At 68.6% G+C, this 55,376-nt stretch carries 57 protein-coding genes and 1 pseudogene (2 of these 58 cut by a window edge); 35 read left to right on the top strand and 23 right to left on the bottom strand.

Going from position 1 to position 55,376, the window contains the following annotated elements:
• The 4 genes from rpsF to rplI form a co-directional block, all read left to right on the top strand.
• Nucleotides 1–354 carry the 3' portion of a 30S ribosomal protein S6 gene (gene rpsF / locus MNR00_RS00285; RefSeq protein WP_241927177.1) on the top strand. The gene continues 12 nt to the left of window position 1, outside the view, so 354 of the gene's 366 nt are visible here — the last part of the coding sequence; its start codon lies off the left edge, out of view; it ends in the stop codon at nt 352–354.
• 5 nt (nt 355–359) lie between these two features.
• Nucleotides 360–857: a single-stranded DNA-binding protein gene (locus MNR00_RS00290; protein ID WP_241927178.1), complete on the top strand. Its 498-nt coding sequence runs from the start codon at nt 360–362 to the stop codon at nt 855–857.
• 65 nt (nt 858–922) lie between these two features.
• Nucleotides 923–1,177 carry a 30S ribosomal protein S18 gene (gene rpsR / locus MNR00_RS00295; protein ID WP_071641238.1) on the top strand — a complete coding sequence of 85 codons (255 nt, stop codon included), beginning with the start codon at nt 923–925 and terminating at the stop codon, nt 1,175–1,177.
• An 11-nt stretch (nt 1,178–1,188) separates the two neighbouring features.
• A complete protein-coding gene (gene rplI, locus MNR00_RS00300; protein ID WP_241927179.1) occupies nt 1,189–1,641 on the top strand; it encodes a 50S ribosomal protein L9 in 453 nt (150 codons plus the stop codon).
• A 93-nt stretch (nt 1,642–1,734) separates the two neighbouring features.
• Here rplI and MNR00_RS00305 read toward each other — a convergent pair whose 3' ends face one another.
• The 6 genes from MNR00_RS00305 to MNR00_RS00330 form a co-directional block, all read right to left on the bottom strand.
• The gene (locus MNR00_RS00305) at nt 1,735–2,601 is read right to left on the bottom strand and encodes an ABC transporter ATP-binding protein (RefSeq protein ID WP_241927180.1); all 867 of its coding nucleotides are present in this window, start codon (nt 2,599–2,601) and stop codon (nt 1,735–1,737) included.
• A 14-nt stretch (nt 2,602–2,615) separates the two neighbouring features.
• Nucleotides 2,616–3,698 carry an iron chelate uptake ABC transporter family permease subunit gene (locus MNR00_RS00310; protein ID WP_241927181.1) on the bottom strand — a complete coding sequence of 361 codons (1,083 nt, stop codon included), beginning with the start codon at nt 3,696–3,698 and terminating at the stop codon, nt 2,616–2,618.
• Complete coding sequence (locus tag MNR00_RS00315) at nt 3,695–4,675, bottom strand: putative F420-0 ABC transporter substrate-binding protein (protein WP_241927182.1); 981 nt, start codon at nt 4,673–4,675, stop codon at nt 3,695–3,697. The genes MNR00_RS00310 and MNR00_RS00315 overlap by 4 nt, the downstream gene beginning before the upstream one ends.
• A 392-nt stretch (nt 4,676–5,067) precedes the next feature.
• Nucleotides 5,068–6,636 carry a chaplin family protein gene (locus MNR00_RS00320; protein ID WP_241927183.1) on the bottom strand — a complete coding sequence of 523 codons (1,569 nt, stop codon included), beginning with the start codon at nt 6,634–6,636 and terminating at the stop codon, nt 5,068–5,070.
• 84 nt (nt 6,637–6,720) lie between these two features.
• On the bottom strand, nt 6,721–7,743 hold the full coding sequence (locus MNR00_RS00325; RefSeq protein WP_241927184.1) for a hypothetical protein: 1,023 nt from the start codon (nt 7,741–7,743) through the stop codon (nt 6,721–6,723).
• Between the two features lie 543 nt (nt 7,744–8,286).
• Complete coding sequence (locus MNR00_RS00330) at nt 8,287–9,480, bottom strand: hypothetical protein (protein WP_241927185.1); 1,194 nt, start codon at nt 9,478–9,480, stop codon at nt 8,287–8,289.
• A gap of 514 nt (nt 9,481–9,994) precedes the next feature.
• Here MNR00_RS00330 and dnaB point away from each other — a divergent pair.
• The gene (gene dnaB / locus MNR00_RS00335) at nt 9,995–11,398 is read left to right on the top strand and encodes a replicative DNA helicase (protein ID WP_241927186.1); all 1,404 of its coding nucleotides are present in this window, start codon (nt 9,995–9,997) and stop codon (nt 11,396–11,398) included.
• A 66-nt stretch (nt 11,399–11,464) separates the two neighbouring features.
• Here dnaB and MNR00_RS00340 read toward each other — a convergent pair whose 3' ends face one another.
• On the bottom strand, nt 11,465–12,238 hold the full coding sequence (locus tag MNR00_RS00340; protein ID WP_241927187.1) for an alpha/beta fold hydrolase: 774 nt from the start codon (nt 12,236–12,238) through the stop codon (nt 11,465–11,467).
• A gap of 73 nt (nt 12,239–12,311) precedes the next feature.
• A complete protein-coding gene (locus MNR00_RS00345) occupies nt 12,312–12,509 on the bottom strand; it encodes a DUF6767 domain-containing protein (protein ID WP_241927188.1) in 198 nt (65 codons plus the stop codon).
• Between the two features lie 80 nt (nt 12,510–12,589).
• Between MNR00_RS00345 and MNR00_RS00350 the strand changes: the two genes are divergently transcribed.
• From MNR00_RS00350 to MNR00_RS00375, 6 genes are all read left to right on the top strand, one after another.
• Entirely contained in the window at nt 12,590–12,922 is a 333-nt protein-coding gene (locus MNR00_RS00350) for a hypothetical protein (RefSeq protein WP_241927189.1), read from the top strand.
• Nucleotides 12,909–13,490, top strand: a complete 582-nt coding sequence (locus MNR00_RS00355) for a hypothetical protein (RefSeq protein ID WP_241927190.1) — start codon at nt 12,909–12,911, stop codon at nt 13,488–13,490. Before MNR00_RS00350 ends, MNR00_RS00355 begins: the two co-directional genes overlap by 14 nt.
• Before the next feature lie 61 nt (nt 13,491–13,551).
• Nucleotides 13,552–14,175, top strand: a complete 624-nt coding sequence (locus MNR00_RS00360) for an RNA polymerase sigma factor (protein WP_241927191.1) — start codon at nt 13,552–13,554, stop codon at nt 14,173–14,175.
• Nucleotides 14,162–15,286 carry a hypothetical protein gene (locus MNR00_RS00365; RefSeq protein WP_241927192.1) on the top strand — a complete coding sequence of 375 codons (1,125 nt, stop codon included), beginning with the start codon at nt 14,162–14,164 and terminating at the stop codon, nt 15,284–15,286. Before MNR00_RS00360 ends, MNR00_RS00365 begins: the two co-directional genes overlap by 14 nt.
• 170 nt (nt 15,287–15,456) lie before the next feature.
• Nucleotides 15,457–16,383, top strand: a complete 927-nt coding sequence (locus MNR00_RS00370; protein ID WP_241927193.1) for a VOC family protein — start codon at nt 15,457–15,459, stop codon at nt 16,381–16,383.
• Entirely contained in the window at nt 16,380–17,012 is a 633-nt protein-coding gene (locus tag MNR00_RS00375) for an alpha/beta hydrolase (RefSeq protein ID WP_241927194.1), read from the top strand. The genes MNR00_RS00370 and MNR00_RS00375 overlap by 4 nt, the downstream gene beginning before the upstream one ends.
• 59 nt (nt 17,013–17,071) lie before the next feature.
• Here the strand turns inward: MNR00_RS00375 and MNR00_RS00380 are convergent, their stop codons facing one another.
• Complete coding sequence (locus MNR00_RS00380) at nt 17,072–17,557, bottom strand: MarR family transcriptional regulator (protein ID WP_241927195.1); 486 nt, start codon at nt 17,555–17,557, stop codon at nt 17,072–17,074.
• 91 nt (nt 17,558–17,648) lie between these two features.
• Between MNR00_RS00380 and MNR00_RS00385 the strand changes: the two genes are divergently transcribed.
• Nucleotides 17,649–18,224, top strand: coding sequence for a diguanylate cyclase (locus MNR00_RS00385; RefSeq protein ID WP_241927196.1), 576 nt, complete (start codon nt 17,649–17,651; stop codon nt 18,222–18,224).
• Nucleotides 18,225–18,245: 21 nt separating this feature from the next.
• Here the strand turns inward: MNR00_RS00385 and moaA are convergent, their stop codons facing one another.
• The gene (gene moaA / locus MNR00_RS00390) at nt 18,246–19,343 is read right to left on the bottom strand and encodes a GTP 3',8-cyclase MoaA (RefSeq protein WP_277884362.1); all 1,098 of its coding nucleotides are present in this window, start codon (nt 19,341–19,343) and stop codon (nt 18,246–18,248) included.
• A 249-nt stretch (nt 19,344–19,592) separates the two neighbouring features.
• Here moaA and MNR00_RS00395 point away from each other — a divergent pair, with 249 nt between their 5' ends.
• Together MNR00_RS00395 and MNR00_RS00400 are read left to right on the top strand one after the other, a co-directional pair.
• The gene (locus MNR00_RS00395; RefSeq protein ID WP_241927197.1) at nt 19,593–20,123 is read left to right on the top strand and encodes a nucleoside deaminase; all 531 of its coding nucleotides are present in this window, start codon (nt 19,593–19,595) and stop codon (nt 20,121–20,123) included.
• Between the two features lie 12 nt (nt 20,124–20,135).
• On the top strand, nt 20,136–21,650 hold the full coding sequence (locus MNR00_RS00400; RefSeq protein ID WP_241927198.1) for an NCS2 family permease: 1,515 nt from the start codon (nt 20,136–20,138) through the stop codon (nt 21,648–21,650).
• A gap of 132 nt (nt 21,651–21,782) precedes the next feature.
• Here MNR00_RS00400 and xdhC read toward each other — a convergent pair whose 3' ends face one another.
• The 4 genes from xdhC to MNR00_RS00420 all read right to left on the bottom strand — a co-directional run bounded on the left by xdhC (nt 21,783) and on the right by MNR00_RS00420 (nt 27,520).
• Nucleotides 21,783–22,628 carry a xanthine dehydrogenase accessory protein XdhC gene (xdhC, locus tag MNR00_RS00405; protein ID WP_241927199.1) on the bottom strand — a complete coding sequence of 282 codons (846 nt, stop codon included), beginning with the start codon at nt 22,626–22,628 and terminating at the stop codon, nt 21,783–21,785.
• A gap of 10 nt (nt 22,629–22,638) precedes the next feature.
• The gene (gene xdhB, locus MNR00_RS00410) at nt 22,639–25,032 is read right to left on the bottom strand and encodes a xanthine dehydrogenase molybdopterin binding subunit (RefSeq protein ID WP_241927200.1); all 2,394 of its coding nucleotides are present in this window, start codon (nt 25,030–25,032) and stop codon (nt 22,639–22,641) included.
• Complete coding sequence (locus tag MNR00_RS00415) at nt 25,029–26,561, bottom strand: FAD binding domain-containing protein (protein ID WP_241927201.1); 1,533 nt, start codon at nt 26,559–26,561, stop codon at nt 25,029–25,031. Before MNR00_RS00415 ends, xdhB begins: the two co-directional genes overlap by 4 nt.
• 203 nt (nt 26,562–26,764) lie before the next feature.
• Nucleotides 26,765–27,520: an IclR family transcriptional regulator C-terminal domain-containing protein gene (locus MNR00_RS00420; protein ID WP_241927202.1), complete on the bottom strand. Its 756-nt coding sequence runs from the start codon at nt 27,518–27,520 to the stop codon at nt 26,765–26,767.
• Between the two features lie 147 nt (nt 27,521–27,667).
• On the opposite strand from MNR00_RS00420, the gene aceB reads away from it, so the two are divergent.
• Genes aceB through MNR00_RS00435 form a run of 3 tightly spaced genes read left to right on the top strand, consistent with a single transcriptional unit; the run spans nt 27,668 to nt 31,401 of the window.
• Nucleotides 27,668–29,293: a malate synthase A gene (gene aceB, locus MNR00_RS00425; RefSeq protein WP_241927203.1), complete on the top strand. Its 1,626-nt coding sequence runs from the start codon at nt 27,668–27,670 to the stop codon at nt 29,291–29,293.
• Nucleotides 29,290–30,567: an aldolase gene (locus MNR00_RS00430; protein ID WP_241927204.1), complete on the top strand. Its 1,278-nt coding sequence runs from the start codon at nt 29,290–29,292 to the stop codon at nt 30,565–30,567. Before aceB ends, MNR00_RS00430 begins: the two co-directional genes overlap by 4 nt.
• 21 nt (nt 30,568–30,588) lie before the next feature.
• Nucleotides 30,589–31,401 carry a bifunctional allantoicase/(S)-ureidoglycine aminohydrolase gene (locus MNR00_RS00435; protein WP_241927205.1) on the top strand — a complete coding sequence of 271 codons (813 nt, stop codon included), beginning with the start codon at nt 30,589–30,591 and terminating at the stop codon, nt 31,399–31,401.
• 151 nt (nt 31,402–31,552) lie between these two features.
• Here the strand turns inward: MNR00_RS00435 and MNR00_RS00440 are convergent, their stop codons facing one another.
• On the bottom strand, nt 31,553–32,476 hold the full coding sequence (locus MNR00_RS00440; RefSeq protein ID WP_241927206.1) for a hypothetical protein: 924 nt from the start codon (nt 32,474–32,476) through the stop codon (nt 31,553–31,555).
• A 301-nt stretch (nt 32,477–32,777) separates the two neighbouring features.
• On the opposite strand from MNR00_RS00440, the gene MNR00_RS00445 reads away from it, so the two are divergent.
• From MNR00_RS00445 to MNR00_RS00495, 11 genes and pseudogenes are all read left to right on the top strand, one after another.
• Nucleotides 32,778–33,584, top strand: a complete 807-nt coding sequence (locus MNR00_RS00445) for a TIM barrel protein (protein WP_241927207.1) — start codon at nt 32,778–32,780, stop codon at nt 33,582–33,584.
• A gap of 93 nt (nt 33,585–33,677) precedes the next feature.
• Complete coding sequence (locus MNR00_RS00450) at nt 33,678–34,556, top strand: 2-hydroxy-3-oxopropionate reductase (RefSeq protein WP_241927208.1); 879 nt, start codon at nt 33,678–33,680, stop codon at nt 34,554–34,556.
• Nucleotides 34,557–34,578: 22 nt separating this feature from the next.
• Entirely contained in the window at nt 34,579–36,360 is a 1,782-nt protein-coding gene (gene gcl, locus MNR00_RS00455) for a glyoxylate carboligase (protein ID WP_241927209.1), read from the top strand.
• Between the two features lies 1 nt (nt 36,361).
• Nucleotides 36,362–37,468 (top strand): annotated as a pseudogene (locus tag MNR00_RS00460) (glycerate kinase); the annotation flags it as partial.
• A gap of 15 nt (nt 37,469–37,483) precedes the next feature.
• Nucleotides 37,484–38,872, top strand: coding sequence for an allantoinase AllB (allB, locus tag MNR00_RS00465; protein ID WP_241928887.1), 1,389 nt, complete (start codon nt 37,484–37,486; stop codon nt 38,870–38,872).
• Nucleotides 38,869–39,348: a thioredoxin-dependent thiol peroxidase gene (bcp, locus tag MNR00_RS00470; RefSeq protein WP_241927210.1), complete on the top strand. Its 480-nt coding sequence runs from the start codon at nt 38,869–38,871 to the stop codon at nt 39,346–39,348. Before allB ends, bcp begins: the two co-directional genes overlap by 4 nt.
• 128 nt (nt 39,349–39,476) lie before the next feature.
• Nucleotides 39,477–39,974, top strand: a complete 498-nt coding sequence (uraD, locus tag MNR00_RS00475; RefSeq protein WP_241927211.1) for a 2-oxo-4-hydroxy-4-carboxy-5-ureidoimidazoline decarboxylase — start codon at nt 39,477–39,479, stop codon at nt 39,972–39,974.
• Nucleotides 39,971–40,315, top strand: a complete 345-nt coding sequence (gene uraH / locus MNR00_RS00480) for a hydroxyisourate hydrolase (RefSeq protein ID WP_241927212.1) — start codon at nt 39,971–39,973, stop codon at nt 40,313–40,315. Before uraD ends, uraH begins: the two co-directional genes overlap by 4 nt.
• 3 nt (nt 40,316–40,318) lie before the next feature.
• Nucleotides 40,319–41,251, top strand: coding sequence for a factor-independent urate hydroxylase (gene pucL, locus MNR00_RS00485; protein ID WP_241927213.1), 933 nt, complete (start codon nt 40,319–40,321; stop codon nt 41,249–41,251).
• 103 nt (nt 41,252–41,354) lie between these two features.
• Nucleotides 41,355–42,296, top strand: a complete 942-nt coding sequence (locus MNR00_RS00490) for a DUF1254 domain-containing protein (protein ID WP_241927214.1) — start codon at nt 41,355–41,357, stop codon at nt 42,294–42,296.
• 7 nt (nt 42,297–42,303) lie between these two features.
• Complete coding sequence (locus MNR00_RS00495; RefSeq protein WP_241927215.1) at nt 42,304–43,644, top strand: DUF1254 domain-containing protein; 1,341 nt, start codon at nt 42,304–42,306, stop codon at nt 43,642–43,644.
• 36 nt (nt 43,645–43,680) lie between these two features.
• On the opposite strand, the gene MNR00_RS00500 is transcribed toward MNR00_RS00495, so the two are convergent.
• A complete protein-coding gene (locus MNR00_RS00500) occupies nt 43,681–44,337 on the bottom strand; it encodes a histidine phosphatase family protein (protein ID WP_241927216.1) in 657 nt (218 codons plus the stop codon).
• 58 nt (nt 44,338–44,395) lie between these two features.
• Between MNR00_RS00500 and MNR00_RS00505 the strand changes: the two genes are divergently transcribed.
• The gene (locus MNR00_RS00505; protein ID WP_241927217.1) at nt 44,396–45,166 is read left to right on the top strand and encodes a phosphotransferase; all 771 of its coding nucleotides are present in this window, start codon (nt 44,396–44,398) and stop codon (nt 45,164–45,166) included.
• Between the two features lie 66 nt (nt 45,167–45,232).
• On the top strand, nt 45,233–45,934 hold the full coding sequence (locus MNR00_RS00510; protein WP_241927218.1) for a hypothetical protein: 702 nt from the start codon (nt 45,233–45,235) through the stop codon (nt 45,932–45,934).
• Between the two features lie 45 nt (nt 45,935–45,979).
• Here MNR00_RS00510 and MNR00_RS00515 read toward each other — a convergent pair whose 3' ends face one another.
• From MNR00_RS00515 to MNR00_RS00530, 4 genes are all read right to left on the bottom strand, one after another.
• Nucleotides 45,980–46,207, bottom strand: a complete 228-nt coding sequence (locus MNR00_RS00515; protein WP_241927219.1) for an RNA-binding S4 domain-containing protein — start codon at nt 46,205–46,207, stop codon at nt 45,980–45,982.
• A gap of 36 nt (nt 46,208–46,243) precedes the next feature.
• Nucleotides 46,244–47,230: an aldo/keto reductase gene (locus MNR00_RS00520; protein WP_241927220.1), complete on the bottom strand. Its 987-nt coding sequence runs from the start codon at nt 47,228–47,230 to the stop codon at nt 46,244–46,246.
• Between the two features lie 66 nt (nt 47,231–47,296).
• Nucleotides 47,297–47,452 (bottom strand): hypothetical protein, encoded by a 156-nt coding sequence (locus MNR00_RS00525; protein WP_241927221.1) that lies wholly within the window; start codon nt 47,450–47,452, stop codon nt 47,297–47,299.
• A 278-nt stretch (nt 47,453–47,730) separates the two neighbouring features.
• Entirely contained in the window at nt 47,731–48,648 is a 918-nt protein-coding gene (locus MNR00_RS00530; protein WP_241927222.1) for a J domain-containing protein, read from the bottom strand.
• 30 nt (nt 48,649–48,678) lie between these two features.
• Between MNR00_RS00530 and MNR00_RS00535 the strand changes: the two genes are divergently transcribed.
• Nucleotides 48,679–48,858: a hypothetical protein gene (locus tag MNR00_RS00535; RefSeq protein ID WP_241927223.1), complete on the top strand. Its 180-nt coding sequence runs from the start codon at nt 48,679–48,681 to the stop codon at nt 48,856–48,858.
• A gap of 140 nt (nt 48,859–48,998) precedes the next feature.
• Here MNR00_RS00535 and MNR00_RS00540 read toward each other — a convergent pair whose 3' ends face one another.
• A complete protein-coding gene (locus tag MNR00_RS00540; protein ID WP_241927224.1) occupies nt 48,999–49,799 on the bottom strand; it encodes an alpha/beta fold hydrolase in 801 nt (266 codons plus the stop codon).
• A 208-nt stretch (nt 49,800–50,007) separates the two neighbouring features.
• Between MNR00_RS00540 and MNR00_RS00545 the strand changes: the two genes are divergently transcribed.
• From MNR00_RS00545 to MNR00_RS00560, 4 genes are all read left to right on the top strand, one after another.
• Nucleotides 50,008–51,522, top strand: coding sequence for an MATE family efflux transporter (locus MNR00_RS00545; protein ID WP_241927225.1), 1,515 nt, complete (start codon nt 50,008–50,010; stop codon nt 51,520–51,522).
• Between the two features lie 158 nt (nt 51,523–51,680).
• Nucleotides 51,681–52,085 carry a hypothetical protein gene (locus tag MNR00_RS00550; RefSeq protein ID WP_241927226.1) on the top strand — a complete coding sequence of 135 codons (405 nt, stop codon included), beginning with the start codon at nt 51,681–51,683 and terminating at the stop codon, nt 52,083–52,085.
• Between the two features lie 113 nt (nt 52,086–52,198).
• On the top strand, nt 52,199–52,819 hold the full coding sequence (locus tag MNR00_RS00555; protein WP_241927227.1) for an ATP-dependent Clp protease proteolytic subunit: 621 nt from the start codon (nt 52,199–52,201) through the stop codon (nt 52,817–52,819).
• On the top strand, nt 52,816–53,403 hold the full coding sequence (locus MNR00_RS00560) for an ATP-dependent Clp protease proteolytic subunit (protein WP_241927228.1): 588 nt from the start codon (nt 52,816–52,818) through the stop codon (nt 53,401–53,403). Before MNR00_RS00555 ends, MNR00_RS00560 begins: the two co-directional genes overlap by 4 nt.
• Nucleotides 53,404–53,513: 110 nt before the next feature.
• On the opposite strand, the gene MNR00_RS00565 is transcribed toward MNR00_RS00560, so the two are convergent.
• Both MNR00_RS00565 and MNR00_RS00570 read right to left on the bottom strand, forming a co-directional pair.
• Entirely contained in the window at nt 53,514–53,837 is a 324-nt protein-coding gene (locus MNR00_RS00565) for a helix-turn-helix transcriptional regulator (RefSeq protein WP_241927229.1), read from the bottom strand.
• A gap of 78 nt (nt 53,838–53,915) precedes the next feature.
• Nucleotides 53,916–55,376: the 3' portion of an AMP-binding protein gene (locus MNR00_RS00570; RefSeq protein WP_241927230.1), read on the bottom strand. It continues 267 nt past the right edge of the window; the window shows 1,461 of its 1,728 coding nt (coding positions 268–1,728); the start codon falls outside the window, past its right edge; the stop codon is at nt 53,916–53,918.

The raw sequence follows: 55,376 nt of genomic DNA on the forward strand, positions 1-55,376 counted from the left end.
TACGAGCTCATGGTCATTCTGACCCCCGAGCTGGACGAGCGCCAGGTTGCCCCCAACCTCGACAAGTTCCTGAAGGTCATCACCAACGATGGTGGCTCGATTGACAAGGTCGATGTGTGGGGCAAGCGTCGTTTCGCCTACGAGATCAACAAGAAGAACGAGGGCATCTACGCCGTCGTCAACTTCACCGCGACGAGCGAGGCCACTCAGGAGCTGGACCGCCAGCTGAACCTGAGCGAGCTCGTGTTCCGCACCAAGGTTCTGCGTGCCGAAGAGGCACAGGCCATGGTCGCCGCCGAGGCGAAGCGCGCTGCCGAGAAGGCTGCCCGTAAGCCCAAGGTCGCGAAGGCCTAAGCAACATGGCCGGCGAAACCGTCATCACCGTGGTGGGCAACCTCACCGCAGATCCCGAGCTGCGCTACACGCAGAACGGCCTGCCGGTGGCGAACTTCACCATCGCTTCGACGCCCCGTACGTTCGACCGCCAGGCCAACGAGTGGAAGGACGGCGAAGCGCTGTTCCTCCGCGCGTCGGTGTGGCGCGAGTTCGCCGAGCACGTGGCGGGATCACTGACGAAGGGCATGCGCGTCATCGCGCAGGGTCGTCTGCGTCAGCGCTCCTACCAGGACCGCGAAGGCAACAACCGCACGGCCATCGAGCTCGAGGTTGACGAGATCGGTCCGTCGCTGCGATACGCGACGGCACAGGTCACGCGGGCCGCATCCTCAGGCGGTGGACAGTCCCGTCCGCAGCAAGCGCAGCAGCAGGTCTCGGACGAGCCGTGGTCGACCCCCGGCTCCTCGAGTGCTGACGCCTGGAGCACTCCGGGCAGCTTCGGCGACGACACCCCGTTCTAAAGTTCCTCGGATCCCGAGCCCGTCGAAGGGCCCTGGCATCCGATCTCATCTCATAAGGAAAAACCATGGCTGGAAAGTCGAGCGGCGACCGCCGCAAGCCGCGGAAGGGTGGCAAGCCCACCGCTCCCGCGAAGTCGATCCGCGTGGGCGTCATTGATTACAAGGACGTCGCAACGCTTCGCAAGTTCATCTCGGAGCGTGGAAAGATCCGCGCCCGTCGTATCACCGGTGTCTCGGTGCAGGAGCAGCGTCTGATCGCCAAGGCGATCAAGAACGCGCGCGAAATGGCGCTCCTGCCTTACGCCGGCGCTGGCCGCTAAGGGGTGCTGACATGGCAAAGCTGATTCTCACGAACGAGGTCGCCGGGCTCGGAAGCGCCGGAGACGTCATCGAGGTCAAGAACGGGTACGCCCGCAACTACCTCATCCCCCAGGGCTTCGCGGTCGCATGGACCCGCGGTGGCGCCAAGCAGGTCGAGTCGATTCAGGCCGCCCGCAAGGCTCGCGCGATCCACGACCTCGACGAGGCCACGGCGCTCAAGAACAAGCTCGAGAGCACCAAGGTCCGTCTGGCCGTCAAGGCCGGTGGCGAGGGTCGCCTGTTCGGTTCGGTGAAGACCGCCGACGTGGCTGACGCTGTCGCTGCTGCCGACCTCGGCGCGATCGACAAGCGCAAGGTGCACTTCGCCGCCCCGATCAAGTCGGTCGGCGAGCACGAGGCGACGGTTCGTCTGCACGACGACGTCACCGCCGTGATCACCCTCCAGGTGGTCGCTGCGAAGTAATCTTCGTCACAGAACGCCCCCGTCATCCTCGGATGCCGGGGGCGTTCTGCGTCTGCGCCAGTTCTCCTCACGCCGCGGCGGAGGAGAACTCCGTCATCGGAGGAGATCTGCCGAGGATCCCTCCTCCGGTTCGAGAGAACTCCTCCCGAACGTGCGAGATTGCCCGGCGTCGCGATCTGCGACCGGCCCTTCGAAGACGATCAGCGGATGCCCGTTGTGCGCGATCACGTCGGCCTCGACCCGCCAGACCGCGCGCAGCCAGTCGGGAGTGAGCACCGCGGCGGGGGGACCTGCCACCTGCACTACCCCGCCCGCGATCACCACGACGTGATCGGCGAACTGCGCCGCGTGATTGAGGTCGTGCAGCGCGGCGATCACCGTCATCCCGTCACGGGACAGGCTGCGCAGCAGAGCGAGCGTCGACAGCTGGGCGTGCACGTCGAGATGGTTGGTGGGCTCGTCACACAGCAGCAGCTGGGGCTGCTGCGCGAGGGCGCGCGCGAGATTCACGCGCTGGCGCTCGCCTCCCGAGAGGGTCCCAGCCGAGCGGTCCGCGAGCTCGGCGGCTCCAGCGCGCACGATGGCGTCGTCGACGATCGCCTCGTCGGCGGTGGATGCTGCCGCCAGCCACTTCTGGTGCGGCATGCGCCCCATGTCGACGAGCTCGCGTGCCGTGAGACCGTCGACGTCGCCCCATTCCTGCTCGACGAGAGCGAGCCTGCGGGCGCGCTCGCGTCGGGGCATCCGGTGCAGGTTCGCGCCGTCGAAATGGATGTCACCGCCGTCGGGGGAGAGGATGCCGGCGATCAACTGCAGCAGCGTGCTCTTGCCAGCGCCGTTCGGTCCGACCAGTGCGGTGACGGCTCCATCCGGTGCTGAGACGTCGACGCCGTCGACGATGAGACGGCCGGCGCGGGTGAGCGCGACGCGACGGGCATCCAATCCGGCGCTCGCACTCATTCCCGCACCCGCGCTCATCGGCGCACCAGCTTCGTGCGGTGCGCCCTGGTGAGCAGCACGGCGAACACCGGCCCGCCCACGAGAGCGGTGACGATGCCGACGGGCAGCTCGCGCGGATCGAAGGCCGTGCGTGCGATCGTGTCGGCCCAGAGCAGGAACAGCGCCCCGACCAGGAAGGTGGTGGGCAGCAGCGCGCGATGCCGTACGCCTACGATCGCGCGGGTGGCGTGCGGCAGGATCAGCCCCACGAATCCGATCGCCCCGCTGACCGCGACCAGCGCGCCGGTCAGCAGTGCGCAGCAGGCGAACAGCGCGAGACGCATCCGCTCCACGGGGATGCCCAGTGCGGTGGCGGCCGTGTCACCCAGCGCGAAGCCGTCCAGCGTGCGTGCCGAACCGAGCAGCGGCACGGCGCACACCGCCGCGACCACGGCGACCAGCAGCACGTCCGACCACTGCGCACCCGCGAGCGAGCCGAGCAGCCAGCCGAGGATCTCGCGGTAGCTGTCGTTCGTCGCGCTCCAGAAGATCACCAGACTGGTCAGTGCTGAGAGCACTGCAGAGACGGCGAGCCCGGCCAGGATCAGCGAGGTTGACGAACTGCGCCCGCCTGCCCGGCCGATGGCGAACGTGAACACCAGTGCCAGCATCGCGCCGGCGAACGCCGCGACGGGCAGGGCGATCGAGACACCGAGCACCAGCACGATGACCGCTCCGGTCGAGGCGCCGGATGACAGGCCGAGCAGATAGGGATCGGCCAGCGGGTTGCGGGTGAGGGCCTGCATGACGGCGCCGCACAGGGCAAGGCCGCCGCCGACGAGGGCGGCCGTCAGAACGCGCGGCATCCGCAGCTGCCAGACGATGGCATCCTCGGTCGGCGAGAGCACCGGCGCACCGCCGGTGAGGTGGGCCCAGATGGTGGCGGCGACATCGGACGGTGCGATGCTCGCCGGCCCCACCCCGACGGCGATGAGCGCGGAGGCGACCAGCAGCGCGGCCAGCACGACCGACGCGACCGCGGTGCGCGCGGCAGGGCGCCGCGCGACCCGCACGGCGGTGCGGAGCGGCGCGCTCGGCTGTCGCACGGTGGTGGTCATAGCCCTCCGAGCTGATCGATCAGTGCGGCCACGCTGTCGACGTTGCGCACCCCCGCTTCGGCCGCGGCGAAGTCGAGGGTGACGAAGTGCCGGTTCACGACGGCATCCATCGTGGAAGTCACCGGGTTCGAGGTCAGCAGGGCTATCTTGTCTTCCACGGTGTTGCCAGGCGAGCCGATCAGCACCAGCACGTCGGGGTTGACCTCGGCGACCTTCTCCCACGAGGCGGAGATCCAGGTGTCGTGCTCATCCGCGAAAGCGTTCTGCAGGCCCGCCGCGTCCATCAGCATGGCCGGGGCGCCGATGCCGGCACCGACGTACGGCTCGTCGCGCCCCGACGAGTACCAGACGGCGGTCAGGTCGCGGGAATCCGGCTTCAGGGCATCCAGCTGCGCGCGCTGCTCGGTGACGAGCTTCGTGGCTGCGTCTTCGGCGCCAAAGATCTCACCGGCCTGGGTGAACTCGTCGAAGACGGTGTCGAAGGTGAGCGGGTCGGGCATGTACTCGGGCGCCTTGCACGCCGACGGTGCGACATACGTGCTGATGCCGAGGCTCTGCAGCGTGTCGCGCTCGCCGACACCGTCGATCGAGAAGTTCGATTCCCAGCCGCCGAAGATGAAGTCGGGCTCGGCCGCGAGGGCCGCCTCCTGCGAGGGCAGCTTGTCTGAGACCACCGGGATGTCGGCCGCTGCGTCGGCGTACTTCTCGGGCACCGGACCGTCGCTGTAGGCGCTGCCGATGATGCGATCCTCGACGCCCAGCGCGAGCAGCAGCTCGAGCGTCGTCGATTTGATCGTGAGGATGCGCTGCGGGGGAGAGTCGACGGTGATCTCGGTGCCGCAGTTGTCGATCGTCAGGGCTTCGGCTGGCGCGTCGGATGCCGGTGGCGTGGCTTCTGCGCCGGCGCAGCCGGCCAGTACGGCGACGGCGAGAAGAGCAGGAGCGACAAGAGCGACGCGGTGGGTGAGGCGGGGCATGGTTCTCCGGGTGCGACGGGCATCCGATCGGATGCGAGGCAGACCGATCCGTCACAGTGAACGGTTCGGCGGCGCAGCTGACGCGCCATCTGCGGTCCAGACCCGGACCACGTCGCCCCGGCCAATTCCGGCGAGGCTTTCCGCCATCCTACGCGTCGCGTTCCGCACGGAAGGAGACTTTCGCGGGTGAGCGGGGCTTGGCACCCCGGAAATCCTCCTTCCACTGAGATGCCCCGGGCGAGACCGGGCTGGGTGCGGGTGCGGGTGTGGATGCTGGGTACGGCCGCTTGGCACGCCGAAGCGGCGGGTGCGGGCCGTCACGGTATCCGCATCCGCCGCGTCGTGCACGTCCGTCTGGCCGGGCCAGGGCCGGACGTGCACGTCGGCGTCGGTCACACCTTGCGTGCGCGCCGCACCAGCGTTCCTCCGATCAGCAGCAGCGACAGCGCCAGCAGCGCAAGTGCCGGAGCCACCGGGGCGCCGCCGGTGATGGCGAGGCTGCCGGTGTTCGCCGAAGCGACCAGCGCGTGAGGCGCGTCCCCGCCGTTCACGGTCGGAACCGTGCCGGGGTCGGTGCCCGGGTCAGTACCCGGGTCGGTGCCGGGGTCGGTCCCAGGATCGGTCCCAGGGTCCGTGCCCGGGTCCGTGCCGGGGTCCGCGCCCGGGTCGGTGCCGGGGTCGGTGCCCGGGTCGGTGCCGGGGTCCGTCACGGTGCTCTCACCGAGGATCGCGATGGCGTTGCCGCCGATCGTGATGGGGGCGGTGATGGGCAGCAGCACCTGCGTGCCGCCGAGCAGCGAGCCGATCCCGCTCGTGATCGCCGTTATGGGCGTCGTAGTGGGCGCAGGGCCCGCGACGCCACCACCCGTGACCGCCGCCGTGCCGAGGATGCTGATCGCGTTGCCGGTGACCGTGATGGGTGCGGTGATCGGTGCGACGATCTGTGTGCCGCCGAGGATGCTGTCGGTTCCGTCGGTTGCCGCGCCTGTGACCGGGGTGCCGGTCGTGGGTGCGGTGGGGGCGGCTGCCGGCTGCTTGACGGTGCTGTGTCCGAGGATGCTGATCGCGTTGCCGGTCACCGTGATGGGTGCGGTGATCGGTGCGACGATCTGTGTGCCGCCGAGGATGCTGTCGGTTCCGTCGGTTGCCGCGCCTGTGACCGGGGTGCCGGTCGTGGGTGCGGTGGGGGCGGCTGCCGGCTGCTTGACGGTGCTGTGTCCGAGGATGCTGATCGCGTTGCCGGTCACGGTGATGGGTGCCGTGATCGGTGCGACGATCTGTGTGCCGCCGAGGATGCTGTCGGTTCCGTCGGTTGCCGCGCCTGTGACCGGGGTGCCGGTCGTGGGTGCGGTGGGGGCGGCTGCCGGCTGCTTGACGGTGCTGTGTCCGAGGATGCTGATCGCGTTGCCGGTCACAGTGACGGGGACGTTGACGGCGAGAAGCGCCTGCGTGCCCGACAGAACCCCGTCGATGCCCGATGTCTGCACCAGCGGTGCCGGTGCCTTCGTGGGTGCAGGGGCCTTCGCGGGCGCTGCCTTCGCAGCTGCCGGTGCCTTCTCAGGGGCGGGCGCGGACTTCACGCTGGACGTGCCGAGCACGCTCACCGCGTTGTCCTTGACCGTCACCGGCACGTTGACGGTCACGACCGCCTGAGTGCCGGATCCGACGCCATCGGACCCGTTGGTCTGCACCGTCGGCGCAGGTGCGGCCGGTGCCGCCTTGGGCGCCGCAGGCGCAGGTGCTGGCGCAGGCGAGACGGACTCGACGACGCTGGTGCCGAGCACCGAGACCGCGTTGCCCACCACGGTGAGCGGTGCCGTCACGGGTGCGAGGATCTGCGACCCTCCGAGAAGACTGTCGTCTCCGTTGGTTTCTGCCGCGTTTGCGGCTGAGGCGCCGAGCAGCGTGATGCCGCCGGCGATGAGCACACCCCACAGGGCATGCTTGGCGAAAGTGCGCATGAGTGATTCTCCTGATCTGTACGAGTTGATGACCGCACGGGTGTGCGGACGAGCGTGCCGATGCGAACATCGGCCTGCCCCTCGTCAGTCAGGAGAGACGTCGGTGCTGCCGGCCGGAGAGGGCGGCAGAGCAGAATCCGCGGGAATACCCGCGAGGGTCCACGCCTCATCGGCGTGGAGATCATGGTGATGCAGCGCCGCGTTCACGCCGCCCGATGAGCCGCCGGGCCCGGCGGAAGAGCTTGCGGGCGCCATCGCAGGAGGCGGACCCGTCACCGGGTCGCCTGGCGATTCAGCATCCGACGCGCTCGAATCCGACGCGACCGCGACCGACGCCATCGGCGCGGGCGAGGTCCAGGCGCTGGACCGGACCGCCGCTGACGACGCCGAGGCATCGAGGGCGGCATCGGATGCTGTCGCCGAAGGAGCGGTGGTCGACGGGTCGACCGCGGGAGTGTCCTCGCCGCCGGGCTGCTGGGGCACGTCCACGCCGGGAGTCACCGTCGGCTCCTCGCCCGGATCCTGCGGACCGAGCGCATCGACGATGGGTGGCACTGTGCTGTCGACGACCGGCACCAGGGAGTCGACGACCCCGTCGACCGCGCCCGCCGAGTCATCGAGCAGGTCGGTCACGCCGAGCCCGTCGAGAGCCGCACCGACCGCGGGAACATCCCGGACGATGCCGGTGACGGGCTTGACGATCGACGACACCGGATCGTTCGCGACGATGGTCGTGACCGAGTCCGTGACGGCCGAGACGGTCTGGCCGGCTGCGCCGAGGGCATCCGATGCCGGCTTGCCGACGACGGGCACCTTCGCGACCGTCGTCGCCGTCTTCTCGACGACCGTCTTCGTCACCTTCACGACCGGGGCGGTGACCTCGGTGACTGCACCTGCCGCCGTCTTCACGACCGGGTCGACCACGTCGGTGACCGCTGCGCCGACCAGCGAGGTGAGGCCGGAGAGGGGCTTCGGATCGTCATCATCGGCGCGGGCCTGGCCTCCGCCGAACAAGGCAGTGAAGGCGGCCCAGACGAGCACAGCCATGGCACCCCAGAGGAACACCGCGGGAATGCGGCGCCTGGTTGCCCCAGCGTTCATGCTCATCCGCCCCTCCGACGCATGACCGAAACCTCTGCCTGGGCGCGACGTTACCGCATCCACGAGGTCGAGTCCACCACTGTCGCGTGCGCGCCGTTGCGAACGTGACAGCGGTGGACTCCGCGGCGGCTGTGACGAGCCGCCGCATCTGCGACAGACCACTGGGACGGAGGGGACGTCTGGGACTACCGCAGAGATGTTGGCGGATGTCTCGCGAAGGGGTGCGAGACACCCGCCTGGCGGTGGCGCGGGGCCGAGCCGCCGTGCAGGTCCGTGTGGAGAGGGAGTCCACGATCGGCGCCTGCTGCGCCGGTGCGGCGAGATGAGACTGGGGAGAATCACCTGCCGCACCGGCTTCTGGACCGTCGGTGACGCCGGCCTTCACAAAGGCGGCGGTCATCGACGGAAGTCGTCAGGCCGAGCGGGTGCGGCAGGTGCCCCGGAGGGCGAGTGGCGCGGAAGTGCGCATGAGAGAACTCCTGAGTTGATCGGATCGGTGGCTGCGCAGAGGTGTGCGCGGGGTCGACGAGGATCGACCTGCCCGAGCGATCAGTCGGGGGAGCAGTCCGTGGCGGAGGTGGGACCGGCAGGAAGCCGGTCGTCCGCAGAAGTGAGAATGCTGAGCAGCACGTTGGCGAGCTGCTCGTCGCCGGTGATGGCGTCGCTTGCGACCTGGAACGGTGCAGCGCCTGCGGCGCCGGCACCCGTGCCAGAGCCCGCGGGTGCGGACCACTGCTCGGTGAGCGGTGTCTCGTCGGAGAGCGGCCCGTCGGCTTCAGGGTCGCTGGCTGTTGATGCGCCGGTGGATGCTGCAGAAGCGGTCATGATCGCGGTCTGAGCCGGGGCCGGTGCGGGCAGCCACGTGATCGTCGCCTGCTGCGCGAGACCGTGCAGGGATGCACCCTGAGCGTGCGCGTGTCCCTTCGCATGCCCGACGCCGTGTCCTTTGGACGGGGCCTTGTCGGCTGAGTGACCGTTGCCGTTGGCGGACCAGTGACCCTTGCCCTTGTCGTGGCCGAACGCGTTGCCGCGGTGGTCATTGTCGGCGCCGTGCCCGGGGGTGGTGCGCTCGGGCCCCGAGTCGCGATCGGGGGTGTGCGATGCCGGGTTGGATGCCCCGGGAACGCCTGCCCACGCCGGCTTGCCCGGAGTCTTCGGCTTGGCGCCGGCATCGGTGCTCGCATCGTCAGAGGGCGCGCTCGAGCTGCCGCCCCCACCAGGCGCGGGTGACGGGTTCGAGGTGCCTGTCGTCGACTTCGCCTGGCCGGGCGCCTTCGGGTTCCCGTTGGACGATGTCGACTTGGGGTTCGGCTGCGGGTTCGACTTCGGCGCCGACGCATTGGCCTGCGGGTTCTTGTTGGCGTTCGCGTTTGCGTTGGCCTGCGCGTTGCTGTTGCCCTGCGCGTTGCTGTTGGCCTGCGAGTTCTTGTTCGCGTTCGCGTTGGCGTTGGCGTTGCTGTTCTTGTTGCCCTGCGCGTTGCCGTTGCCCTGCGCGTTGCCGTTGCCCTGCGAGTTCTTGTTGGCGTTGGCGTTGGATGCGCCGTTGGTCTTCCCCTGGGCGGCGGGCGCCTTCGCAGCGGGGGCGCTGTTCGCGGTGGCAGGCGCCGCCGCAGCATCCGGCGTCTCGTCGGCTGACGCCTGCGAGGCGCCCAGAACCGACGCGAGGAACACCCAGGCGAGTACGCCGAGCACGCCCCACAGCCACTTGACGTGGCTGCGGCGATCTGCTGACGCGAGTCGCACGGAACCCTCCCCGGGATGAGTCATTCGCGCGGGCCGGCGAACAAACTCGATCGTGCGAACATACCGCGAGTTCGGGCGAGTGTCCACATCAGCGCACGCGCGAGGCGGACGCCGCAACTCCCGGGCAGCACGCGGACTTGACTTTCCCCAGGTTCTGCACATTGCGTTCACATGCCGTCAACCTTCAATCTCCCGTTTAAGTCGATTGTCATCCACAGGCTGGGGAAACTGAAACAACCAGGTCAGGGATAATTAATCGGACACTTGTGGAAACTCTCCACCGAGTTGTCCACAGGCATTGTGCACAGACACTCCAGAGTTGTTCGCACACTCTCCACAGAGTTATCCACAGCCATGGTTGCAGGGCGCTCACGCGGGTCATACCTTGGTCGAGGCCGGGTGTCCGACGTTCATGGTTCGCTGTTTTCAGCGGCCGAGAAACCACGCGGCCGGCATCCACTCAGTCGAGTGGTCGAGCGGCGTCTGACACGCCGCTTCTGCAGGAGGGGGCACAGTGTCGATCGCAGATATCTCGGACGAGCGTCTGGGTGGTTCGCGACCCCCTGAGCGGACACCTCCGCATGACCTGCTTGCAGAGCAGAGTGCTCTCGGTGGAATGCTGCTGTCGAAGGACGCTGTCGCCGATGTGATCGAGAGCCTCAAGGGCGCCGATTTCTACGTGCCGAAGCACGAGCTCATCTTCGAGGCGATCCTGTCGCTCTATTCGCACGGCGAGCCGACCGACGTCGTCGCCGTCACCGATGAGCTCATCAAGACCGGCGAGCTCGGCAGGGCCGGCGGTGCCGACTACCTGCACACGCTCACCTCGATCGTGCCGACGGCCGCCAACGCCGGGTACTACGCCAGCATCGTCCAGGAGCGTGCGATCCTGCGACGCCTGGTCGACGCGGGCACGCGCATCGTGCAGCTCGGCTACGCCGGCGAGGGCGACGCGACCGACATCGTCAACAACGCCCAGGCAGAGATCTACTCGGTGACCGGAACCGAGACCGCCGAGGACTACGTGCCGTTGACCGTGGCCGTGGATGCCGCGGTGGAAGAGATCGAGGCGGCCAACGGCCGCGATGGCTCGATGACGGGCATCCCCACCGGCTTCCGCGAACTCGACGAGCTGACCAACGGTCTGCACGGCGGTCAGATGATCGTCGTCGCCGCGAGGCCGGCCATGGGCAAATCGACGCTGGCACTGGATTTTGCGAGGGCAGCCTCGATCGGCCACAACTTCCCGTCCATCTTCTTCTCACTCGAGATGGGCAAGAGCGAGATCGCGATGCGTCTGCTCAGCGCCGAGGGCGGCATCCCGCTGCAGAACATGCGTAAGGGCACGCTCGACCCGCGCGACTGGACCACCGTCGCCGCGACGCGCGGGCGCATCAACGACGCCCCGCTCTACATTGACGACAGCCCGAACATGACGCTCGTCGAGATCCGCGCGAAGTGCCGCCGACTCAAGCAGCGCGAGGGTCTGAAGATGGTCATCATCGACTATCTGCAGCTGATGACCTCGGGCAAGCGCGTCGAGTCGCGCCAGCAGGAGGTGTCGGAGTTCTCCCGAAGCCTCAAGCTCATCGCCAAGGAACTGCAGGTGCCGGTGATCGCGCTCAGCCAGCTGAACCGTGGCCCCGAGCAGCGCCAGGACAAGAAGCCTGCGATCAGCGACCTGCGTGAGTCCGGCTCGATCGAGCAGGACGCCGACATGGTGATCCTGCTGCACCGCGATTCGGTCTATGACAAGGATGTGCGCCCCGGCGAGGCCGACCTCATCGTGGCCAAGCACCGTAACGGTCCGACCGCGACGCTCCAGGTGGCGTTCCAGGGGCATTACTCGCGCTTCAAGGACATGGCGCCAGGGGACTTCGGCGGTGGTGGCCCCGGCGGGGGCGGCGACTTCAACTGATGGTCGGTTCGCTCGGCTGATTCAGCGGTCGCTGGTCATCGGCGCGCGTCGGCCCGGGCAGCCCGCTCAGATCCGCGCCGCGATCACCCGTGCTGTCGCGACCGGGTCGGCGCGATGCATGACCGACTCCGGGACGATCACGAGCTGCGCCCGGTCGATCTCGGATGCCAGTCGGTCGGCGGCCCCGATCAGGAACGGGAATGTCTGCTCGCCCCGCAGCACGGTCACCGGCTGATCCACGGCGAGAGCCTCAGCCGACGGCTCCCGCAGACGCAGCGTCAGCCGTGCGTCGTACACCGTGGACTGGCCGAGCGGGGCGAGGGCATCCAGCATCCCGTTCGTCCGCCCCGCCTCCACCATCTCCTGCGGCAGTCCCACCGCGTCGAGCTGGAAGGCCGCCACCGCCTCGGCAGGCTGGCCGGCGTCGACCAGCGCCTGCAGTCGATCGACCAGATCGGGGGTGAAACCCGTGCCGGCGAAATCGATCGGCGGCTCGGAGAGGAACAGCTCCCCCGTCGGCACCCCGCGAGTAGCCGCATAGAGGGCGAGTACGGCGCCGGACGAATGTCCGAGAACGGCGTCCACCCCGCCGACCGCATCGATCACCGCCGCAAGGTCGGCGACCTCGTCCTCCGGGACGGATCCGGCTCGATCACCGCTGCCGCCGCGGGCCCGTCGATCCCACGTGATCGCGCGGAATCCAGCATCCGACAGCGCCGCCGCGAGCGGCTCGGCGTCCACCGCCTTCGACAGTGCTCCGTTCACGATGACGACGGTGCGGCCGTCGCCAATCGCGAAGAACTCGATCGGTGTGCCGTCAGCCGAGGTCGCGATGCTCATCCCGTCATCACAGCACGGGCATCCGACATCCACCAGGGCTTGCGCGGAGGCGGCCTGAGCCCCCGCCGCAAGATCATCGACCCTGCTGCCGCTTGCGCGCCGCCTGCCGCAGCTCGTTCGCACGCTCGCGCAGCTCGGGATCATCCATCACCAGCTGCACCAGCGGACAGTCCTGCGGGCCGCTCGTGCCAGGAATGCACAGCGAACAGGGATCCCCGGCGCGCACAGGGCACATCGGCTGAGGGAACCGCCGCTTCCTGCCTTCCGTCACGGCTCCATCATCCGCCTGCGGTGCCTGCGCCGGCGCGGAGGGCGCCGGACAAAACCATGCGCTCGGCGTAGGGTGCCCTCATGCCCAGCGATATCGATCACGCGAAGTTCGCCGATGACCTGCGACGACGAGTCGCGGAGTCCGGTGTCGCCGATGCCGCCCTGCGCCGTGCCGCCCTGCGCGCCGGTGCGGGTGAGGAGGTCGATGAGGGCACTTCGCACGGACTGCTCGCGCGCACGATCGGCGAGGCCTCCTACCGCGTGACCGACGAGATGGTCGCCGACGTGCGCGCGGCGACCGGATCGGACAAGGCGGCGTTCGAAGTGGTCATGTCAGCGGGAATCGGTGCGGGCCTGCGGCGCTGGGATGCTGCGCTCGCCGCGATCAGGGATGCTGACGATGCGACTCGCTGAGGTGGAGCGCGGCGACACCGTCGGGCATCGCATGCTGATCAGCGCGATCTCGCGCATGGCCGGGTATCGGCTGCCGGATGCTGCCCGCGTCGCGTTCTACGACAAAGCGTTCGCCGGACCGGCGCTCGGGCGCTGGACTCAGCGGGCGATGCGCGGACCGAGCACATGGTCGGTGTCGGAACGCGAGCTCATGGCGGCGATGGTCGCATCGTGGAACACCTGCCCGTTCTGCGTGGGTGCGCACCGGGCGATCTCGGTGCTGGGCTTGGACGACTCCGTGGCCGACGCCGTCCTCGCCGACTACCGCACCGCTCCGATCAGCGCGCGGCTGCGTGCGGTCCTCGCGTTCCTGGAGCGGATGACGACCGACCCGGACGCGCTCACCGCGGCCGACGCCCGCGCCGCCCTCGATGCCGGCGTGACCGCTCAGGAGCTCGAGGATGCCGCGGCGGTCGGCGCAGTCTTCGCCGTCATCACCCGCAACGCCAACGCACTCGACTTCGAGATCCCCACAGCGGCAGAGTTCGACAGCGCCGCCAAGATGCTGCTGCGCCGCGGTTACTCGTGACATCGGGCATCCGATTTCGCACTCGAGGGAACCGGATCCGGCTGAACGACGGATACCTATTGTGAGCAACGACAACGACATCATCCGTGAGTCGCTCGTCTCGGCGGAGAGATTCTCCGAGATCTTCGAGCGACACATCGCGGCGCTCTCCACCTACGTGGCGCGCCGCGTAGGCCCGGAGGTGAGTGACGACATCATCAGCGAGACCTTCCTGATCGCCTTCCGCAAACGAAGACGCTTCGACCAGGACAGAGCCTCGGCGCTGCCCTGGCTGATGGGCATAGCGACCAGGGTGCTGAGCCAACATCGACGAGAACAGGCCAGCCATTGGCGTGCTCTGCAGTCCGCGTACGCCGCGAGCGACGATGTCGCCATCGACGACGTCGACCGATCAGTGACCCGGCTCGACGCGAGCGCCGAGGTGGAGCGCCTCTATCCGCGGATCGCCGCCCTGTCGGCGGCCGACCGCGAGGTGCTGTTCCTGCATGCGTGGGGCGACCTCACCTACGAGGAGATCGCCTCCGCCCTCCGCATGCCGATCGGCACGGTGCGGTCCAAGCTCAGCCGGATCCGCACCAAACTCGCGGCTCCCTCTGGAGGACGGCACGCCGACCCACCCCCACCGAAACCCGCAGCCACACACATCCGCTTCGTCGAACAGGAGATCGCTCATGGACATTCTTGACACCGTGCGTGACATGAAGCCCGACTACCCGGCATCCGCACAGGCTTCGCGCCGCGTCCTGCACCGCGAGATAGCGCGCTCGAAGAAGTCGCACCAGGTCCGTCGGGTCGCCGCCTTCTCCGTCGGCGGTGCGGCAGTGGCCGCCTTCGCGGTCGCGGCGTCGACGTTCGCCCCTCCCGGGGCGGTCAACCAGCCGCAGGCGGCCTCCGCGTCGACGTATCTGAATGAGACGGCGGCATCCATTCGCGCCGCAGGTGCCGGCGAGTCCACTGCCGTGACCATCACCACTCAGCACCTGGGGCTGGTCGGCGGACCCAACACCACCTCGCTCCCGTTCGGCGACATTCGTGCGGGCGCAACCGGTGCGGTGGTCACCGAGTCGAGCTCGACCTTCCGCGGCGGAGCCGACGGAGAGTACTCCCAGACGTCGCACACGGAGCTGCATGCGAGCGACGTCTATGGAGACGAGGCGGCGGTCGAGTCGGCATGGAACGCCTACTACGCGGAAACCGACATCGGCGCCTTCGGCACGCTTCCTGACACCATGACCGAGGCCGTGCCGGGCGGCGCCTTCGACCGCGATCTGCCTGTGTCGACCACCGACTTCCCCACAGACCCGGCCGTCTTCCTCGAGGAGTGGACGCAGGGCATGAAGACGCAGCTAGCTGTGGAGAGGGCCAAGGCTGCCGATCTCGTGGACGGAGATCCCGAGTCGACCGGCATCTACGATGTGATCGACGCGCGCCTCGGAGTGCCGACGGCTTCGCACATGCTCAATGAGCTGATGGTGTCGGTACCGGTGCAGATCGCGTCGGCGGAGTATCGCGCGACCTTCCTCGAGGCACTCGCGCTCGCCAAGGGGATCGAGGTCGAGTCCGCTGACACCTCGAACAAGGTCCTCGTCTATGAGACCGCCGATGACAGCTATCGCCTGACAGTCGATCCCGAGGCCGGTGCCATCGTCACGGTCGAGTGGTTCCGGCTGCGTGTGCCGACGGATTCGTCGGCACCGACTGCGGATGACTCGCCGGTCGCGGTCGGCTCTGCCGCGTTCCTGCCGGACGATGTCCCGTCGGTCGAGGTGTCATTCCGCTCTGAGCCCGCGAACTGAGTCGCGAGCCGGACCGCACCTCTCGCCTCCTCCGCGCACTATGCGGAGGGGGCGAGAGGTGTCAGCGGGAGTGCTGGCTGCAGGTGATCGCACTGCAGATCACTGAGACGGGAATGAACCCCGCACGCCTTTGGTTGTAGCTTCAAGTAAAGACTTCCAGGGAGGCATCCATGAGCACCATCGGCACCGAGCAGGCACCCGACCGCGTCCTCAGCGCGAACACCGGGATGGACGCCGTAACGCTGCGCGTCGGCGATCTTGAGAAGATGGCGTCGTTCTATGCGGACGCCCTCGCGCTCGAGCCGATCGAGGAGCGCGCCCGCGGTGGCGAGGTGCACCGCGTGCTCGGCCGCGGCCAGACGCCGATGGTGCGGCTGATCGGCACGCCAGGTCTTCCTGCCGTCGACCCACGCCAAGCCGGACTGTTCCACACCGCGTTCCTGTTCGACGACGCCCCCGCCCTCGCAGCCACGGTGCTGCGCACCGCGCAGGACGGCCGCGCGCAGTTCAGCGGATCCAGCGACCACCTCGTCAGCGAGGCGTTCTACTTCGCCGACCCCGAAGGCAACGGCATCGAGCTGTACACCGACCGCGCCCGCTCGGACTGGAGCTACCAGAACGGCGAGCTGCAGATGTCGACCCTCTACCTCGACCCGAACGCCTACCTGCAGCGTCACCTGGATGAGAGCACCGTCGCGAACCTCGGCGCCGTCGCCGGCAAGGTCGGTCACGTGCACCTGCAGGTCGGAGACATCCCGACCGCCAAGGCCTTCTACGTCGACGCCCTCGGGTTCGAGACGACGGTCGGCAGCTACCCCGGTGCCCTCTTCGCCGCGGCCGGCGGCTACCACCACCACGTCGCGATGAACACCTGGAACAGCGCCGGCGTCGGCCCCCGCGCCGGAGGCCTCGGCCTCGGCGAAGTCGCCATCACCGTCCCCGGCCGCGACGACCTCGACGCGCTCGCCGCGCGTCTGGCTCACCACCGGCTGCAGTTCGCCGACGACGGCCGATCGATCTCGGTCGATGACCCTTGGGGCACGCGGGTCACCGTCGCGCTTCCCGGCTCCGACGTCGACCAGATCCTCGCTCGATGACGCTTCACGCGATCGCCTCCGCGGATCGACCACTGGACTCCGCGCCCTTCGTCGCCGTCTTCCTGCACGGCTTCGGGTCGCATGAGCAGGATCTCGCGTCACTGGCATCCGCACTGCCCGACGGCGTCCCCTGGGCGTCGCTGCGCGCGCCGATGGCCGTCGCCGCGGCCGGGTTCGCGTGGTTCCCGATCACCCGGCCCGGCGACCCCGACCTGGCATCGGTGACGGCGGCGACAGACGAGATCTGGGCGTGGGTGGATGCTGCCCTGCCGGCAGGCACCCGGATCGCGCCGATCGGGTTCTCGCAGGGCGGGCTGATGGCCTCGCAGCTGCTGCGCACCGCGCCAGAACGCGTGATCGCCCCGGTGATCCTCGGCGGATTCGTGCAGGCCGGTGAGCAGCCGGGCGACGCGCAGCTTGCCGCATCGCGCCCGGCGGCGTTCTTCGGGCGGGGAGAGGATGACAGGGTGATCGCGACGGCGGCCGTCGACCGCACCGAGGCGTGGATGCCGCTGCACACCACCCCGACCGCACGGCGGTATCCCGGCCTCGCCCACGGCATCGACGCGCGCGAGCTCTCCGACGTGCGCGCCTTCCTCGTCGACCAGCTCGCTGCCGCTGCCGGCTGACCACTCACCTTCGCCGGACTCGACCGCGGCACTGATCCGCGACGACGAGTGATCCCGGCTCAGCTCATGCGGCTCGCGAGCATCCGCTGATCGGGGTCGAGCCGCGCGAGCAGCGCGACGGTGATCTCGTGCAGCTGGCGGCGCTGCTCGGCGTCCAATGCCTCGAACACGAGCGAACGCACCGTACGCACGTGCTCGGGGGTGGCGCGGATCACCTTGCGATGGCCGTCGGGAGTGAGCTGCACGGTGGTGGCCCTGGCATCCTCTGGGGTCGCGATGCGCTGCGTGAATCCCCGCTTCTCGAGGCGACTGACCGCGTGCGACAGCCGTGAGAGCGTGGCGTTCACGCCTGTGGCGAGTTCGGACATGCGCATCTGGCGCCCCTCGGCGAGAGCGAGCATCGAGAGGGTCGCGTAGTCGAAGTGCGTGAGGTTCTCGTCGCGCAGCAGCTGGGCGTCGATCCGGTGCGGCAGCAGCTCCAGCACGGCGGTCATCGGCGCCCAGGTGCGGCGCTCGTCGTCGGTGAAGCCCCGTGGTGTGCTCATGCCCCGATGCTAGCGGGAATAGTTGACTCTTCAACGATGTTGAGCCGAGTAGAAGCTTGAAGCGTCAACTAAATGGACACAGGAGTGCAACATGACCAGCATCACCATCTTCGGCAACGGCAACATGGGCCAGGCCATCGGCGGCGTCCTCGCCAAGGGCGGAGCCTCGATCCAGTACGTCGGCAGCGCGGACACGACTGCGCAGCTGCAGGGCGGCATCGTCGTGCTGGCCGTTCCGCACCCGGCGCTGCAGCAGATCGCCGCTGCGTACGCCGACCAGCTCGCAGGCAAGACCGTGGTCGACATCACGAACCCGCTCGACTTCGCCACCTTCGACGCGCTCGTCGTGCCGGCCGACGGCTCCGCCGCGGCTGAGCTGCAGGCTCTGATTCCCGAGGCGAACGTGCTGAAGGCCTTCAACACCACCTTCGCTGCGACCCTGAACACCGGTGCTGTCGGCACCCAGAAGACGACCGTGCTGATCGCCGGAGATGACGCCACCGCCAAGCAGGCGCTCGCCGCGGCGATCCAGGCCGGTGGCCTGGAGGCTGTCGACGCCGGCGCACTCTCGCGTGCACGTGAGCTCGAGGCGATCGGCTTCCTGCAGCTGACCCTGGCCGTCTCCGAGAAGGTCGGCTGGAACGCCGGCTTCGCGCTCGCCCGCTGAGTCGCGCTGCTGCGGCGCCGCTCACCCGCCGATGTAGCTCATCTCGATCCGCGGGCGGGCGGCGCGCAGCGCAGGAGTGAGGGCTGCGCGCTCTTCGGAGTACCGGTCATCCCGCGCACCCCAGATCGAGGCCATCGCGGTGGCGAGCTCAGCGTCGTCGGCGCCGCCTCGCAGCAATGCGCGCAAGTCATGCCCCTCGGTGGCGAACAGGCACGTGAACAGTCGCCCCTCGGTCGAGATCCGCGCGCGGTTGCAGGTGCCGCAGAAGGCGTTCGTCACCGAGGAGATCACCCCGATCTCGCCGCTGCCGTCCCGGTACCGCCACCGCTTCGCGGTCTCGCCGACGGCGCTCGGTGACACCGGCTCCAGCGGGAAGAGCGTGTCGATGCGGCTGATGATCTCGCTCGAGGGAACCACTTCGTCGAGCGACCACCCGTTCGAGGTGCCGACATCCATGTACTCGATGAAGCGCAGCGTGTACGGCGTGCCCTTGAATCGGGCCGCCATCGTCTCGACCTCGTGGTCGTTCAGTCCGCGCTTGACGACCATGTTCACCTTGATCGGCCCGAGTCCGACCGCTGCGGCGGCATCCACGCCGTCGAGCACGCGCGCCACCGGGAAGCGCACATCGTTCATGCGCTGGAACAGCTCGTCATCCAGCGTGTCCACCGACACGGTGAGACGGTCGAGCCCGGCATCCTTCAGCGCCTGCGCCTTCACAGCCAGCGCCGATCCGTTCGTCGTCAGCGCGAGCTCGAGACGGTCGCCCTCCGGAGTGCGCAGCGCGGCGAGCCGAGCGATGAGGTCCTCGATGCCGCGACGCAGCAGCGGCTCGCCGCCGGTCAGGCGCAGCTTGCGCACGCCATGTGCGGCCGCCACCCTGGCGACGCGCTCGATCTCCTCGAAACTCAGCAGCTCGTCGCGATCGAGGAAGGTGTAGTCGCGACCGAAGATCTCCTTCGGCATGCAGTAGACGCAGCGGAAGTTGCAGCGGTCGGTCACCGAGATGCGCAGATCGCGCATCGGGCGGTCGAGTCTGTCGACGAGCCCGCCGCTCGAGGGCAGGCGCAGAGCTCCGGATGCCGGAATGCCGGCCTGCGGAGTGGAACTGAGCGACATCGTGCACCTCTCTTGCGTGGCCACCGTAACACCTCACGCGACGCTTCAGGCAAGAATATCGCATCGTGGAAACGACATTCCGAAAAGGGTAGACGGAGTGGATCAACGCTGTTAGTGTCGGAGGGCCCCAGAGCTCACGAGGTTCATCGACCGGGGTGAAGGACACCGCAAGCGGATCGATGAGGATCACGCCGGATCACCTGCACGAAGCTCATCGAGTCCGCGTCGAAAGCAAGGAAGCTCTCCACCATGGACACCATCGGTATCACTACGTCCTCCGACGCGACCGACGCCACCGCTCAGCCCACGCCGGCTGAGTACCTGGCGCGCGCCGTGGACCTCGCGACCGAGAACGTCCGGAACGAAGGTGGTCCGTTCGGGGCCATCGTCGTCTCGGCCGACGGCCGCGTTTTCGAAGGCGTCAATCGCGTCACCGCCAACCTCGACCCGTCGGCGCACGCCGAGGTGACAGCCATCCGCAATGCCTGTCAGGGACTGGGAACATTCGACCTGACCGGTGCCGTGCTGTACACCAGCTGCGAGCCGTGCCCGATGTGCCTCGCCACGTCGCTGTGGGCGCGCATCGAGCGGGTGTACTTCGCGGCCGACCGTGACGACGCCGCCGATGCCGGGTTCGATGACGCCGTCTTCTACCGCTATTTCGAGGGCGGTCCCGAAGACAGGGCCGTCATGCCCGTCGCCCAAGAGGCGCTGCCGCCTGCGCAGCGCGTCGCCCCCTTCACCGAGTGGACGCAGACGTCCACTCGCACCGAATACTGATTGGACCCGCAGATGACCTCACCCACTTCGCTGCGCGACGACTCCGAAGACGAGACGCCCGCCCGCGCACCGCTTCCGCCGCTGGCCACCGGCGCGACGACGACCGTCGACGCCGAACCGAAGAACGCGTTCGACCGCTACTTCGAGATCACCCGCCGCGGCTCGACCTTCGCGCGCGAGATTCGCGGAGGGATCGTCACGTTCGTGACGATGGCCTACATCGTCATCCTCAACCCCCTCATCCTCGGCGGCGTCGACGATGTCGCCGGCAACGCGCTCGACGGTGCGCAGATCGGTGCCGCGACCGGCCTCACCGCCGGCGTCATGACGATCCTGTTCGGCCTCTTCGCCCGCCTGCCCTTCGCGCTCGCCGCTGGGCTCGGCATCAACTCGTTCCTGGCCGTGTCTGTGGTGGGTCAGGTGACCTGGCCCGAAGCCATGGGTCTTGTCGTGATCAATGGACTGCTCATCGTGCTGTTCGGGGCCACGGGCATCCGCACCGCCATCTTCAACGCCGTGCCCGCGCCGCTGAAGGCGGCGATCACAGTCGGCATCGGCCTGTTCATCGCCTTCATCGGATTCGTCGACTCGGGCTTCGTCACCCGCACTCCGGGCGGCCCGCCCGTGCAGCTGGGCGATGCGGGATCCATCACCTCGATCCCGACGTTCATCTTCCTGATCGCCCTGGTGCTCATCGGCGTGCTCGTCGCGCGCCGGGTGCCTGGTGGCATCCTGATCGGCATCATCGCCAGCACGGTGCTCGCGATCATCGCGCAGTCGTTCCTCAAGCTCGGCCCGAGCTTCGAGGACCCCAAGGGGTGGCACATGACCATCCCCGAGCTGCCGACCTCGTTCGTCACGATCCCCGACTTCGGGCTGATCGGCCAGTTCGATCTGTTCGGCTCGTTCGGGCGGATCGGCGCGCTCGCCGCCACCATGCTCGTGTTCACCCTGGTCTTCTCGAACTTCTTCGACGCCATGGGCACGATGACCGGGCTCGCGAAGAACGCCGGCCTCGCCTACAAGGACGGCACGTTCCCGCGGCTGCGTTCGGCCTTCGTGGTCGAGGGTCTCGGCGCTGTGGCAGGAGGTGCGACGTCGACTTCGTCGAACACGGTATTCGTCGACAGCGCCTCGGGAATCGGTGAAGGTGCCCGCACCGGATTCGCCTCGATCATCGTCGGCGCGCTCTTCCTGCTGTCGATGTTCTTCACGCCGCTGACGCTGACGGTGCCGATCGAGGTCGGATCTGCAGCGCTCGTCGTCGTGGGCGCGATGATGATGGGGCAGGTCAAGGACATCAAGTTCACCAACTTCGCTGTCGCCCTGCCGGCGTTCCTCACCATCGTCACGATGCCGCTGACCTACTCGATCGCCAACGGCATCGGCGTGGGCTTCATCGCCTGGACCGTGATCAACGCACTCTCCGGACGCGCCCGCAAGGTGCACTGGCTGATGTGGATCGTGTCGATCGGATTCCTGCTCTACTTCGTGCGCGGCCCCATCGAGCTGCTGCTCGCGGGCTGAGCGTCACATAGAAGGAGGGTTTCCCGGGTTCGAAGGCTCTCGAACCCGGGAAACCCTCCTTTGCTGTGGGTGCAGACGAGTGACTGGGGGCGCAGACGAGCGCAGGCGAGTAGCGGGGCTTGGACCCGTGACTCAGGACTCGACAGCGACCGGTGCGGATTCCTCGATGAGCTGCAGGATGCGGGCCGCGACGCTCACGGCGATGACGGCCGGCTGCTTGCCGGCGACCTCGGGGATGCCGATCGGCGTCGTGACGCGTGCCAGATCAGCATCCGACTGCCCCAGCTCGGTGAGCTTCTTGCGGAATCGCGCCCACTTCGACGCCGAGCCGATCAGCCCGATCGAGCCGATGCCATCAGTGCGCAGCGCCTGATCGACCACTGCGAGGTCCTCGACATGATCGTGCGTCATCACCAGCACGTGAGCCCCGGCGGGCAGCGCGGCAAGCGCCGCCTCGGGCACGGGGGAGTGGCGCACGTGCACCCGCGCGACGGCATCACCGAGCACGCCGCCGGCACTGGGCAAGCCTGGCGGACCGACCCGCTCCGGCGCGAGCATCTCGGCCCTGGAGTCGACCAGGTGCAGCTCGATCTCGTGCCGTGCCAGGATGCGGGCCAGTTCCAGGCCGACGTGGCCGATCCCGAAGATCGCCACGGTGGGCACGACGCGCATCGGCTCGAGCATGATGGTGACCTCTCCTCCGCAGCACTGCACACCGTACTCGGTGGTCGCCTTGTCGCTGAGCGTGAGCGTGAGCAGCTGAGGCTCGGCAGCGCCGGATGCCAGCATCGCCCGCGCCCGGTCGACTGCAGTGGCCTCGAGATTGCCGCCGCCGACCGTGCCGAACACGTCGTCAGGGGAGACCACCATCTTCGCGCCGCCGTTGCGGGGAGCGTGCCCTCGCACCATGGCCAGCGTCACGATGACAGCAGGCGTGCGCCTCGTGCGCAGTGCCTGCAGAGCATCCAGCCAGTCCATGCGGGCGTCCTCAGGTCGTGGCGGCCAGTGAGCGATCCGCGAGGTCGACCGGGGAGCCCTCGTCATCAGCATCCGCCGTCGCCTGCTGCGCGGCGCGCACCGCCCAGAACACGGCCTCCGGCGTCGCCGGCGAACCGAGCTCGACAACGTGGCCCGCAGGGCCGAACTGCGCCACGGCTTCGCGCAGCGCCTCTCTGGCGCTGAACGCGAGCATGAACGGCGGCTCGCCCACGGCCTTCGAGCCGTATACGGCGCCGTCCTCACGGGCGTTCTGGAACAGCCGCACGTGGAACTCCGCCGGCATCTCCGAGAAGCTCGGCAGCTTGTACGTCGACGCCGACTGGGTCTGCAGGCGGCCGCGGTGCGGCCCGTCACTGGCATCCCACTTCAGCTCTTCCAGCGTCAGCCAGCCCACGCCCTGCACGTACGCGCCCTCGATCTGTCCGATGTCGAGCATCGGCGAGAGCGAGTCGCCCACGTCGTGCACGATGTCGACGCGGCGCACGGTGTACGCGCCGGTGAACTCGTCGACCTCCACCTCGCTGGCCGCACACCCGTACGAGAAGTACTTGAACGGTGAGCCCTGCATCACCTCTGGGTCCCAGTGCAGGCCCTCGGTGCGGTAATAGCCGGCGGCGAACAGCTGCACGCGCTGCAGGTACGCCGCCTCGGCGACCTCGGCGAACGTCAGCCGCTGTTCGGCGTTGCCGAGCCCTGTGACGTATCCGCCCTCGAAGCGCACGTCGCGCTCGTCGAGGCCGAGCATGCGCCCGGCGACAGCGGCCATGCGGTCGCGGATCTGCTCGCAGGCGTTCTTCACTGCACCGCCGTTGAGGTCGGATCCCGATGACGCCGCCGTCGCCGAGGTGTTCGGCACCTTGTCGGTGCGGGTGGGGGCGAGGCGCACCTGATGCAGCTCGAGGCCGAGGGCGGTGGCGGCGACCTGCAGCATCTTGGTGTGCAGGCCCTGGCCCATCTCGGTGCCGCCGTGGTTGACCAGCACCGAGCCGTCCTTGTAGACGTGCACGAGCGCGCCGGCCTGGTTGAACGCGGCGAAGTTGAACGAGATGCCGAACTTGATCGGCGTCATCGCCAGCGCGCGCTTGAGGTGCGGGCTGCGCGCGTTGAACGCCGCGATCTCGGCACGACGCTGATCGATGTCGGCCTCGTCGCGCAGCTGGGTCCAGATGGTCGACAGGCGATCGGCATCCTTGATGAGCTGCCCGTAGGGGGTCGACTGGCCGGGCTGGTAGAAGTTCTTCTCACGCAGCTGCATCGGGTCGATGCCGAGCGCCGGCGCCACGCGCCCGAGGATGTCCTCGATGAGGAACACTCCCTGCGGCCCGCCGAATCCGCGGAAGGCGGTGTTCGACTGCTTGTTGTTCTTCGTGATGCGCCCCTGCGCGTGCACGTTGGGGATCCAGTAGGAGTTGTCGAGGTGGCACAGGGCCCGGCCGAGCACCGGCTCTGACAGATCGAGGCTCCACCCGCCGTCGCAGGTGAGCACGGCATCCAGCGCCTGGATCAGGCCGCTCTCGTCGAAGCCGACCTTCCAGGCGATGTGGAACGGGTGGCGCTTGCCGGTCATCGTGATGTCCTGTGTGCGGTTCAGTCGGACGCGCACCGGCCGGCCGGTCAACTTTGCGCCGAGGGCCGCGATCGCCGCGAAGCCGTGCGACTGCATCTCCTTGCCGCCGAACCCGCCGCCCATGCGCAGCGACTGCACTGTCACCTGGTTCGAGGGGATGTCGAGCACGTGCGCGACGATCTCCTGCGCCTCGGACGGATGCTGCGTCGAGCACTGCACGAAGTACTGACCCTCCGAGTCGCGCAGCGCGAGCGACGCCTGCGTCTCGAGGTAGAAGTGCTCCTGCCCGCCGAATTCGCTGACGCCCTCGAAGACGTGGGCGGAGGATGCCAGGGCGGATGCTGCGTCGCCGCGCTTCACGGTGCGGGCGATGCCCTGGAAGGACCCTGCGTCGATGGCCTCCTGCACGGTGATCAGCGACGGCAGCGGCTCGTACTCGACGGCGACGCGCTCGGCGCCAAGCCTGGCCGCTTCCTGCGTCTCTCCGAGCACCCACACCAGGGCGTGCCCGTAGAACATCGCCTCTGAGGGGAACAGCGGCTCGTCGTGCTTGATGCCGGCGTCGTTGACACCGGGCACATCGGCGGCGGTGAGCACGCGCACGACGCCAGGAACCTCGTAGGCGCCCGAGACGTCGATCGTCACGCGCGCGTGCGCGTTGGTGGACTGCACGGGCCACGCGGTGAGCACGCCGGCCGTGTGCGCGGCGAGGTCGTCGGTGTACATCGCCGCGCCCGTGACATGCAGGGCGGCGCTCTCGTGGACGGCGCGCCTGCCGACGACGGGGTTTGCGGGACGGTCGGCCAGAGCGCTCATACGGGCACCTCCTTCGACTCGCTGCGGTCGGCATGCGGATGCCGTGTCGTGCTGTGGAGCTTCAGTAGCGCGGTGTTGAGCATGAGGGTGCGGTACTCGGCGCTCGCGCGGTGGTCGGACATCGGCGTGCCCTCGCTGCCGAGGATCTCGGAGGCCTGCTTGACGGTCTGGATGTTCCAGGGCCGGCCGATGAGCGCCTGTTCGGTGGCGTGCGCGCGCAGCGGAGTGGCGGCAACGCCCCCCAGGCCGATCTTCGCCGCGGTGACGACGTCGTCCTCGATGTCGAGGGCGAACGCGACCGCGACGCTGGAGATGTCGTCGAAGCGGCGCTTGGCGATCTTGTGGAAGGCGGTGGTGCGGGCCAGCGGCAGCGGGATGCGCACGGCGCGGATGAGCTCGTCGGGGCGCCGCACCGTCTGGCGGTACCCGGTGAAGTACTCGGCGAGATCGACGTCGCGCTCGCCGTCGGCGGACGCCAGCACCAGGCGCGCCCCGAGGGCGAGCAGCGCCGGTGGCGTATCGCCGATGGGGGATCCGGTGCCGAGGTTGCCGCCGAACGTGCCGCGGTTGCGGATCAGCCGGGAGGCGAACTGCGGGAAGAGCTGAGCCAGCAGGGGCACGGTGCCGTTCAGTCGCTGCTCGACCTCGGAGAGCGACAGCGCCGCGCCGATCTCGACCATGTCGTCTGTGACGTCGAGGGTGCGCAGTTCGGGGAGCTGCTCGATCGCGATCACGAGCGACGCGCGACGCCCGCGGATGTTCACCTCGACGCCCCAGTCGGTGGAACCGGCGACCAGCAGTGCGTCGGGCTCGTCGCGCAGCATCCGCAGAGTCTCTGCGAGGGTGGCCGGGCGGATGAAGCGTCCGTCGTCGATGGTGACATCGGTGGCGACGGCGGGCGGGGCGGGGCGGTTCAGCCGCTGCTGCAGCGGATCGTCGTGTTCGGGGGCGCCGAGGGCGTAGGCGGCATCGCGGATCGGCCGATAGCCGGTGCACCGGCACAGGTTGCCGCTGAGAGCGTGCAGGTCGAAGCCGTTCGGTCCGTGCTCGGCCCCGTTCTCGGCACCGTGCTCGGCGCCTTGCGCCGGGCATCCGTCCTCGTGGTCGTCGCGCACTGCGGGCTCAGCGGGTTCGTCGGCCTGCGTGCGGCCGGGACGGTAGTACTCGCCGGCCATGCTGCAGGCGAAGCCGGGGGTGCAGTAGCCGCACTGCGACCCGCCTGCTTCGGCCAGCTTCTGCTGCACCGGGTGCAGTTCCTCGGGGCTGCCGAGTCCTTCGGAGGTCACGACCTCCTGCCCGACCAGGGCGTAGGCCGGCACCAGGCAGGCGTTCACGGGCGTCCAGGCCGTGCCGCCCTCGACGGTGGGTGTTGCGAGCAGCATCGCGCAGGCGCCGCACTCGCCCTCGGCGCAGCCCTCCTTGCTTCCGGAGAGGCCGATGTCGCGCAGCCAATCGAGCGCGGTGGTGTGCGAGGCGGCTCCCGCGAGAGCGCGGGGCTCCCCGTTCACGGTGACGGCGATGTCAGGCATTGGACGTTCTCCTCAGATCCGGCGGCGGTGCTCGGGGCGGAAGCCGGATCTTTGGTGCGAGTCTAGGCTCCCGGGCGATTCACTGGGGTTTGAATATACGCTGGGATTCGATCATCCACTTCCATGATTCGGAAACAGAATTCTGAACAATGGAAAGCGTAGGCGGAACCTCGACCCGCGGTCAAGGGTCAGTAGGACTGTCGTCAGGCGGTGGCCGCGGTGGCCGCGATCTCGGCCACCGTCTCGCGCAGCACGGGAATGGCACGCTCGGCGAAACCGTCGCCGACCCGGGCGAGGGGGCCCGAGACCGATACGGCAGTGGCCACTGGCATGTTCGGCACCGCCATCGCATAGCAGCGCACCCCGATCTCCTGCTCGCCGTCATCGATGGCATATCCGCGTTCGCGGGTGAGGGCGAGGTCGGCGATCAGGGCATCCACGGAATCGATCGAGTGCTCGGTGGCCTGCGGCAGACCGGTGCGGCCGACGATGTCGCGCACCGCGTCGTCGCTGAGCTGGGCGAGGATCGCCTTGCCCACGCCCGTACTGTGCAGGTACGAGCGGCGCCCGACCTCGGTGAACATCCGCATCGCGTGCGGCGACGGTGCCTGCGAGACGTAGATGACGCGGTCGCCGTCGATCGTCGCGAGGTTGGCGGTCTCGCCCAGCCGCTCGACCAGTCCCTTCAGCTGCGGCATCGCGATCTGGCCGAACTTCTTGTTCGCCACCTCGCCGAGGCGGACCAGCTGCGGGCCGAGCGCGTAGCGGCGGTTGGCGAGCTGGCGGGCATAGCCGAGTGAGACGAGGGTGCGCAGCAGGCGATGGATCGTCGGCAGGGGGAGGTCTGCGGCCGTGGACAGTTCACTGAGCGTGATGTCGCCGCCGGCGTCGGCGATCAGTTCGAGCAGATTGAACACCCGGGCGACGGACTTGACCCCGTCGGAAGCTCCAGCAGCCATGGCACGCCTCTCGTCGACAGCAACTATCCGCATGGCGGAAACGATCTGTCGATCAGGCTATCCCATCGACAGGTTGCCCTTGAGATTCCGTATTGTGGAGGTTAACATCCACAGTACGAACATTCATCGCGAAGGAGCGACGGCTGCATGACCATCGAGATCACCCGTGAGGCCCGCACCGACGATGCGGGCGACATCCTCGCACCTGAAGCTCTCGCCTTCATCGAAGAGCTGCACCACCGTTTCGACGCCAGACGTCTCGACCTGCTCGCGCTGCGGAAGGTGCAGCGCGACGAGGTGGCCAGAACAGGGCGACTCGACTTCCTGCCCGAGACGGCCGGCATCCGGGCATCCGAGTGGGAGGTCGCGCCGGCGCCGGAAGCACTGCGCGACCGCCGCGTCGAGATCACCGGGCCTGCCGGACCCCCCAAGATGGCCATCAACGCCCTGAACTCCGAGGCGCTGGTGTGGCTCGCCGACCTGGAGGACGCCGCCAGCCCGACCTGGGAGAACGTCGTCGCCGGCGTCAAGAACCTTCGCGACGCCGCCCGCGGCACGCTCTCGTACACCTCGCCGACCGGCAAGGCCTATGCCCTGCGCACCGACGTGCAGCGCCCGACCGTCGTCACCCGCCCGCGTGGCTGGCACCTGCCGGAACGGCATGTGCTGGTCGACGGCGCCCCAGCCTCCGGCGCCCTCGTCGACTTCGGGCTGCACTTCTTCCACACCGCCCGTCAGCTGCTCGCCAACGGGCACGGGCCGTACTACTACCTGCCCAAGCTCGAGAGTCATCTCGAGGCGCGGCTGTGGAACGAGGTGTTCGTGTTCGCGCAGGATGCCATCGGCATTCCGCAGGGCACCATCCGCGCCACCGTGCTCATCGAGACCATCCCCGCGGCATTCCAGATGGACGAGATCCTCTACGAGCTGCGCGAGCACGCATCAGGGCTGAATGCCGGCCGGTGGGACTACCTGTTCAGCATCATCAAGGTCTTCCGCGACCAGGGCGAGGCCTTCGCACTGCCCGATCGCGCCGATGTCTCGATGACCGCGCCCTTCATGCGGGCGTACACCGAACTGTTGGTGAAGACCTGTCACCGGCGCGGCGCCTTCGCGATGGGCGGGATGGCGGCCTTCGTGCCCAATCGCAACGACCTCGCGGCCACCGAGGCCGCGTTCGAGAAGGTGCGCGCCGACAAGACCCGAGAGGCCGACGACGGCTTCGATGGCTCGTGGGTCGCACACCCCGACCTCGTGCCGATCTGCCGCGAGGTCTTCGACGGCGTGCTCGGCGACCGTCTGAACCAGCTCGACCGGCAGCGTCCCGAGGTCTCGGTCACCGCCGAGCAGCTGCTCGACATCGCCAGCGCCCCCGGTCGGGTCACCGAGACCGGACTGCGCACCAACCTGTCGGTCGCCGTCGCCTACACGGCGGCGTGGCTGCAGGGCAACGGCGCCGTCGCGATCAACAACCTGATGGAAGACGCGGCGACCGCCGAGATCTCGCGCTCGCAGGTCTGGCAGCAGCTGCGCGCCGGCAGGCACCTCGACGACACCGGTGAACAGGTCACCGCCGAGCTCGTGCAGCGACTGCTCGGCGAAGAGGTGGAGGCGCTGCGCGCCCAGGTCGACGAGGCGGTCTTCGCCGAGTTCTATCAGCCGGCCGCACGACTTGTCTCCGACATCTGCCTCGACGATGAGTACGTCGACTTCCTCACGCTGCCGGCGTACGAGCTGCTCACCGGGGCAGCGCGGGCGGAGGTGATCGGGTGACCGGCGCACTCGGTCGCGGTGCACTCGGCCCCGCCGACCTCGCGCGCATCGACGCCCACCTCGCCGCCACCGACGCGCTGCTCGAATCGGCGTACCCCGGTGACGACGGCACGCGCCAGCCGGTGCACACCGTGTACGTTCCCGCCGATCGCTTCACCCCCGACCTGGCTGCGCAGTGGGGCGCCGATGCGCTCGCCGCGGGCGACGAGGCCGGCGGACTGGAGCGCCTCGCCGTACAGGTCGGGATCGACGGGGCACTCGCCGGTCCGATCGCCCAGCGGGTCGCGGCCAAGCTCGCCGCCGAGCCGATCGAAGACCTGCGGCTCGATTTCGAGGACGGGTACGGCGACCGCGGAGACGCGGAGGATGCTGATGCGCTCGCCGCTGCGCAGAAAGTCGCGGCCGCGGTCGCCGGTGGCACGGCGCCGCCGTTCATCGGCATCCGATTCAAGTGCTTCGAGAAGCCGACCCGCGCGCGCGGACTGGGCACGCTCGACCTGTTCATCGGCGGACTGATCGAGGCCGGCGGGCTGCCGGACGGCCTCGTGCTGACACTGCCGAAGGTGACGACCGTCGCCCAGGTCGAGGCGATGGCGGATGCTGTCGCGACGATCGAGCGTGCGCATGGTCTGCCCGATGGGCGCCTGCGCTTCGAGGTGCAGGTCGAGACGCCGCAGCTCGTGCTCGGCGCGGATGGGCGCTCGCCGCTGGCCCGTCTGCCGCTCGCCGCACCCGGCCGCATCTCGGGACTGCACTACGGCACCTACGACTACAGCGCGTCGCTCGGCATCGCCGCAGCGCAGCAGTCGATGGAGCACCCCGTCGCCGACCTCGCGAAGGAGGTCATGCAGCTCGCGGTGGCCGGCACTGGCATCCGACTCTCGGACGGCTCGACCAACATCCTGCCGCTGGGCGAGCGCACTGCTGAGGCCTGGGCGCTGCACGCGCGACTCGTGCGCCGCTCGCTCGAGCGCGGCTTCTACCAGGGCTGGGATCTGCACGCGCGACAGCTGCCGACCCGCTACCTCGCCACCTACGCGTTCTACCGCGAGGGGTTCGACGAGGCCGCGACGCGACTGCGCGCGTACCTCTCGCAGACCCCCGGGGCCGTACTCGACGAACCCGCGACGGCTCGGGCACTGGCGTGGTTCGTACTGCGGGGCGTACAGTGCGGTGCCATCGGCGATGACGAGATCGCCGACCGCATCGGCATCGACGCCGCGGCACTCGCCGCGCTCGCGCACCCGAGGCTCGCCGCCGGGCCCCAGAACTGAATCGTCGACTTGAGGAGAGACATGGGCTACTACACCCCTGCCGGCGGTCTGCCGCCGCAAAGCGCGCTGCTCACCGACCGCGCCATCGTGAAAGAGGCGTACACCGTCATCCCGAAGGGTGTGCTGCGCGACATCGTCACCAGCAACCTGCCCGGCTTCACCCGCACCCGGTCGTGGATCATCGCTCGACCCATCGCGGGATTCGCCACGACCTTCTCGCAGCTCATCGTCGAGATCGCCCAGGGTGGGGGCGCGTCGACGCCGGAGCAGGAGGCGATGGTCGAAGGCGTGCTGTTCGTCACGTCAGGGGAGCTGACCGTGACCATCGCCGGCACGCAGCACCTGCTCGCAGCGGGCGGCTACGCGTATCTCGCCCCTGGCGAGACCTGGTCGCTGGCGAATGACGGCGCCGAGTCGGTGAGCTTCCACTGGGTGCGCAAGGCATACGAGAAGGTGCCAGGCATCGAGGCGCCGGCATCGTTCGTGACGAGCGACCAGGCCGTCGAGCCGCGCCCCATGCCCGACACCGATGGCGCGTGGGCGACCACCCGCTTCGTCGACCCTGACGACCTCGCCCACGACATGCACGTGAACATCGTCACCTTCCAGCCGGGAGGATCGATCCCGTTCGCCGAGACCCATGTGATGGAACACGGCCTGTTCGTGCTCGAGGGCAAGGCCGTGTACCGCCTCAACGACGACTGGGTCGAAGTCGAGGCCGGTGACTACATGTGGCTGCGCGCCTTCTGCCCGCAGGCCTGTTATGCCGGGGGGCCTGGACCGTTCCGCTACCTGCTCTACAAGGACGTCAACCGCCAGATCCGGCTGACCTGACCGGGCGCGTCCGGGTGCCCGTCCGGGTGCCCGTCCGGGTGCCCGTCCTGCCCCGTCCGGGTGCCCGTCCGGCCCCGTGGAAGGAGGGTTTCCGGGCTAAAGAACCTCGCGAACCCGGGAAACTCTCCTTTCGTGCGCTTGGAACCGAACGTCAGGCCTGGCGCGCGGCGATCGCAGCGCGCACGCGGGCGATCAGCAGCTGCGGCGCATCGAGGTCAGATTGCGTGAGCCGGATCACCATCCACCCCTCACCCTCGAGATGGCGCTGTCGCTGGATGTCCCTCCGCCACTGCTCCTGGTCCGTCCGGTGCCCATCACCCTCGTACTCGATCGCGATCCGCAGCTCCGGGTAGGCGAGATCGGTCCGTCCGAGCATTCGCGTCCCTGCCCAGACCTCGTGCTGCACGACGGGTTCTGGCAGGCCGCGGTCGACGAGCAGCAGCCGAGTCTCGGTCTCCTTCGGAGACTCCACGCCCTCCCGCGCGCGATCCAGTGCCGCGCGAATGGTGCCGCACCCGGGGAATCGCTTCCATTCGTCGAGCCTGCGTGCGATCTCATCCCTTGTGCTCAGCGGCTTGCCTGGCCCGAGCGCAGGGTAGTTGAGCGACGTGGTCAGCAGCGCGTCGATGATGACGGTCGCCTCCACGACGCTGAGGGTTGCGGCACACGTGAACAGCGCAGCGACGGGGTCGACCACGCGGTGCCCCTTCAGGATGCGCGTCTGCGCGCGATCCTCGCGCAGACGGCGGCCGTTGACGCCGGTCGTCTTCGGCGGCGCTGTCGGTGACGGGACGATGACCACAAGCGCCTCGGACTTGTGCCACTTCGTCGGCACCGGCAGGCCCCAATCGCGGGCCGCGGTGATTCCGCCGAACCGGTGACCCGGCCCCAGTCGAGGGGCGTAGCAGTCCACGATCTCCTGGAACGTCTTGGGCCGCTTCAGCGACCGCACGCCCCGAAACGGCCGGTGCAGGTCGGGTGCGCTGTACCGATCGGGGCGGATGCCGGCGGCTGCGGCGCTCCGCACAGAGAACGTGTCGCCGAGGCGTCGGGGGAGGGGGATCCTGTGCCGCATCCCTCGATGCTCACGCAGCCGCGTGCCCTGGCATCCCGCGATTCCACTGCCTGTGCACAACTCGCTCGCCCGGCGCAGGTGTGCAGAACGATTCGTCCGGGCATCCACCCGCGGATGGAAGGAGACTTTCCGGGCTGGAGGGCCGCCCGGACCCGGGAAACCCTCCTCCCACCGGCAGGCTCCGGCCGAAAGAGGGTTGACGGGGCCGGGATGCCATCCGTACACTTTCGTAGTGTAGAAATCTTCTTCCGCAATGCGGAATTGAAAGCAGCAAGATCGATATCTCGAAGGTGAGTGAACAATGACGTACACGGTGAACTGCTCCATCCTCCTCACCGAGCTGCCGCTGCTGCAGCGGCCGGCGGCCGCCAAGGCCGCAGGGTTCGACGCCGTCGAATTCTGGTGGCCGTTCTCGACGGCCGTGCCACTCGACCGCGAGGTCGATGCCTTCATCGCCGCGGTCCGAGACGCGGGCGTGCGCCTCAGCGGGCTGAACTTCGCTGCGGGCGACATGCCCAGCGGTGACCGCGGCCTGCTGTCGTGGCCGGCACGCGGCGCCGAGTTCCGTGACAACATCGCCGTCGTCGCCGGCATCGGCGACATGCTCGGCACGAAGGGCTTCAACGCGCTGTACGGCAATCGCATCGCCGGCATCGACCCCGCCGCGCAGGATGCTGTCGCCGTCGAGAACCTGGCCGCCGCCGCGCACGCGGTCGCGGCCATCGGCGGCACCGTGCTGGTCGAGCCGGTCAGCGGCGCCGATCGCTACCCGCTGCGCACCGCCGCCCAGGCGCTCGATGTGATCGACGACGTCCGCGATGCCACCGGCGCCCGCAACATCGCCCTGCTCGCCGACTTCTACCACCTGGCCGTGAACGGCGACGACGTGGCGGCCGTCATCGAGCAGCACGCCGCATCGTTCGGTCACATCCAGATCGCCGACGACCCGGGTCGCGGCGCACCGGGCACCGGAACCCTCCCCCTGGACGCGTGGATCGCACGCAGCAGGGAACTCGGCTACTCGGGCCACATCGGCCTGGAGTACAAGGCCCCCATCGAGACCGCCTTCGACTGGGCCGTCGAAAGGGTCGCAGGCGAAACCCGCTGACCACCCGCAACAGGAAGCGTCACGCGCATCGACACGACGCGCTCCACGCAGCAACTCGCGGCTCTGCCGCCCCACGATTCACGAAGGAACATCATGAGCAACATCACTGTCATCGGCCTCGGCATCATGGGGCTGCCCATGGCCAAGAACCTGCTGAAGGCCGGTCACTCCGTCACCGGCTACAACCTCTCCCAGGACCGCATCGACGACCTCATCGCCGCCGGCGGTCACGGTGCGAGCAGCATCGCTGAAGCCGTCGCCGCCGCCGACATCATCATCACCATGGTGCCGGACTCTCCCGATGTCGCCGCGGCCGCACAGGGCGAAGACGGCCTGATCGCTCACGCGCAGCGGGGTGCCCTCTGGATCGACGCCTCCAGCATCCGCCCCGACGTCGCCAAGGAACTCGCCGACGAAGCCACCGCCGCCGGCATCCGCGCCATCGACGCGCCCGTCTCGGGCGGTGAGCAGGGCGCGATCGACGCCGTGCTCTCGATCATGGTCGGCGGCACCGCCGCTGATTTCGCTGCGGCTCTCCCCGTGCTCGAGGCCGTCGGCAAGACGGTCGTCCACGTCGGTCCCGCCGGCGCCGGACAGACCGTCAAGGCCGCCAACCAGCTCATCGTCGCGGTCAACATCCAGGCGCTGGCCGAGGCCATCATCTTCCTCGAGGCCTTCGGCGTCGATACGGATGCTGCGCTGAAAGTCCTCGGCGGGGGACTGGCCGGATCGAAGGTGCTCGAGCAGAAGGGGCAGAAGATGCTCGACCGAGACTTCACCCCCGGCTTCCGATTGGCCCTGCACAACAAGGACCTCGGCATCATCACCGCCGCCGCCCGCCAGGCCGGGATCACCATCCCGCTCGGCGCGCACGTCGCCCAGCTCGTCGGCTCGACCGTGCAGCAGGGCGATGGCGGTCTCGACCATTCCGGACTCTTCAAGCTGACCGCCGCCTTCGCCGGCCGCAGCTGACACAGGATCTCAAGGAGCAATCATGACTCGCATGCGTGCGGTGGATGCCGCTGTGGCGATCCTGGTGAAGGAGGGTGCCACCGAGGCGTTCGGCCTGCCAGGGGCTGCGATCAACCCGTTCTACTCCGCGATGCGCGCCAACGGCGGTATCCGGCATACTCTCGCCAGGCACGTCGAGGGCGCCTCGCACATGGCCGACGGCTACACCAGGGCCGCCGACGGCAACATCGGCATCTGCATCGGCACATCAGGACCCGCCGGCACCGACATGATCACCGGCCTCTACGCCGCCTGGGCCGACTCGCTGCCCATCCTGTGCATCACCGGCCAGGCGCCGGTCGCCAAACTGCACAAGGAGGACTTCCAGGCCGTCGACATCGAGACCATCGCCGCCCCCGTCACCAAGATGGCGATGACCGTCCTCGAGCCGGCGCAGGTGCCAGGCGCCTTCCAGAAGGCGTTCCAACTGATGCGCCTCGGCCGACCCGGCCCCGTGCTGCTCGACCTGCCGATCGACGTGCAGCAGACCGAGATCGAGTTCGACATCGACGCCTACGAACCACTGCCGGTGGTCAATCCCGCCGCGAGCCGTGTGCAGGCCGAGAAGGCGCTCGACCTGCTGGTCGCGCACCAGCATCCACTCATCGTCTCCGGCGGCGGCGTGATCAACGCCGGCGCATCCGACCGGCTGGTCGAACTCGCAGACGTGCTCGGCGTCCCGGTCGTGCCCACCCTGATGGGCTGGGGCACGATCCCGGACGACCACCCGCTCAACGCGGGAATGGTCGGCCTGCAGACCGCTCACCGCTACGGCAATCAGACGCTGCTCGCCAGCGACTTCGTGCTCGGCATCGGCAACCGGTGGGCCAACCGGCACACCGGCTCGGTCGACAAGTACACCGCCGGCCGCACCTTCGTGCACGTCGACGTCGAGCCCACCCAGATCGGGCGGGTCTTCGCGCCGGATCTCGGCATCGTCTCCGATGCCGGCGCGGCCATCGACGCGTTCCTCGACGTCGCGCGCGAGCGGCGCGCCGCCGGCACCCTGCCGGACTACGGCGGCTGGGCGGACGAGGTGCGCGCACGCAAGGCGCGCCTGCAGCGCAAGACGCACTTCGACCAGGTGCCGATCAAGCCGCAGCGCGTGTATCAGGAGATGAACCGCGCCTTCGGCCCCGACGTGACTTACGTCACCACGATCGGCCTGTCGCAGATCGCCGGCGCCCAGCTGCTGCACGTGTTCGGCGCCCGCAAGTGGATCAATGCGGCGCAGGCCGGCCCCCTCGGATGGACGGGCCCCGCCGCACTCGGCGTGGTCCGGGGCAAGCCGGGCGAGACCGTCGTCGCGCTCTCGGGCGACTACGACTTCCAGTTCATGGTCGAAGAGCTTGCGGTCGGCGCCCAGCACCACCTGCCGTACATTCACATCGTCGTCAACAACAGCTACCTTGGTCTCATCCGCCAGTCGCAGCGACCGTTCGAAATGGACTACCACGTGTCCCTCGCGTTCGAGAACCTCAATTCCCCGGAGACCAATGGCTACGGGGTCGACCACCTGAAGGTGGCCGAGGGGCTGGGCTGCAAGGCGATCCGGGTCGAGCGTCCAGAGGATCTGCCTGGCGCGTTCGCCGATGCGCAGCAGCTGATGGCGCAGTTCCAGGTGCCCGTCGTGGTCGAGGTCATCCTCGAGCGCGTCACCAACGTCGCCATGGGTACCGAGCTCGACAACGTGAACGAGTTCGAGGACCTCGCGCTCACCGCAGACGACGCCCCCACCGCGATCCTGTCGCTCGCGCAGGTCTGAGATGCGCCTGGTCATCGCCCCCGACAAGTTCAAGGGATCGCTGACGGCCCCCGAGGTCGCCGAGCGGATCGCCGCCGGGGCGCGCCTGGTCGATCCCACGATCGAGATCGTCGCGATCCCCGTCGCTGACGGGGGCGAGGGCACGGTGGATGCTGCCTTGGCAGCCGGCTACGAACGACTGACCGTCGTCGTGGCCGGCCCGACCGGAGAGCCGATCGACGCCGAGATCGCCGTGCGCGCTGGCGAGGCGGTCATCGAGATGGCCAGCGCCTCGGGCCTGGACCGGCTGCCAGGGGGCATCCTGCAGGCAAGGGCCGCGACCAGCCTCGGTACAGGGCAGCTGCTGCGCGCGGCGTTGGATGCCGGGTGCCGGCGCATCGTGCTCGGCATCGGCGGCAGCGCATCGACCGACGGCGGCGCCGGCCTGCTGCAGGGGCTGGGCGCACGGCTGCTCGACGACGCCGGGGCCGAACTGCCGGTGGGCGGAGCCGCCCTCGCGGCCCTCGCCGCCATCGACTTCGCCGGCCTTGACCCGCGCTTGGCCGAGACCGAGCTCGTGCTCGCCAGCGACGTGGACAACCCGCTGCTGGGCCCCACGGGCGCTGCGGCCGTGTTCGGACCGCAGAAGGGTGCGTCGCCGGACGACGTCGCCGAGTTGGATGCTGCGCTCGCCACGCTCGTGGATGTGCTGGCCGACTCCGGTGGTGTGCTCGCCATGTCGGCTGCCGAGGCGGCCATGCGTCCCGGCGCGGGCGCCGCCGGGGGCGTCGGCTTCGCGGCGATCGCTCTGGGTGCTGTGCGCCGACCCGGGGTGGAAGTCGTGTTGGAGTTCACGGGATTTGCCGAGCAGCTGGCCGGCGCCGATGCCGTGATCACCGGCGAGGGCAGCCTTGATGCGCAGAGTCTGATGGGCAAGACGCCGATCGGTGTCGCCAGGGCGGCCACAGCCGCGGGCATCCCGGTGTACGCGGTCGCCGGGCGCACGACCCTGACGCCAGGAGAGATCGCGGATGCCGGTTTCGTCGCCGCCCGCACTCTGGCCGAGCTGGAACCAGACGCCGAGCGCAGCATGACTGCCGCCGGCTTCCTGTTGGAGCAGCTGGCGGAGGAGCTGGTGGGTGGCATCCGACCGCTGCAATACGAGCTGGTGCTGCGCGGCCGCGCGCTCGTCGACGGCCGCTTCGACGCGGTCGAGGTCGGCGTGACCGCCGGCCGGATCTCGCAGATCGCACCGGCGGGCACAGGCCTTGACGCCGTACGCATCGTCGATCTTGCCGAGGACGAGGTGCTGCTTCCAGGACTCGTCGACACGCACGTGCACGTGAACGAGCCCGGCCGCACCGAGTGGGAGGGCTTCGAGTCCGCCACGCGGGCGGCCGCCGCGGGCGGTGTGACGACCATCGTCGATATGCCGCTGAACAGCATCCCGCCGACCGTCACGGTCGCCGCACTCGACGAGAAGCGCGCCGTCGCCGAAGGGCGAGTGTATGTGGATGTCGGCTTCTGGGGCGGCGTCGTCCCCGGCAACCTGGCCGACCTCGAGCCGCTGCACGACGCCGGCGTGTACGGATTCAAATGCTTTCTGCTGCCCTCAGGCGTCGACGAGTTTCCCGAGGTGTCCGTCCCGGAGATGCACCAGGCGATGGCGGTGCTCGCCGGGCTCGACTCGTTCCTCATCGTGCACGCCGAGGACGCGCACATCATCGAGGAGTCGGTGCAGCCGGGGGCGCGGCAGTATGCGCCCTTTCTCGCCTCGCGACCGCGGTCGGCTGAGGACGCCGCGATCGCGGAGGTCATCCGCGGGGCCGAGCAGACCGGTGTGCGCGCCCACATCCTGCATCTCTCCAACGGCGACTCGCTGGGCAGGCTCGCCGCCGCCCGCGTCGCCGGGATCGACCTCAGCGTCGAGACCTGTCCGCACTATCTGACGCTGACCGCAGAGGACATCCCCGATGGCGACACCTCGTTCAAGTGCTGTCCGCCGATCCGCGAGGAGGGCAACCGCGACGAACTGTGGCAAGGCCTGATCGATGGCACGATCGACTACATCGTCTCCGACCACTCGCCGTCGACTCCCGAGATGAAGTACGCCGGCGATGGCGACTTCGCCGTGGCATGGGGCGGGATCTCGTCGCTGCAGCTAGGCCTGCCGCTGGTGTGGACCGAGGCGCGAGGGCGCGGCCTGCCGCTGGAGTGGGTCGTCTCGCGGATGTCCGAACGGCCGGCCGATCGGGTCGGGCTCGCCGATAAGGGACGCATCCGGGTGGGCGGCGCGGCCGACTTCGCCGTGTTCGCGCCCGACGAGGTCTTCACAGTGGAGGCCGGAGCGCTCGCGCACCGGCATCCGATCACCCCCTATCAGGGCCGCGAGCTGAGCGGCGTCGTACGGCAGACCTACCTCGCCGGGATGCCGGTGAAGGAAGGTGCCCCGCGCGGGCGCCTGCTGCGCCGCGGCGAGGAAGCACACGGCCACAACAAGAGCACTCATGACCAGAACGGAGCCCGCTCATGATCAACTCCTCTGACGAACTCGAGGTCGGCACCGCCGCACCCGACTTCTCTCTCACCGATGCCACGGGCGAAGTCCGCACGCTCGCAGCGCTGCGGGGCTCTCCGGTGATCGTGTACTTCTATCCGGCGGCGTTCACGCCTGGGTGCACCACCGAAGCCTGTGACTTCCGCGACAACCTGGGTTCGCTCCGCGGCGCCGGTTACACCGTGCTCGGCATCTCGCCCGATCCGGTCGCCAGGCTGGCCGAGTTCGCCGAAGCCGAGCAGCTGGCCTTCCCGCTGCTGTCCGATGAGGACTCCGAGGTCGCGAGGGCCTGGGGCGCGTGGGGGCAGAAGACCGTGGGCGGGCGCACGTTCGACGGGCTGATCCGGTCGACCATGGTCGTCGATGCCGGCGGGATCGTGACGCACGTGGAGTACAACGTCGATCCGAACGGTCACGTCGCCCGGCTGCGCGAGCTGCTCGGGGTCTTGTGATCACTGCAGCCGCGCGATAAGATTGTCGTATGCTGAAATAACAGTTCCACGATACGAAATCAACGGCGACTGAGTCGGTTCGTATTCCTGCACCGTGGATGCCAGCAGGCACAGAAAGAGATCAAGCAATGCTGCTTGAACAGTTCAACCGGGCCGAACGCGGCGACGCTGTCGCTGCGCTGCGCCCCTGTGTCGACGTGACGCGATGGTGTGAGCACCTCGCCGATCATCGGCCGTACTCATCGATCGACTCGCTCGTGGCGGAGGCGGCGCGTGCCGCCGATCCGTTCACGGCGGACGAGGTCGCGTCGGCGCTCGCGCATCATCCCCGAATAGGGGAGCGTGCTGCAGGAGACAGTCGCGAGGCCGCGATGTCGCGTGCGGAGCAGTCCGCAGTCGACCCGGCGGATGCTGACGTGCAGCAGCAGCTGCGTGAGGGCAACCTCGCCTACGAACAGCGCTTCGGACGCGTGTTCCTGATCCGTGCGGCTGGCCGCGCCCCCGCCGAAATCCTCTCGGCGCTGCGCGATCGACTGCACAACGGCGACGATGTCGAGCAACGCGTCGTCGCCGAGCAGCTGCGAGAGATCGCACTGCTCCGATTGAGGGGAGTGGTCACTTCATGACCGACGCATCGCACATCACCACGCACGTGCTCGACACTGTCCAGGGGCTGCCGGCCCCAGGCGTGCCGGTGCAGCTCTTCGCGCTTCGCGATGGCGAGTGGCAGCCGATCGCCGACGCGGTGACGGATGCTGACGGCCGGGCGAGACAGCTCGGACCCGAGGCCCTTCCCGCCGGTACCTACCGGCTGCGCTTCGACACCGCCGCCTACTTCGCGCAGCGCGGCGTATCCCCCTTCTTTCCCGAGGCTCTGCTCACCTTCGTCGTCGACGACGCGGTGCGGCACTATCACGTGCCCCTGCTGCTGAGCCCGTTCGCATATTCGACCTACCGAGGAAGCTAGATCATGACCGACACCCTGACCCGTCCCGAGACCGCGACCGATCGCATCGTGCTCGGGCCCAACCAGTACGGCAAGGCCGAAGTCCGCGTCGTCAAGGTCACCCGAGACAGCGACCGTCACGAGATCGAGGACCTCAGCGTCTCATCACAGCTGCGCGGCGACTTCGCCGCGGCCCACCTCGCCGGCGACAACGGCCACGTCGTGCCGACCGACACGCAGAAGAACACCGTCTTCGCATTCGCACGCGCTGGCATCGGGTCACCAGAGCAGTTCCTGCTGCGACTCTCCGACCACTTCACGTCGAGCTTCGACTGGGTGCAGGGCGGCCGATGGTCGGCCGAGAGCTATGCGTGGGAGCGCATCTCGGTCGACGGCCAAGGGCACGACCACTCGTTCGTCCGCAAGGGGCAGGAGACGCGGACCGCGCTGGTCGTCGCCGATGGTGCTGCACGTCACGTCATCGCCGGGCTGACCGGACTCACCGTGCTGAAGACCACCGAATCCGGCTTCGCCGGCTACCCGAAGGATCGGTACACCACACTGCCCGAGACGGCCGATCGCATCCTCGCCACCGATGTCACCGCGCGCTGGCGCTACGTCGAGGGCGCCCGCGATCTCGACTTCAACGCGCTGTACGACGACGTGAAGAGGCTGCTGCTCGAGGAGTTCACGCAGCGCTACTCAGCGGCGTTGCAGACGACCATGTTCGACATGGGCCGACGCGTGCTCGAGGCTCATCCCGAGATCGCCGAGATCCGCATGTCGCTGCCGAACAACCATCATTTCGTCGTCGACCTGACGCAGTTCGACCTCGACAACCCGAACGAGGTGTTCTTCGCCGCCGACCGGCCCTACGGTCTTATCGAGGCGTCCATCAGCCGTGAGGGCCAGGCCGAGGTGCCGCAGGCGTGGGAGGCCGCGACGTCGTTCTGCTGACGCCGGCGACGTAATTCTGCGAACTGATCCGCCGCGACGAGCAGGTGCGCGAGCCGGTGTGCCGTCTGTGACAGGATTGCCCCATCGACAAGAGGGGGTTGCGGTGCGTGAGACTTTGGTGAGCGTGGACAACTTCGCGCGAGCGGAGACGGACGCGATGATGTCAGGGCTGCTGAAGCTCACCGGCGGTGTCAATGCGATCTACCACGATCGAAACCTCGGACCGCTGGATCAACAGACCGTCATCCGCCAGAACCGTGACACGCTCTACTCGTTCGCGATCGTCGACGTGTCCGAGGGTGCGACGTTCACCGTCCCCGAGGTCGGCGATCGCTACGTGTCCGTGATGCTGATCAACCAGGACCACTACATCAACCGCGTTCTGCATGAGGCGGGCGTGTACGAACTCACCAGTGAGGAGCTCGGCTCGGACTACATCGTCCTCGCCGCGCGCGTGCTGTTCAACCCGAACGACGCTGCTGACCTCGCAGAGGTCAACAAGATCCAGGACGGGATGCTGCTCGACGCGCGCTCCGCCCGCGCCTTCACGCCGACGGTGTTCGACCCCGTCAGCCACAAGACCACCCGCGAAGCGCTGCTGACCTTGGCGAAGGGGCTTCCCGGGTACGCGAAGAGCTTCGGCAGCAAAGAGCAGGTCGACCCGATCCACCATCTGCTCAGCACGGCATCCGGGTGGGGCGGCCTTCCCGACGACGAGGCGCAGTACGTGTCCGTCTTCCCGGACGTCGCTCCGGGCCGCTACCAGATCACGTTCCGTGACGTGCCGGCCGACGCGTTCTACTCCGTCAGCGTGTACAACGGCGACGGATACTTCGAGCCGGGCCCGTCAGGCGCGACGAACGTCAACAACGTGTTCGGCGTGCACAACGACGACGGATCCCTGACCGTCCGTCTCGGCGACTTCGACGACGATCTGCCCAACACGATTCCCACCCCCGAGGGGTGGAATCTCCTGATCCGCCTGTACCGGCCCCGCCTCGACGAGATGGACTCCTGGTCGGCCCCTGAGATCGAAGCCTGCTGAGAGAACCATGACTGACGCCGACCTTTCCGCTTTGTCCACCGAGGCCTATCTGTACGGCTTCCCCCTGGTCTTCAACCTCGACCAGGTTCAGCGCTACGTGAACGAAGGGATCGGTGCGAACGCAGCCGCACCGTTCAACTCCTTCAGCCACGCCCGCACCATGGCGGGCCCGGCAGACACCTTCGTCTCGATCAACAACGACACCGTGTACTCGATGGCGCAGCTCGACCTCAGCGTCGGCCCCCTGCTGCTGCACGTTCCCGACACCGCCGGTCGCTACTACGTCCTGCAGTTCGTCGACGCCTGGACTGACAACTTCGCCTACGTCGGCCACCGTGCCACGGGAACGGGCGCCGGCGACTTCCTGCTCGTCCCGCCCGGATGGTCGGGTGAGGCTCCGGCCGGGGCGACCGTGATCGAATTCCCCACCCGGGTCGCCTCGATCGTCGGACGATGGGCATGCGCCGGAGCGGACGACCTTCCCGCCGTGGCCGCACTGCAGGACGCCACCACCCTGACCCCCCTCGACCCGGACGCCGTGCCGGTCGGGATCCCCGAGCCGGCAGCATCCGATTCCGAAGTGCTGGTGTTCTTCGACAAGCTGCGACTGTGGAGCCAGGCGTTCCCCGGCGCGGAGCGCGACCAGCCGCTGCAGGACAGCCTCACCCCGCTCGGCATCAACAGCGCCACGCAGTTCGTCACGGATGCCGACCCCGCGGTCGTCGAGGCGCTCACGGTCGGCTATGAGCGTGGCGCGGAAGTGCTGAAGAAGGTGCTCACCTCCGGTGGGAGCAGCGGCGTCGTCAACGGGTGGAAGCTGACGTTCCACGTCTTCGACTACAACCTGGACTTCTTCCAGGTCGGCGCCCTCGACGACCCGGCGTTCAAGAACACCGACCCGAAGATGCGGATCGTCGAGCGGGCCGCCTCCGCGGCCGGCGGGCTCTGGGGCAACCACGCCTACGAGGCGGCGTACATCATGACGTACGTGGACGACCGCGACGAACAGCTCACGGGAGAGCGCACGTACACCCTGCACTTGAACCCGACGCCGCCGGTCGACGCGTTCTGGTCGCTGACCATGTACAACCTGCCGCACTTCTACATGGTCGACAACCCCATCGATCGGTACTCGATCGGCGACCGGACCCCGGGCCTCATCTACGAGGACGACGGTTCGCTCGTGATCACGATCAGCAGCACCGAGCCCACCGAGAAGACCGCACGGGCGAACTGGCTTCCCGCTCCGGAAGGCGGGTTCCGCCCGATCCTGCGCATGTACGAGCCGCGTCCGGCGGTGCTCGACGGCTCGTTCACCGTGCCGGCGATCACGCGCAGCGAGGCGTGACCGCGGCGCCGCGCATCGTCGTCCCGTGACGGGTGGTCAGGACTCGCCCGGCACCAGCGGCAGCTGAGGCCCGTGATTCCAGGCCAGAATCGCGGGCTCTTCGCGCGCGAAGCCGAGCACCGAGACCGAACCCGCATCGAACAGGATCGATGCGGCGAACCTCGGCGCCTGACGCAGGAACACCGCGGTGAGGATGCGCAGGCAGTGCCCGTGCGCGACGAGCGCGACGTCGCCGTGCTCCATCGCGGGCAGCACCCGGGTGAGCACCCGCGAGGCGCGCGCCGCGACCTCTTCGACCGTCTCACCCGGCGTTTCGCCGCGGATCACACCGTGCGTGAAGGTCGTCCAGTTGTAGCCGAGCTCGGCGCGGATCTCCTTCGTCGTGCGCCCCTCGTACCCGCCGTAGTCCCACTCGACCAGCAGCGGCTCGATGTCGGCATCCAGCCCGGCGAGCTCGGCCGTTCGCCGGGCCCGCTGCAGCGGTGAGCTGAGCACCAGCCCGAACTCGTATCCCTGCACGAGCTCGCCGGCCGCTCGAGCCAGCGTCTCGCCGTGCGCGGTGAGCGGGATGTCGGTGAGGCCGGTGTGTCGCCCGGTGCGCGACCACTCCGTCTCGCCGTGTCGCAGCAGCACGAGCTTGCCCTGCGGGTTGTCGGGTGCGGGGCGATCGGGCAGCGGGTCGGTGGTGTCCACCTGGCCACGGTACCGCTCGTGGCATCCGATGCAGGCAACGGCCCGCTAGCGTTGGCCTGTGCACCAGGAGAGAGCGCTGACCGGCGGAAACGCCAGCGGATCCGTCGTGAAGGTCGGCAGCACGGTGCGCAAGGCCTGGACCCGGGCCACCCCGAGCGTGCACGCATACATGGCCTCGGTGCGGGAAGCCGGGGTCGACCTGCCCGAGCCGATGGGACAGGACGAGCGCGGGCGTCAGGTCATCGAGTTCGTCCCCGGTCGGTTGGCGATTGGATCACCGCCACTGACACGCGCAGAACTGCACCGCGTGGGCTCGATGGTGCGGGCGATCCATGACGCGAGCGCGGACTTCGTCCCGGCTGCCGACGCGAGGTGGGACACAGCGATACCGGCGCCGGGGGCGGAGTTGGTGTGCCACAACGATCTCGCTCCCTGGAACCTGATCATCGGGGAGCGTTGGGTCTTCATCGACTGGGATGCCGCTGCCCCCAGTACTCGCCTCTGGGATCTGGCCTATGCGGCGCAGGCCTTCACTCTTTCGAACGTCGACAATCCACCTGAGCGCGCTGCCCGCGACCTCGGTGCGTTCGTCGACGGCTACGACGCCGGAGCTTCGCTTCGAGCCGCACTCCCCGCAGCGATCGAGCAGCGCGCCGAGGCGATGCTCGAGCTGCTTCGTTCAGCGGATGCCGAAGGGCGCGAGCCTTGGGCCACGATGTTCACTGACGGTCACGGCGCTCACTGGACCTCGGCGGTCGACTACGTCAGGGCGCACCAGGGTCTCTGGCGCGCTGCACTGGTGGATGGTTCTGCACATTCGCAGAAATGAAGGACGTATCCACAGCCGCTGGGATCTGCGCTTCGGTGACCGTCCTGCGTTCGTCAGGATGGGCGGATGCTCACGCCATCGACGCCAGCGGACACCGCTGAACTGCTTCCCGTTCATCTTCCTCATGTGACCCCAGGGGACCGGGACGCGGTGTGGAACCACTTCGCTTCGATGAGCGAGAACCTTCCGGAGTTCACGGTGTTGCTCTCTTCCAAGGAGGCGAGGCGCGCGATGGAAGAACTGGAAGTCGGCTCGGGGCCGCTCACTCAGGATGAGCTGTTCCGTCTCATTGTGCCCGTCATCGAATCGCTGTTCGACGACGGGGTCAAATCGATCTCACCGGCATTCCATGCGCAGCTCATCATGATGTGTCAGTTCCCGAATATCCCGGAGATCATGGTTGTGCAGATCGCATTCGGCCGAGAGGTGGGTGAGGAGACGATAGGCAGGGGCTCCGCGCAGGCGCGTCATGCTCGACTGTTCAATGGAGAGTCGCAACGGCCACCTGACGAACAGCGGATACGCACGGCGATCCCGGTTCTGCGCAGAAGCGCCGCACTTGCGGCCGAGCCGCTACGGCCTTCGCTTCTCTGCGCGGTCGCCTGGATGCTGTGGGCGCTCGGCAACCGACCGGTCGCCATGGCCTATCTGGCGGAGGCGTCGCGCATCGAGTCGAGCCACGAGTTGACGTTGGATCTGCAGACGCACTTCTCGTTGGCGATGCCCGCGTGGGTGGAAACGCGAGGAAAGCCATCCGGATGCCGTTGATTCACCACGGCCACGACCGCAGCGCCTCGCGCTACGCCGCCAGGCCTAGGCCCGAACGCGGACCGTGCGCCCCTCGAAGGTCACCAGGTCACCGGCGCGCAGCTGGCGACCACGGCGGCGTTCCGTCTCGCCATTGACGCTCACGTAGCCATCGATGATGGCCTCCTTGGCGTTGCCTCCGGAGTCGAGGAGCCCGGCGAACTTGAGGAACTGTCCGAGGCGGATGACGTCGCCTTCGACGGCGATGTCATCGATGGGGTCAGGGTTCGTCACCCCTGAAGGCTAACCCGGTTGTGCGGGTGGCCGCATTCAGCGCCCGACGAGACCCAGATGCTGCTCGTTGTATCGCTCGCCGTGAACGCCGACGCGTCGGGCGAGGGAGTCGAGGTCGGCGATCTCGTCAGCAGACAGCCCGACCGCTGTGGCGGCGATGTTCTCCTGGATGCGGGAGGTGCGGCGAGTGCCCGGAATGGGAGCAATCCACGGATGCTGCGCGAGCAGCCACGCGAGTGCGATCTGGCCTGGTGTGGCGGCTTTGTCAGCCGCGAGCCCGGTGACGTGGTCGACGAGCGCCTGATTCGCCGTGCGGTTGGGCTCGCTGAAGCGGGGGATCGTGGCGCGCACGTCACCCTTCGCGAAAGCTGTGGTCGTGTCGACGGTGCCGGTCAGGAATCCCTTTCCCAGCGGGCTGAACGGCACGAAGCCGATCCCGAGCTCGGCGAGCGTCGGCAGCACCTCGGACTCAGGGTCCCTGGTCCACAGCGAATACTCGCTCTGCACAGCCGTGACCGGATGCACCACATGGGCGCGCCTGATCGTGGCGGCGGATGCTTCGGAGAGCCCGAAGTGACGCACCTTGCCTTCGCGGATCAGGTCGGCCACTGTGCCGGCGACATCCTCGATCGGCACCTCGGGGTCGACCCGGTGCTGGTAGAACAGGTCGATCGTGTCCGTGCGCAGCCGCTTCAGTGAGGCATCCGCGACGCGTCGGATCTGCTCGGGACGACTGTCGAGGCCGACACTCGCCCCATCCTCGATCCGCCAGCCGAACTTGGTCGCGATGACCACCTGGTCGCGCACCGGCTCGAGAGCTTCGCCCACCAGTTCTTCATTGACGTACGGCCCGTACACCTCGGCGGTGTCGAAGAAGGTGACGCCGAGATCGACCGCTGAGTGGAGCACGGCGATCATGTCGTCGCGGGTGCCGGGGTTCGGGCCGTAGCTCTGCGACATTCCCATGCAGCCCAGCCCGATCGCAGATACCTGCAGCCCCTGACCGAGAGTGCGCGTGTGCATCAGCGTGCCGGATCGATCTGCTTGTCGCTCATGGGCCTGAGAATACCCCGTCCCTTGGAGCAGAATTCAGCGGGTCGCCTTGATCGGCCAGACGGCGAAGGCGCCGACGACCGACAGCACGATGCCGACCGGGAACAGTCCGGCGAACCCGAACGTCAACACGATGAGGCCGGCGACACCGGGGGCGAGCGTCTGCGGCAGGGTGGCGGCGATGTTCACCACGCCGAGGTCCTTCGCGAACGATTTCGCCGACGGCAGCGAACGGCTTGCGGCGCCCGAGCTTGTCCGATAGCGGACCCGCGACGATGGTCGCGATGAGGACGCCGACGAGGCTGATGAGACCAAGCAGCGGGACGACCGTCTCCGGCGCCTCGATGTCGATGTAATCGGTGAGGATGTACAGCTGGTATCCGGTGACCGCCGCGCTGCGCCTCACCGCGACGATGGATGGACTGCAGACGCAATGGCTGGCCGGGGCCGCCTGAGTCGTCGCGGCGGCGCTACAGCACCCGCACTGCAGCCTGCAACCGGGAGCGCACGTCGAACGCCTCGTTGCCGCCGAGCACGCGCGCGCCCGGTACGCCGGTACGCAGCACGGTGCGCAGGGCGCAGCGGCGCACGACGACGAACGGCACCCCTCGGATGCTGCCGAGCGAGGTCGCAGCCTGGGCGAGGTCCTCGTCGGGCAGGATGAGGATCGCCCCGCCGAAACGCACTCTGGCGGCCCTGGCGACCGACCTCATCCGGGTGAGCAGATCGGCGATCGGAGTGCTGCCGCCGACGCCCTCGCCGATCGCCTCGCCCTGACGGAACCGCACCGCATCGCCGAAGTCCTCGGACATCAGCGCGTACAGCCCCGATGGGCTGAGCACCACATGGTCGAGCTTCTCACCGGCATCCGATCCCGTCGCGACGTCATGCCAGATCGTGAATCCGATGCCGAGGTCGCCCACCGCGGCCGCCGTCGCCTCTTCGGCGAGGGCGTCGGCCAGCATCCGCCGCACCGCCCACGGCGCCGACCGCACCACCGCCGGGTCGTACGCCTGGGCATCCGACACGTCATGACCGAGATGCGCGCGCAGCAGGTCGCGGTAGCGGCGTCGCCGCCACGCGCCGGCCTGGCCGTAGGAGCGGGCGCGGGGACGCGTACCGGTGGTGGGCGCCGTGGCATCCGGAGCCCACCGCGCGGCGGACCCGGCGCGTCCGCGGTCGTAGTCGGCACGCGCGCCGACCGTGCCGATGAGCTCCCACGCCCGCTGCACCCGGATGAACAGCGCGGCGTCGCCGCCGGTGTCGGGATGCGTCTGCCGCAGTCGAAGTCGATACGCGCGGCGCAGATCGTCGTCGGATGCCGTCGCCGCCACACCGAGAAGCTCGTATGCGGATGCCGAGATCGGGCCGTCGAAGGTCACGATCACACGCTAGACGGTCCCGCTTAGAGTGGAACAGTGAACAAGGGCACCATCTGGACCATCGTCGGCGTCGTCGCGGCGGTCATCATCGCGTGGTGGCTGGTGAGCCTGCTGTTCTCGGTGCTCTGGCTCATCGTGAAACTGGCGCTCGTCGCAGCCGTCGCGCTCGCCGTGTACGTCGCCCTGCACGCGTTCTTCCGCGGCCAGAGCGACTGACCCGTCTGCGTTCCCCCGCCTGCCGCGCATCCGCTGAGAAACCATCTGCGGCATGAGAAACCGGCCCTGGCGGGGTTTGTCATGCAGCAAGTGGTTTCTCGCGGGATGGGCGGGGTGGGCGGCGCGAGCGGACGCGCGGGTCACCTGCGGAGGAACTCCAGCGCGGCCATGCGGAACTGCTTCGAACCGGGGGCGTTGAAGTGGTGCCGGCCGGGGATCTCGAAGAACGTGCTCTGCGGGGCGGCGGATGCCAGGTGCCGTGACCCCTCGAGCACGGCATCGTCCGCGCCGGTGGCGAACAGCACGGGCTGCTGCGGTGCATGCGCCGGGTCCGGGTCGATGGAGCGGGAGTCGCGCAGCCCCAGGGCCAGGGCGAGCAGCGCCTCGAGGTCGTTGCCGGGTACGCGCTCGGTCAGATCCAGGTAACTGCGGGTGCGGTCATCCGTCACCGGTGTCGCATCCGCGATGTAGCGTCGCACCTGCTCGACGTCGAGGTGCTCGAGCGGGATGCCGTCCGGCACGCCGCCGAGCACGGCCCGCGGGATCCGATCGCCCAGGTCCTGCACGACCTCCCACCCGACGCGGGCGCCCAGCGAATAGCCGACGTAGAACGCCTCGTCGACGAGAAAGGTGTCGAGCACGGACTCGACGTCGGATGCCATGTTCCGCACCGTGCAACCGCCCACGCCGTGTGGCTTCTCACTGGCGCCGTGGCCACGCAGATCGATGCCGAGCACGCGATAGCCCTCGCGCTCCAGCATCCGAGCCCACCCCGTGAGCACCCAGGTGTCGCGTGTGCTCGACGCGAAACCGTGCACGAGCACGACCATGGGTGCGTCGAGGTCGCCCCAGGAGTACGCCGCCAGTGAGACTCCGTCATCACCCACCTCGACGCGCTGTGGGTCCGGCATGCGGGTCAGGTCTGCGAGAGGAATAGCCACCCTTCCATCATGCTCCCGCGGCGCGACGACCGGGCCGTGGAAATGCGCCCGCTCGAAACCCCTGAAAACGCTGGAAGAATCCGCTTTCCGCAGCAATCTTCCGAATCGATTCGATACACTTGACCTCGGATGGCGCCGTGACCTCTCACGGTGCCATTTCGTGTTCTCGCCGCCCCCGGCATCCGCTCGCCCCCTCACGAGATCTCTCATGGCAACCACCCTCATCACCGGGCGCCCGTGGCGCGTCATCCTCGCCTTCTCCGTGCCCCTGCTCATCGGCAACGTCGTGCAGCAGCTCTACCAGTTCGTCGACACCGTGGTGGTCGGCCGGCAGCTCGGCGTGAACTCGCTCGCCGCCGTCGGCGCGACCGGCAGCCTCATCTTTCTCGTGATCGGCTTCGCGTGGGGTCTGGCCAGCGGCTTCGCGATCCCGACCGCACAGGCGTTCGGCGCGGGAGATGCCAGAGGAGTGCGCCGCTCGGTCGCCACCGGCACCCTGCTCACCGCCGCGACCAGCCTGATCCTCACCGTGCTCGGGCCGATCATCGCAGAGCCGTTCCTCGTGCTGCTGCAGACCCCACCCGAGCTGCTCGCCGAGGCGACCGTGTTCACGCAGGTCACCTTCATCGGCGGCAGCACGATCATGTTCTTCAACTACCTCGCTGCGATCATCCGCTCGATCGGCGACTCGACGACGCCGCTGATCTTTCTCACGATCTCGTGCGCGCTGAATGTGGGCCTCGTCATCCTCATGGTCGGACCGCTGGGCTGGGGCGTCGCAGGCGCGGCGTGGGCGACCGTCGTTGCCCAGGCCATTTCGGTGCTCCTCTGCCTGCTGTACATGTGGCGCAAGCTGCCCGTGCTGCACGTGCACCGTGAGGACTGGAAGGTCAGTCGCGAAGACATCAGCGAGCACCTTCGCCTCGGTCTGCCGATGGGCTTCCAGGCCTCGATCATCGCGATCGGCGCGCTGATCGTGCAGGTCGCGCTGAACATGCTCGGCGCCGAGGCCGTCGCCGCCTACACCGCCGCCGCGCGGGTCGACAGTCTGGCGAGCGCATTCCTGGCCTCACTGGGTCTCGCCGCGTCGATGTACGCCGCGCAGAACCTCGGTGCCCGTCGCCCCGATCGCATCCGTCGCGGCACCATTCAGGCGATCTGGATGGCCATCATCGCCTCTGTGGTGCTCGGCGTGATCATGATCGCCTTCGGCGAGCCCGTCGTGCGACTGTTCGTGGGCGATGGAGCCGACGACGTCGTCGACATGGCGCACCGCATGCTCATCATCAACGGGGTCAGCTACTCGCTGCTGGGCGTGCTGTTCGTGCTGCGCGGTGTGCTGCAGGGGATCGGCCGGGTGCTCGTGCCGACCGTGACGGGCGTGATCGAACTGGTCATGCGCGTGGTCGCGGCCGTCGCGCTCGGCGCGTGGCTCGGTTTCGACGGTGTCGCGATGAGCAACCCGCTGGCCTGGCTGGGCGCCATCGTGTTGCTGGTCCCGGCGTATGTCAGCGCGCATCGTGAGTTCGCGAAGATGCGCGTCGACCCGGTCGAGCCGACGCTGACCACGCCGATCCAGACGATCACCATGCCCATCCCCGTGATCGGCCCGAGCGAGGGTTCGCGGATGGTGGATGCCGTGTTCACCGCCCCTGTGCCGATCGTGAGTCCTCGGCTCACGAAGCTGCGCGTTCCCCGGCCTGGACGCCGTCGCAAGGACTGAGACAGCCGCTGTTCACCGGCGTGTCTGCTGCTGGTTGGTTGTCATCCTCTGGGATGATGCCGAATCGTTCTTTTGGAGGGTGTGCTTGCGGCATCTATGCGCGTAACCTTGTGTCAGAGGCACGCCGGGGGGCGTGTTCTGAAGACCGGGGGGTCGCGATGTCAACACTTCCAGTGACGAACACGCTGACGTCGGCTTTCGTGCCGATCGCATGGGCCGGAGCCGTCATCGCAATCATCTGCGCGATCGCCTTGCTGATCGCTCTCGCGTCGGGTGCGGCCGGCCTGACCGCTGGTGCGGTCGGCGCCTGGTTCGTGGGTGCGCTGATGAGTGTCATGTCGTCGTTCGCGAGTGAGTGGACGCCGCTGCTGCTGTCTGGCGGGGCGCTCGCCGCCGCGCTCGTCATCGGCGGGATGGTTCGGATGCTGACATTGCCGCGTCCGGTCGCCGCCCGCGCTGTCGTCGATTCTCCGGCGCCGCTTCCCGTGCAGCCGGCGATGTCGCAGGCGGTCGCCGTGCGCACGCAGCCCGTGAAGACCGCCCGCTCGCCCGTCGCCGCCTGACATCTCAAGGCGCGGCTCGACCGCGCCCATGGCACCCTGCGCCTCTGCCGGGGGCGGATCTGCTGCAGGCGGATTCGCGACCGCGTGCGCCGGATGACGCGCACGCTGGGGCCATGACAGAAGAGAAAGCCGTACCGCAATTCGGGCCGGATGCCCGCCGCGCGCTGTATCACGAGCGTGTGCTCGTGCTCGATGGCGTGCTCGACGACGACAATGGCGCCCTGCTGATGACTCAGTTCCTGGCGCTCGCCGCCGAGGACCCCGTGACCGACATCGCGCTGTGGATCCACTCGCCGGGCGGGTCGGTGCCGTCGATGCTCGCGATCCGCGACATCATGCGCACCGTCCCCAACGATGTCTCCACCGTCGCGCTCGGCCTGGCCTGCAGCGCCGGGCAGTTCCTGCTCTCGGCGGGGACGAAGGGCAAGCGCAAGGCGCTGCCGCACGCCCGGATCCTGCTGCACCAGGGCTCGGCGGGGATCGGCGGCTCTGCCGTCGAGATCGAGGTGCAGGCCGACGACCTTCGGCACATGCGGGACACCGTGCTGGGTCTCATCGCCGATGACACCGGGCAGCCTGCGCAGAAGGTGTTCGAGGACTCGCTGCACGATCACTGGTACACGGTGACGGAGGCCATCGAATACGGGTTCATCGATGAGGTCGTGCAATCCGTCGGCGATGTGTATCCGCGCAAGAGGTCGCGGATCGGGCTGGGCACGGAGGCAGCGGCATGAGCGGCTACACGATTCCCAACGTCATCTCGCAGAACCCGCGCGGTGACCGCATCATGGACGTCTACTCGAACCTGCTGGCCGAGCGCATCGTCTACCTCGGCACCGAGATCGACGCCGGCGTCGCGAACACGATCATCGCGCAGCTGCTGTACCTGGACTCGTCCTCGCCGGATGCTGATGTGCAGTTCACGATCAACTGCGCCGGCGGCGATCCGAGCGCGGCCCTGGCGATCTACGACACGATGCAGCACATCCGTCCGAGGGTCACCACGACGTGCGTGGGGCAGGCGATCGGGCCCGGAGCGATCCTGCTGGCGGCCGGCGCACCTGGAATGCGCTCCGCCCTGCCGCACGCGCGGATGGTGCTGCACCAGCCGGCCGCGCAGACCCGCGGCGCCGTGCCAGATCTGATCCTCGCCGCCGACGAGGTGGTGCGGGTGCGCAGCGAGATGGAGCTCGTGCTCGCACAGCACACCGGGCGGACGGCCCCCGAGCTGCGCGCCGACACCGATCGCGACCGGGTGCTCACCGCTGCCGCCGCCGTCGACTACGGCCTGATCGACCAGGTGCTCGGCCCGCGGTGACCCCCGCCCCGCCGCCCCGCCGCCCCGCCGCCTGGTGGAAGGAGGATTTGCGGGCTTCCAGACCCTGCGAACCCCGGAAACCCTCCTTCCACGCGCTCGCAACGAGGGCGTCAGGCCGCGAGGGCGAAGGCGCCGGGGGCCTGGCGCGCCGGCTCGGCGGGCGACAGGCCTTCGGCCACCGCGCTGGTCAGGTCGCGCAGACTGAGATCGAGCGCCCCGGCGACCGCGGCCATCATCTCGCTGGAGGGATCCTTCAGGCCGCGCTCGATCTCGGAGAGGTACTGCGGTGAGATGCCGGCAGCATCCGCCGTCTCGGTGAGCGTGTCGCCGCGCTCATGTCGTCGCCGGCGCAGCTCCGATCCGACCAGGTGCCGCCAGAGCGGCTCAGGCTCACGCGGCGTGCGGGGCTGGGGGAACGGGACGATCTCGGCCATGCCTCACGGTATGTCCGAGATGTGCACAGCATCCATCCTTTCCGCTCTGAGCAGAAGAGGGCGGCCACATGGGCATACTCAGCGGTGGTCGCGGTCGTGCTGCTGCCGGGCGTCGTCTCCGGATGCCACGCGCTCAGCCTCCCGTGCGCGCAGCTCGACCCGGCGGATCTTGCCCGAGATGGTCTTGGGCAGCTCGGGGACGAACTCGATGATGCGCACCCACAGGTGCGACGAGAGACGCTCCCGCGCGAAGCCGAAGATCGCGAAGGCGGCCGCCGCATCAGCATCCGACGACCCTCCCGCATCCGCCCGCAGGCAGACGTACGCCTTCGGCACCGCCAGCCGGGTCGGGTCGGGGCTCGGCACCACCGCCGCCTCGACGACGAGATCGTGCTCGAGCAGCACCGATTCGAGTTCGAACGGCGAGATCTTGTAGTCGGATGCCTTGAACACGTCATCGGCGCGGCCGACGTACGTGAGATACCCCTCGTCGTCGCGCATGGCGATGTCGCCGGTGTGGTGGAAGCCGCCCGCCCTGGACTCGGCGGTCTTCTCGGGATCCTCGTAGTACCCGGCCATCAGCCCCAGCGGAGGGGACGTCAGGTCGAGAGCGATCTCGCCCTCGCGCTCGGCCGGCTCACCGGTGATCGGATCCAACAGCACGACGGGGTAGCCGGGCAGCGGCCGGCCCATCGAGCCGTCCTTCACGATCTGCCCTGGGGAGTTGCCGACGCAGGCCGTCATCTCGGTCTGCCCGAAGCCGTCGCGGATCGTGCCTCCCCACGCCTCGCGCACGCGGGTGATCACCTCGGGGTTCAGCGGCTCTCCGGCGCCGACGAGCTCACGCGGTGGCGCGCCGAGTCTGGCCAGATCGGCCTGGATCAGCATCCGCCACACGGTCGGCGGGGCGCAGAGCGTCGAGACGTGGTGCGTGTCCATCACCTGCATGAGGGTGTTCGCGTCGAAGCGGTCGTAGTTGTACACGAACACGGTCGCCTCGGCGAGGAAAGGCGAGTAGAAGCTCGACCAGGCGTGCTTCGCCCAGCCGGGCGACGAGATGTTCAGGTGCACATCGTCTGGTCGCACGCCCAGCCACCACATCGTCGAGAGGTGGCCGACGGGGTAGGAGGCGTGGGTGTGCTGCACGAGCTTGGGCCGGCTGGTGGTGCCGCTCGTGAAGTACAGCAGGGCCGTGTCGGATGCCGGGGTCGGCCCGTCAGGCACGAACTCCTGCGGTGCGTCGGCGGATGTGGCGAAGTCGTGCCAGCCTGCGGGTGCGTCGCCGACGGCGATGCGCAGCAGCGCGGTGTCCGTGCCGCTCGTGGCACCAGGGACGCGATCGGTCAGCGCACCCAGTGTCACGACGGCACCCGCGCGGCCATGCTCGATGCGGTACGCGAGATCGGATGCTGACAGCAGCGTCGATGTGGGGATGGAGATCGCCCCGATCTTCGTGATCGCGAGCATGACCTCCCACAGCTCGATGGTGTTGTCCATCATGACGATGATGTGGTCGCCGCGCTGGATCCCCAGCCCGCG

Source organism: Microbacterium sp. H1-D42 (genome assembly GCF_022637555.1).
Taxonomy (GTDB): Bacteria; Actinomycetota; Actinomycetes; order Actinomycetales; family Microbacteriaceae; genus Microbacterium.

What these genes read in the sequence shown, in the direction of transcription:
- gcl (WP_241927209.1), top strand. Translation starts at nt 34,579, where the DNA reads ATGACTCGCATGCGTGCGGTGGATGCCGCTGTGGCGATCCTGGTGAAG.
- MNR00_RS00305 (WP_241927180.1), bottom strand. Translation starts at nt 2,601, where the DNA reads ATGAGTGCGAGCGCCGGATTGGATGCCCGTCGCGTCGCGCTCACCCGC.
- MNR00_RS00550 (WP_241927226.1), top strand. Translation starts at nt 51,681, where the DNA reads ATGTCAACACTTCCAGTGACGAACACGCTGACGTCGGCTTTCGTGCCG.
- MNR00_RS00375 (WP_241927194.1), top strand. Translation starts at nt 16,380, where the DNA reads ATGACGCTTCACGCGATCGCCTCCGCGGATCGACCACTGGACTCCGCG.
- bcp (WP_241927210.1), top strand. Translation starts at nt 38,869, where the DNA reads ATGATCAACTCCTCTGACGAACTCGAGGTCGGCACCGCCGCACCCGAC.
- MNR00_RS00415 (WP_241927201.1), bottom strand. Translation starts at nt 26,561, where the DNA reads ATGCCTGACATCGCCGTCACCGTGAACGGGGAGCCCCGCGCTCTCGCG.
- MNR00_RS00380 (WP_241927195.1), bottom strand. Translation starts at nt 17,557, where the DNA reads ATGAGCACACCACGGGGCTTCACCGACGACGAGCGCCGCACCTGGGCG.
- MNR00_RS00555 (WP_241927227.1), top strand. Translation starts at nt 52,199, where the DNA reads ATGACAGAAGAGAAAGCCGTACCGCAATTCGGGCCGGATGCCCGCCGC.
- MNR00_RS00400 (WP_241927198.1), top strand. Translation starts at nt 20,136, where the DNA reads ATGACCTCACCCACTTCGCTGCGCGACGACTCCGAAGACGAGACGCCC.
- MNR00_RS00545 (WP_241927225.1), top strand. Translation starts at nt 50,008, where the DNA reads ATGGCAACCACCCTCATCACCGGGCGCCCGTGGCGCGTCATCCTCGCC.
- MNR00_RS00435 (WP_241927205.1), top strand. Translation starts at nt 30,589, where the DNA reads ATGGGCTACTACACCCCTGCCGGCGGTCTGCCGCCGCAAAGCGCGCTG.
- MNR00_RS00325 (WP_241927184.1), bottom strand. Translation starts at nt 7,743, where the DNA reads ATGAGCATGAACGCTGGGGCAACCAGGCGCCGCATTCCCGCGGTGTTC.
- aceB (WP_241927203.1), top strand. Translation starts at nt 27,668, where the DNA reads ATGACCATCGAGATCACCCGTGAGGCCCGCACCGACGATGCGGGCGAC.
- MNR00_RS00350 (WP_241927189.1), top strand. Translation starts at nt 12,590, where the DNA reads ATGCCCAGCGATATCGATCACGCGAAGTTCGCCGATGACCTGCGACGA.
- pucL (WP_241927213.1), top strand. Translation starts at nt 40,319, where the DNA reads ATGACCGACACCCTGACCCGTCCCGAGACCGCGACCGATCGCATCGTG.
- MNR00_RS00320 (WP_241927183.1), bottom strand. Translation starts at nt 6,636, where the DNA reads ATGCGCACTTTCGCCAAGCATGCCCTGTGGGGTGTGCTCATCGCCGGC.
- MNR00_RS00310 (WP_241927181.1), bottom strand. Translation starts at nt 3,698, where the DNA reads ATGACCACCACCGTGCGACAGCCGAGCGCGCCGCTCCGCACCGCCGTG.
- MNR00_RS00445 (WP_241927207.1), top strand. Translation starts at nt 32,778, where the DNA reads ATGACGTACACGGTGAACTGCTCCATCCTCCTCACCGAGCTGCCGCTG.
- MNR00_RS00495 (WP_241927215.1), top strand. Translation starts at nt 42,304, where the DNA reads ATGACTGACGCCGACCTTTCCGCTTTGTCCACCGAGGCCTATCTGTAC.
- rpsR (WP_071641238.1), top strand. Translation starts at nt 923, where the DNA reads ATGGCTGGAAAGTCGAGCGGCGACCGCCGCAAGCCGCGGAAGGGTGGC.
- moaA (WP_277884362.1), bottom strand. Translation starts at nt 19,343, where the DNA reads ATGTCGCTCAGTTCCACTCCGCAGGCCGGCATTCCGGCATCCGGAGCT.
- MNR00_RS00560 (WP_241927228.1), top strand. Translation starts at nt 52,816, where the DNA reads ATGAGCGGCTACACGATTCCCAACGTCATCTCGCAGAACCCGCGCGGT.
- MNR00_RS00355 (WP_241927190.1), top strand. Translation starts at nt 12,909, where the DNA reads ATGCGACTCGCTGAGGTGGAGCGCGGCGACACCGTCGGGCATCGCATG.
- MNR00_RS00315 (WP_241927182.1), bottom strand. Translation starts at nt 4,675, where the DNA reads ATGCCCCGCCTCACCCACCGCGTCGCTCTTGTCGCTCCTGCTCTTCTC.
- MNR00_RS00420 (WP_241927202.1), bottom strand. Translation starts at nt 27,520, where the DNA reads ATGGCTGCTGGAGCTTCCGACGGGGTCAAGTCCGTCGCCCGGGTGTTC.
- MNR00_RS00290 (WP_241927178.1), top strand. Translation starts at nt 360, where the DNA reads ATGGCCGGCGAAACCGTCATCACCGTGGTGGGCAACCTCACCGCAGAT.
- MNR00_RS00450 (WP_241927208.1), top strand. Translation starts at nt 33,678, where the DNA reads ATGAGCAACATCACTGTCATCGGCCTCGGCATCATGGGGCTGCCCATG.
- MNR00_RS00510 (WP_241927218.1), top strand. Translation starts at nt 45,233, where the DNA reads ATGCTCACGCCATCGACGCCAGCGGACACCGCTGAACTGCTTCCCGTT.
- MNR00_RS00395 (WP_241927197.1), top strand. Translation starts at nt 19,593, where the DNA reads ATGGACACCATCGGTATCACTACGTCCTCCGACGCGACCGACGCCACC.
- MNR00_RS00565 (WP_241927229.1), bottom strand. Translation starts at nt 53,837, where the DNA reads ATGGCCGAGATCGTCCCGTTCCCCCAGCCCCGCACGCCGCGTGAGCCT.
- MNR00_RS00440 (WP_241927206.1), bottom strand. Translation starts at nt 32,476, where the DNA reads ATGCGGCACAGGATCCCCCTCCCCCGACGCCTCGGCGACACGTTCTCT.
- xdhC (WP_241927199.1), bottom strand. Translation starts at nt 22,628, where the DNA reads ATGGACTGGCTGGATGCTCTGCAGGCACTGCGCACGAGGCGCACGCCT.
- MNR00_RS00365 (WP_241927192.1), top strand. Translation starts at nt 14,162, where the DNA reads ATGGACATTCTTGACACCGTGCGTGACATGAAGCCCGACTACCCGGCA.
- xdhB (WP_241927200.1), bottom strand. Translation starts at nt 25,032, where the DNA reads ATGAGCGCTCTGGCCGACCGTCCCGCAAACCCCGTCGTCGGCAGGCGC.
- MNR00_RS00385 (WP_241927196.1), top strand. Translation starts at nt 17,649, where the DNA reads ATGACCAGCATCACCATCTTCGGCAACGGCAACATGGGCCAGGCCATC.
- MNR00_RS00340 (WP_241927187.1), bottom strand. Translation starts at nt 12,238, where the DNA reads ATGAGCATCGCGACCTCGGCTGACGGCACACCGATCGAGTTCTTCGCG.
- uraH (WP_241927212.1), top strand. Translation starts at nt 39,971, where the DNA reads ATGACCGACGCATCGCACATCACCACGCACGTGCTCGACACTGTCCAG.
- MNR00_RS00520 (WP_241927220.1), bottom strand. Translation starts at nt 47,230, where the DNA reads ATGCACACGCGCACTCTCGGTCAGGGGCTGCAGGTATCTGCGATCGGG.
- uraD (WP_241927211.1), top strand. Translation starts at nt 39,477, where the DNA reads ATGCTGCTTGAACAGTTCAACCGGGCCGAACGCGGCGACGCTGTCGCT.
- MNR00_RS00370 (WP_241927193.1), top strand. Translation starts at nt 15,457, where the DNA reads ATGAGCACCATCGGCACCGAGCAGGCACCCGACCGCGTCCTCAGCGCG.
- rplI (WP_241927179.1), top strand. Translation starts at nt 1,189, where the DNA reads ATGGCAAAGCTGATTCTCACGAACGAGGTCGCCGGGCTCGGAAGCGCC.